Origin of the sequence: Chloroflexus sp., from assembly GCF_049970315.1 — a bacterium.
In the GTDB taxonomy this organism is placed as follows: domain Bacteria; phylum Chloroflexota; class Chloroflexia; order Chloroflexales; family Chloroflexaceae; genus Chloroflexus.
In genome coordinates this window covers 1-57,671 of sequence record NZ_JBMFNE010000004.1, presented here as the reverse complement: position 1 = coordinate 57,671, position 57,671 = coordinate 1, and the positions used below count along the sequence as shown (strand labels likewise).

Below are 57,671 nucleotides of genomic sequence, written 5' to 3'. Positions count from 1 at the left end.
TACACTTGTCGCATTTGTTCATCCCAAAGCCGGCGGGCAGGGAGTGCTTATCGAACTTGTACAACACCGCACACCACATCACGCCTGATCGTTTGGTGTGCGGAGGGCGGTGCTCGTCACCGCCCATGCTAACCTTCCTTTACACCAATTTAACGAACCTATAACGACACTATGATAACGGGAGCAGAAGGTATGACAACCAACGACGCAGAAGATAGACGCCTGTTGGTAAGTATGAGTGTCGGACAAACAGCGTATGCCGTTTGGGCCAAACAGGCACGGCGTGAGCGCTTCTTCAACATTGCGCGCTTACTCGAAGCTTCAGCCGCAGTCAAGCGAGTGCGCGCCGAACAAGCAATGCGTCGCTTGGGAGAAGTGTCGCAGACGCAAACCAACATCAATCACGCACTTGCCGGTCTCGAACCAGAAGCGGTTGCGACCGGGCCGGTTACCGGAACAAGTGCTTTTCAACGCGCACTGCTCGAACGTGCAGCCAAAGCTCTTGCCGCCGGTCGTGATCTCACCTACCGTGAGCTGGGTGATCTGTTTGTGTGCAGTACCTGTGGTTACCTCGTTGAAGGTGAAGCACCACAGTTTTGCCCACAATGTGGAACGGTGCGCGAGGGCTTTCTCGATTTTCGGATTGTTGATGGGATGGGAACGTTTAGCTCGTACACCATCGTTCGCCGGCTAGAGCAGGGGCTGAAAACGGTACCGGCATTGGTTGAAGGATTGAGTGAAGATCAGTTAGCAATGCCTGTTAATGGGTTTCCAGCTTTCAAAGATCTGATCGGTCATCTCACCGATATGGATATTGTCTTTCGCGAGCGCGCATGGCTGATTCTCGAGACCGATCAACCTAAATTGTCGACGGCCCACCCCCCAACCTTGCGTCATGCGGTCAAGTATCGTACCGTCCCCATCGACGAACTACTCGAGCGGTACACTACTAGCCGTCAGCAAACACTAAACCTGTTACGCGGCCTAACCCAAGCGGCATGGCAGCGCATTGGTCACCACGAAATTTACGGGCCGGTCCCCCTTCTACACCAAGGAAACTGGGTGGTATCGCACGAACAGGGGCATCTGATCGAATTGGCGCAAATGCGACACAATATCTTGTATGGCAAAAACCACGCCCTTGATATTGTGCAGGAGCTATTGCATCCGTAATTGGGGGCGCACGGTGAGACAATCCTAACAAATCTGCTCAGCCGGGCAAGTGCAAAGAAATTGTGCGGTAGGATCGGTCAATCACTGTTCCCACCGCACAAACAATTAGTAGACGAATTACGGCAAATCCAAGCCGCTCAAGCTATCGTACAGGACATCGAGATTTTCAAGCGCTAAACCGGTCCCAATTGCCACACACGAAGCCGGCTGATCGGCAACATAGCAGGGCACGCCGGTCACTTGGGTCAGGAGATCATTGATCCGACGCAACATTGACCCACCACCGGTCATAACCATACCCTTATCGATAATATCTGAACTCAACTCAGGTGGCGTCTCGACCAAGACCGCCCGGACCGCGTTAATAATCGCTTCCAACGGCTCTTGAATGGCTTCGGTAATCTCGTTGCTATCCACCTGAATCGTGCGCGGTAGACCGGTCACCTGATCGCGTCCACGAACTTGCGTTACCAGTGGCTTATCGAGTGGCAACGCTGAGCCGATCTCAATCTTCACCGCTTCGGCCGTTCGCTCACCAATCAACACGTTGTATTTGCGCTTGATATACGCAGCAATCGCTTCATCAAACCGATTCCCGCCAACCCGCACCGATGTACTCACTACAATGTCGTTGAGTGAGATGACAGCCACCTCAGTGGTACCACCGCCAATATCAATCACCAGATTACCCGATGGCTGGGCAATCGGGATATTCGCCCCAATCGCTGCTGCCAACGGCTCGCGGATGAGATAAGCCTTTCCGGCGCCGGCCTCCAGCGCCGCATAACGCACAGCGCGCATCTCAACACTCGTTACACCGGCGGGAATACAGATCATCACTTCGGGGCGCGAAAAGCGAAACCACCCAGCAGCGCGCCCGATAAAGTGGCGCAGCATCTCTTCGGTGACGACATAATCGGCGATCACGCCATTCCGCATTGGCCGCACCACTTCGATACTTTCCGGTTCACGGCCCAACATCGCCATCGCCTCGGCGCCAACCGCACGCACTCGCCCGTCGCGCGTACTGAGCGCCACTGCCGACGGCTCAGAGAGCACGATACCTTTACCTTTGACGTAGACTAAGACATTGGCAGTTCCCAAATCAATCCCGATTTTGCGGGCCATAGTCGTTCCTGTTACTTGCGTAGCGTATCTGAGCAGCAATGAGCTGCATCTTACATAATCGCGGCGTATTATAGCAAATGATGAGACAAAATGGCAATGAGCGAGTAGGTTACGACGAACAGCCAGGCTGCATGGTTCGGATGAGGATCGGTAACGAGCGGTAGCGCTTGGCAGAGAGTAACGGACGACTACCGGCACTCCATGAAAACACTTCCAAACCCATACAGAGAGGCGGGTCATAAACCCGCCTCTCCTCCTGATGATCATGATACACACGGTGCTACGACTGACGCCGCTTGAGCTTGTGCAACTGCGCGACACGCAACCGCACCATCTCCTTCCGCAGCTTCGCTTCGGCTAGCGCCATATCGCGCTCACTCTGGGCCTCACGTCGCCGGGCTTCAGCCTCAGCCCGCGCTTGTTCGGCCCGTGCTTCATCGATCTCATCGGCCCGCTCAACCGTATCGGCCAGAATCGTGACGCGGTGCGGTAGCACCTCCATAAACCCGCCCGACACGGCAAACGGCGTGCGCTCACCATTTTTTATAATATCGAGTTCACCCGGTTCGAGGATCGTCATCAGCGGAGCGTGGCGCGGGAGAATACCAACACGACCATCTTTCGTCGGCACGCTGATCATATCAACATCGTCCGACAAAATAACCCGCTCAGCGGTGACAATCTCTAGATGGATGGGCATGGATTGCTCCTTCTGCCTGCCACAGACTATCGCCGGTAGTGTAACCCAACGGCTATTACCGGCTCAAGCTTACTTCTGGCTCGCCTCATACGCGGCCAGGACATCGTCGAAATCACCTTGCATGTAGAAGAACGACTCGGGAATATGGTCACCTTCGCCGTTCAGCAAACGGGCAAAACTCTCAACCGTCTTCTTCACCGGCACATACTTACCGGGGCGACCGGTAAACTGCTGCGCCACGGTAAACGGCTGCGAGAAGAACAGCTCGATCTTACGTGCGCGCTGCACCGTCAGCTTATCTTCATCGCTCAGCTCTTCCATACCGAGAATGGCAATAATATCCTTGAGGTCTTTGTAGCGCTGCAAGACGCGCTTTACCTCTTGCGCCACCCGATAATGCTCCTCACCGACGATATTCGGGTCGAGAATACGCGATGTGGAAGCGAGTGGATCAACCGCCGGGAAGATTGCACGCTCGGCAATGCTGCGTTCGAGCGAGATGGTTGCGTCGAGGTGGCTAAACACCGTTGCCGGAGCAGGGTCAGTATAGTCATCAGCCGGCACGTACACGGCCTGCATTGATGTAATCGAACCGCGTTTGGTCGAGGTAATCCGCTCTTGCAACTCACCCATCTCGGTACCGAGGGTCGGCTGATACCCCACCTGCGACGGCATACGGCCCAGCAGCGAAGACACCTCAGAACCGGCCTGCACAAAACGGAAGATGTTATCAATAAAGAGCAGGATGTCGCGTCCTTGATCGCGGAAATACTCGGCCATGGTCAGCGCCGTCAGACCGACGCGCAGACGAGCACCGGGCGGCTCGTTCATCTGACCGAAGACCATAATCGTCTTGTCAAAGACGGTAGTATTCTCGTCAATGCGCGCCTCGCGCATTTCGTGGATCAAGTCATTCCCTTCGCGCGAGCGTTCACCGACACCGGCAAAGACCGAAAAGCCTGACTGCTCTTTCGCGATATTCGCAATCAGCTCCTGGATCACCACCGTCTTCCCGACGCCAGCGCCACCGAAGATAGCCGTCTTCCCACCACGGGTAAACGGTGCGATTAGATCGATCACCTTAATTCCGGTTTCAAAGATCTGGGCTTGGGTTGACTGCTCTTCAAAACTCGGTGGATCTCGGTGGATGGGGCGTCGTTCAACCTCTGGGCCAAGGGGTGGGCCACCATCAATCGGGTCACCCAACACATTAAACACCCGTCCCAGCGTTGCCGGCCCAACCGGCACGGCAATCGGGCGACCGGTATCGATCACCTCAAGCCCACGACGCAAGCCGTCGGTCGAACCCATCGCAACCGCCTTCACTACGCCATTACCGAGCTGCTGCTGTACCTCGCAGACCAGGCGGCCACCCTGTTCGAGCGGAATTTCGATAGCGTTATAAATCTCCGGCACCTGATCTTCCGGGAACTTGGCCCGGATGACCACGCCGATAATTTCTTGAATAACCCCCTTTGCCGGCATCGGCTCCTCCTCTAAGCATTAACTGACGAGAGCAGCGGCACCTGAAGCGATTTCGCTGACCTCTTTCGTAATCGCGGCCTGCCGCGCCTTATTGAACGAGAGTGTCAGATCACGCACGAGATCTTTGGCATTATTGGTTGCATTGCGCATTGCGACCATTCGTGCACTATGTTCACTGGCGATACTTTCGAGCACCGCCTGATAGATCTGCGTTTCGACGTAACGTGGCAGAATGCTGTTCAGTACATCTTCTTCGCTCGGCTCATAGGTATAATCGACATTAATGGTGGTAGAAATATCAGGGCTTTCCACCGGCAACAACTGCTTTATCGCCGGTCGCTGCACGAGCGTATTGATGAACTCGCTGTAGATAATGTACAGTTCATCGTACTTACCCGACTGGAAGCCACTGATCGCGCTGATCGCCACCCCGAGAATCGCCTCAAGCTTCGGTGCATCACCGAGGCGAATAGCCTCGCCCGCTGGCGCGAAGCCGGTGCGCAAGAAGAAGTCACGTCCCTTCCGACCAAACGTGTACACATCAACGGTGCGCCCCATCGCCCGTTGCTCGGTAATAAAACGCCCGGCACGGCGTAGTACATTCGCGACGAGGCTACCGCAGAGACCACGATCAGGCGTCACCACCAACAGCGCCACGCTCTTCACCGTCTCGCGTTTTTCGAGCAACGTACCACGGCGCGCCGCACCGACCACACGCGCAGTCAGATTGGCCATCACCTCTCGCATCCGGTCGGCATATGGCCGGGTTGCCAACACATTCCGTTGTGCGCGCCGCATCTTCGAGGCCGATACCATCTCCATCGCCCGGGTAATCTGAGCGACGTTCTTGACAGAGCGGATGCGGCGCTTAATCTCACGACTACTCGCCATAACGAACCCTTTGCAGTCAAGAGACCGGCGAGCGGGCGCACGGCCCGCCCACCGGAGATCTGCTAGCTATAGTTACTGGTCGCCTTAAACTCCTTAATCGCCGCCTCCAACGCCTCCTTAACCTCAGGCGTGGGGAACTTGCGATCAAGGCGATTGTCGTAGATCAGCTTCCGCACTTCTGGATGGGCGGTGCGCAGGAAGGCCAGAAAATCATCGCGCCACTTCGTGATCATTGCCACCGGCACATCGTCGAGGTAGTTGTTGGTAGCCGCGTACAACACGGCCACTTGATCTTCGACGGCCAACGGTTGGAACTGCGGCTGTTTGAGCAGCTCTTGCAGCCGTTGACCGCGCTCGATCTGAGCCTTCGTTGTGGCATCGAGATCACTGGCAAATTGGGCAAAAGCGGCGAGATCGCGGAACTGGGCCAGCTCACCCTTCAGCTTACCGGCGACAGCCCGCATCGCTCGCGTTTGCGCTGCACTACCGACGCGCGACACCGAAATACCGACATTGAGCGCCGGACGCTGACCGGCGTTAAACAAGTCAGCCTCCAGATAGATCTGACCATCGGTAATCGAAATAACGTTTGTCGGAATATAGGCCGAAACATCGTTAGCTTGCGTCTCGATCACGGGCAAAGCTGTCAGCGAACCACCACCGTATTCCTCGTTAAGACGGGCAGCACGTTCGAGCAAACGTGAATGCAGATAGAAGACATCACCGGGGTACGCCTCACGACCCGGCGGGCGGCGCAACAACAGTGATACTTGGCGATAAGCGACTGCGTGCTTGCTCAGGTCATCGTAGACGATCAAAGCGTCCTTGACCAATTTTCCGTTGAGCATCACGCCGTTTTCCATGATCTCTTCGCCCATCGCACAACCGGCATAAGGCGCAATATACTGGAGTGCAGCACTTTCCGATGCGGTAGCCGAAACTACGATGGTGTACTCCATTGCCCCGTACTTCTCGAGCGTACCGACCACCTGCGCCACCTGCGCCCGGCGCTGGCCGATGGCGACATAGATACACACCATGCCTTGACCTTTCTGGTTGATGATGGTATCAATCGCCACTGCCGTCTTACCGGTTTGGCGGTCACCGATGATCAACTCACGCTGACCACGACCGATCGGGATCAAGGCGTCAATCGCGATGATCCCGGTCTGCACCGGTGTATCGACCGACTTACGGGTAATCACACCGGGAGCGATACGCTCAATTGGGCGCATCTTTTCATACTGGATCGGCCCCTTGCCATCGATCGGCTGACCGAGCGGATTAACCACCCGGCCCAGCAGACCTTGACCAACGGGCACTGAGATTACGCGGCCAGTCGAGGTTACCAGATCCCCTTCCTCAATGGTTTCATCGTCACCGAGAATAATAGCAGCGACGCTATCCTGCTCGAGGTTCAGGGCAATACCATAAATCGATTCATTCCGGCCGGCCTTAGGCGGGAACTCAACGATCTCAGAGGCAACGACCTGATCAAGGCCGGACAGCCGCGCGACGCCGTCACCGACGGCAATCACCGTTCCGACATTGACCTGACGCGGCTGAAGGTCGACGCCGCTGATGATGCCCTGCTTCAGCCGGGCGATCAATTCTTCAGTAATCGTCGTCATGCTCTACTCCGTCGCGCTGGTTGCCGGCAACACCGGGCCAGCGAGTTGAAGGCTGAAAAATCAACTTGCCTGTAATGCACGCTGAATAGCGCTCAGGCGGGCACGCAGGCTATTATCGAGCACCTGATCGCCAACCCGAATAATCAAACCGCCGATCAGTGTTGGATCAACATGGTAGGTGACATGGACATCGCCGTAGCGCCGACGCAACTCACTCGTAATCCGTTCCTGCTGTTCGCTGCTCAGTTCAATCGCACTGGTTACACTGGCGTCGATCACACGACCACCGGTTTCCAGATAGGTCTGGAGCGCTTCGGCCACTGCATTCAACTCGCCGCTTAATCCCTCTTTTGCCATGGTCAGCAGGAAATTGCGCACCTGTGGCAAGAGATCGGCGGGGAGCACTGCCGCTGCATCGCTTGCCGGAAGACCGGCGATCCGCGGCGCAGCGGCTCGAATCTGCTCAGCAGCCGTACTTAGCAGAGCTTCCACCAATGGAGCGGCCAGCGCCCGTGCGTCAATGGTTGTTGCCATACTCTCCGTTCCTCACGCAGACTGGGGGCGCCAGTCGTGCAACGCTAGTTCCGGCGGTCGAGCGCCGCCAGCGACTCGGCAATCAACGCATCATGGCCGCGGGCCTGCAACTCGGCGCCGAGCACGCGACTCGCCGTCAACGTTACCAGATCGGCAATCTGGCTCTTAGCCTCGCTTAGCAAGCGAGCACGTTCTTGCTCAGCTTGCATGCGAGCCTCCTCTTTCAAGCGTTCGGCCTCACGACGCGCCTGCGCAATGATCTCAGCTTCCTGCTGCTTCGCCCGCTCTTGTGCTTGCGCCACGATCTTGGCTGCCTCCTGACGCGCTTTAGCCAGTTCAGCCTCGTAATCGCGCTTGGCGTTTGCCAACTGCTCGCGCACCTTTTCTGCATCTCGTACACTCTCTTCAATGCGCTTGGTACGCTCGTTGAGCAAATTCATCACCGGTCGATACAGCAGCGCGCGCAGAATGAAGATAAGCAGTAGAAAGTTGACCAGTTGCGCGAGAAATAGGTTTAGGTTAATGCCTAATGCTTCCACCCTTTTCGCCTCCCGTAACGTGTCATGATTCTACTGCAACACGCCGAAACCGATCAAGAATGCAATCACCAGACCGAAGATGGCAAGCGCTTCGGTAAAGGCAATACCGATAAACATGTAGGTCACCACACGATTTTCAATTTCAGGATTGCGGCCGATCGCCTGCACCGCACCCGAAACAATGATCCCAATGCCGACACCCGGCCCAATGGCGCCCAAACCAACAGCGAGCGCGGTTGCGACGAGATTCAAACCCTCCATGATTGAAATGCCTCCTTAAAAGCAGACTCTGCAACGATCCCTTATTACAACAACACGGTACAAACCGCATGAACCCAAACTTAATGTGCGTGCTCCTCGTCGTGGCCGGTCACGGCAATATTAAGGAAGGCGTAGGTCAGTAGCGCAAAGATAACCGCCTGGATAAACCCGACAAACACCTCAAAGCCGTAGAACGGCAACGGTAACAGTAACGGCAAGAGGAACGCCATGACTACCAACAACACTTCGCCGGCAAAGATGTTACCAAAAAGACGGAAGGCCAGCGCGAAGGGCTTCACCAGTTCGGAGATGAACTCGATGATGCCGACAAACGACATGATACCGTTGAGATTGAAGAACTTCTTCAGATAGCCTGGACCAAGTGCTCGGAAACCCCAATACTCGATAAAGACGAACGAAATGGCCGCAATCGCGAAGGTAAAGTTCAGATCGGCAGCCGGCGCGCGGAAGAGCGGTACCAGCTTCTTACCCTGTGCAGCGCAGGTGTCATGCACCTCTTCACTTTCAGCGGCAAGCACATTTGCCGGGCCGATCAACGCCAATCGCTGTTCGACTACGCCATGCATATCTTTCTTTTCATGGCAGACACCGATTGAACCAACCCCTGGCAAGAGACCAAACCAGTTACCTAGCAGCACAAACAGGAAGATCGTTGCAACCAGCGGAAAAGCGGTTGCCACGTACTTCGCGTTCATGTTGCGGAACAGGTTGTAGAGTGCATCAAGGGCAAACTCCATCACGTTCTGCAAACCACGTGGCACCATCTGCAGGTTGCGCGTTGCCGCAAAGGCTAAAGCAATCAGCAGAATGTCAACGATAATGGTAACAACGAACGAGTTGGTAATGGGGAAACCAGGAATGCCATCGAAAATAACTTCGGCGGCAACTTCGACGTGAGGTGGACCGGTGTAGAGGAAAAAGCGACTGACAATAGAGATAACAAGTGCCCCTGCGATAATCAGAATAGTTCGAGTCCGCGTTGACAACGCCTACCTCCTACTCGACAACGTCGGGCATCACTCAGCGTCTTGCCATCGTGTACGCTGCCGCCCTAAACACGAACGATCACTTTTTTGTTCAGTCTTTCACAATCAGTATAACGCACTTCGCAACATTTCGCAACCAACCGCTCGGCTGAGGTTGCGTGTAGATAGGTTTTGCAAAGCCGCCGCGAGTATACCATAGCTGCGCAGGATGGGCAAACAGTGGTAGCGACGGTTGTCGTCAGGAATCAACGGGCACACGAAGAGTGAAGTGTGGTAGCATCGGAGGTTAGGAGGTATCGCGGAGGCACAGGGAATGGTTCGGATATCACGAGCGACATCGGGTAGAGGCATAAGACTCTATGCCCCTACGACGACTTCGCTAACACCTCGCGTAATTCACGGATAGCGCGTTTAGCATTCACCCACACCGCACCGATTTTCGAACTTGCCACCCGCTTATTGAAGACCAAAACCAGCAAGAAGCGCTGAGCAACATCGAAGCAGTACAGATCGATATTCACACCTTCATGAATATAGACACTGGTTGCGTCTTCCTCACGCAACTGGCGCGCAACCTCACCGGTCGTTGAGAAACCGGTCGACAGGAGAGGCAAAACCACCATTAACGGCAAGTTGCCTTTATCGCCAGTTTCGACCAAAATCATCCCGGCGCGGTCGGTCAGCATAATACTCTGCGTACCGAGATCTTGGCCCAATTGACCCATAATACTGCGGATTGCCGCAATATTTTGCTCAGTCACGATAAGGTTACGACCGTCACTCCGCCAACCGATAGGCGGTTCGGTAGCCGATGACGATGACCCAGCACGGCGCTCGGCTGCCGCCCGTGAACGAGCAGCCAAACTGCTTCTGGCAGTAGATACCTCTCGCTCGGCAGCTTCCCGTTCGGCGGCTTCCCGCGCAGCACGTTCCGCTGCTTCTCGCTCGGCACGTGAGGGTAAGACGATGCGCGCCGGCGTAAAACCACGCCGAGCAGTAGGCTCAGACGCCGGTGAAGTTTCTTTGGCGACCGGTGATGGTTCACGGTGAGAGGTTTCTTTGGCAGCCGGTGGTTCACGGAGTGTCGATTCGCGCAGGTCCGATTTGGTTGACGGAGCAGGTGGTTCACGGCGCATCGGCTCGCTCGCGACGGGAGCAGGCGACGGAGTTGGTGATGTCGACTCATGATGGATAGCCTGAAGCGCGGTGCTCACGGCGGCGCGCACTGCATCGAGGCTGACATCACCACTTAGCACGGTACTAACCCCGGCCGCCTTGGCACGGGCACGGTCGGCAGCAGTAATGCCGGACCCCCACAGTACCACCCGTGTATTCGGATCGAAGTTCGGCACAATCTCGGCCAGATCGAGACCACTCATCTCGTCGAGTTCTAGTTCGCTGAGCACGAGATCGGGTGGTTCGGTACTAATTGACCAGAGAGCTTCATTGGCCGAATCGAAGATTTGCACAGTAGCGTCGCCGGCCAACGCCTCAGGAAGACTGCGTAATATCGGATTAGCACGGGCGACCACGACAATGCGATATGTCATTGGATTCTCTCGCAATTGTGCTTAAACGATCTCATTTACTACTGCTCACTAGTATACTCGAAGTCGCTACGATTTGCAGTAGTGATTCTGATCCACACCGGTTTAGTTATGCAATCACTTCGACACAACTGCGCGGCAACCAGATCGACTCACCAGTTTCGAGGAGCACTTCGACGGCAGCAGTACGCACACCAGAAGGTAGCCGTTGAGGGAACACCGGCAAGCTACGGATCTGACCGAGATGACCGAGGTGGTCGTGGCTGAGGAGACGCACACGCGCACCAACACGCAGTGGTGGACGCGGCGGATCGAGTGCAGTACTGCTACTCCTTGACAGCGGGATGATCATACGTGGTCGGCGATGTGGCCGGCGCAAATCGGTGCTACTCTCGATGAAGACTTCGCGTCGATCATGCGTAGCGAGTAGTTCAAACAATGGCGCAGCCATCGGAGCATTGCCAATCCCTTCGGTAATGACGATAGTCAGCGGTGATTCGATCAAACCAGACCACTGCCAATTGCGCACACCGATTGTCCACGGCAACCGTTTTGACAATCGAAAAAAGTCCCGTAACTCGCTCTCGGCAATGCTACCGACGATCACACCACGCACCTGATGCTCAACTGCTTTGCGTAACGCAGCAGCACTGATCCCACTACCACCAATAACCACCGCATACATGCTTTGCGCATCGATCATCGCTTCGGTGATCGGCTCAGCGGGATCGAGAGTGAGCAAGCGAGTAACTCCATTACAATCGGGACCAAAACTACCAACGCCGTACAATTGTGCAGCGGGAGTTTCGATCACAACCTGTTGATTATTGACGATCTCCATGACAATCCCACGGATGCCGGCGGTAAGAGTGATCTGACGAGGTTCCGGTACAACAAACGCATAGCCGGTAGTTGCATCAACCATCGTTAAGGTACCTTTGACAGGACTAAGCACACGCCGACCGGTTAAACCACGCCGACGGGCTATTACCGCACCGGCATTGATCGGTTGCCCGATCGGGGCCACGACGGCACGCGCTGCCTGCACCGGTGGCAAACCGAGTTCACGAGCGAGATTAATAAGATATGGTTGCGGCTGACTTAGACCGCGGGCAATAACGTCATCGGGTTCGACCCGACCGCCTTGCCGAACCAATATGTCTCCGGGTTGGGGCAGACAACGTTCTAGGCGAGCGACAGAGCTTGTGACAAGGGGTGGCACACCATCTGGTACATACAGCATAGTGATATCCGTTTACGCTGTGTTACTGGTGCCATTATAGCACGTGCTAGTAGATAACCGGCATTTTCCTGCAGATAGCTGTTAATACACCCGCACCGGGACTCCCAGATCGGCCCACGTATACAACCACTGCGCATCATCGATCCGTAAGTTGATGCAGCCATGCGATATACGCACGCCGGTTCCGTGCGCATTGTGCCAGTACGTACCGTGGAGGGCGACCCCACCAACCACATACTGCACCCACGGAATGTTCGGCACATACCAACACTCACCACCGAGACAATCGGCCATCGTTTGTTCGGGCAAGCGATAGTAGATCGCAAACTCACCTCGTGGTGTATTGAAGCCATCACGACCGGTCGCGACCGGTGCGGTAAAGACGAGGAGGTCATCCTCGTAGGCAAAGAGACGCTGACGGGTCAAATCAACTTCGATCCACCGGTGCCACAGCGCCGGGCTCCAATCGGGTGCGCCGGGCAAGCGGGCAACCGGCGCCGTACTGAGGCCAAGCTGTGCCGCCACACGCCGACCAAGATCATCGATCTGAACTTCGTCAAGGGTATCGAGATCGAATCCGTAGATAAGCTGCTGCTGACGGAGAAACGGTGAGAGCGCTTCCGGCCGGTACCGCAACCAGGCTCGCTCAAAGTATTGGGTCAGGACACCGTTATCATAGAAAGCGTCGCTAATCGGGAAGCCAAATACCGGTAAACCACCATGACGCTCCCAGAATTCTAGAAACTCGCCACTCACCCAATACCCGGTTTCGGCAAAGAATGCACCGTCACCGGCAGATGCGGGCGGCATCACCAGTCCCTGCGGGTCGAACCATTCCCGTCCGAGCAGGCCTAATTGCACTTGCTGTGGCGTTCCGGCATATTCAGGATGGTACTCAAACCTAGCTCGCTCGAAATATTGCACAATACGACCATCAACCACTAATTCTTCAGTAATCGGCATGCCAAAGGTGTGAAGCTGACCATTGGCACGCCAAAAATCGAGAAAACCGACCCGATTGGAAAGATGATGGCCGGTTGCCGGGAAGTAGACGGTACGCACAACCGGTAAACGACTGCGAGCGGCTGTGGGATGTGCAGTAACCGGATGAAACCAGTACAACCATCCGAGAACGCTTATTGCAAGGATGCTCAGCGTGGTCGTTATGTGACGATGATGGGTTGTCGGTAGGATAGTGTATGACATTGTAGGACGATAACAACGGAAATACCTTATTCTATTATTATAGCAGTTCCATTACTACATCAACATATCAACCGTATTACTTTCAGCTTGTTGCAGAGAAGAGAAATCTTTAGCTATACTACGATAAGTAACGGAAGTACGGCGAGCGTCATATGGCAGATCTGTTTACCCCGATCCAAGTGGCAGGCCGGCAAATAGCTAATCGAATCGTGATGGCGCCGGCGCCGAGTGGTCTCGCCGGGACCGACGGATTTTGCCATGGAGCGCTCACCAGTTTCTACGAGCGACGGGCACAAGCCGGTGTTGGTTTGATTATCGGCGAACCAATGTTTATCTATGCGCCACCCACTCTGGTCGCACATCTTGGGATATGGCACGATTGCTTTCTGCCGGGTCTCCGACGATTAGTAGCAGCAGCCCATGCATTTGGGAGTCGAATTGCCTTCTTGCTCGAGGCGCCAGCCATCGCCCAAATACCTACCACGCTGATTGATGATTACGTCCAGGCGACGTGGCGTGCATTGGCCGCCGGGGCAGACGGCGTCTTCATCTCCATTGCCGATGATGGTATGCTGGCACGACTCGTCTCACCAAGCCGTGCCACCGACAATGGGGTAGAACCGGTGATGAACGAACGGATTCTGCCGGTATTGACCATTCTGGAGCAGATGCGCCACCTCTTCGGTCGTCGATTGTGGATCGGGCTACGTATGCCGGCGGCTGAGTTGATTCCCAACGGTCTCAGCCATCAAGATGCACGGCTCATTGCCCGGCGGGCCGTGGCTGCCGGAGTGCAACTGCTTGATGTCACATTGACGCGCTATACTGCCGACGTCGCCCGTTTTCCAGGCTGGACACTGCCATTGGTAGCCGGGATACGCCGGATCGCCAGTGAAGCAGTCGTGATCGGGTCTGGGCAATTGAGCGATCCATGGTTGGCCGACGCTGCCATCCGAGACGGCAGCGTCGATTTGGTCATGCTGTGTACTGCTCTCCGCTATGTACCCGAATGGCCAAAACTAGCAAAGCGCCTGTTGCTACCGGTTAGCGCAAGATAACCAACAGCACCCCCGCGGCCACGGCAGAACCGATCACCCCGGCAACATTCGGGCACATCGCCTGCCAGATCAAGTAATTCTGGTGATCTTCTGCTTGAGCGAGACTATGGGCGACGCGAGCAGACATTGGGACTGCCGACACCCCAGCTGCACCGATCAGTGGGTTGATCTTATTCTTCGTGAAAAGATTGTAGAACTTGGCAAACAACACGCCACCGGCAGTCGAGATGGCAAAGGCACACGCACCGAGTGCGAAAATAGCAATTGAGCGCGGGGATAGAAAATTACTGGCCTGAGTGCTGGCACCAACGGTCAGACCGAGCATAATCGTTACGCTGTCGATCAAGGCGCTACGCGCAGTCTTGGCTAATCGCTCGGTGACGCCACTCTCTTTAAGTAAGTTGCCGAAGAAGAGCATTCCTAGCAACGGTAGCGTATCAGGGACAATCAGGACACAGACGATCAACCCGATAATGGGGAAGAGGATGCGCTGGGTACGGTTGACTTCCGGCGGTGGCGGCATACGAATGAGGCGTTCTTCGCGGGTGGTGAGCAGCCGCATAATCGGTGGCTGAATGACCGGTACCAATGCCATGTACGAATAGGCCGAGACGGCAATTGCGCCGAGCAGATCGGGAGCAAGTCGCGACGCAATGAAGATCGCCGTTGGGCCATCAGCGCCACCAATAATCCCGATTGCTGCTGCAGCTCGTAAGAGGCGCAGTGGATCGTCACCGGTGAGATCAAGGAAGGGGAGGCGTGAACCGAGGAAGATCGCCATCAGGAGGGTGAAAAAGATGCCGAGTTGCGCAGCAGCACCGAGCAAGATGAGCCGAGGCTGCGCAATTAGGGCCGAAAAGTCGGTCATTGCACCAATGCCGAGAAAGATCAGCGGCGGGAAGATACCGGTAATCACGCCGAAGTAGATATAGCTTAGCACACTCCCTTGATCGTAGACTCCCTGCCCCATTCCCGGCTCGAACGGCATATTGCCAAGGATAATGCCAAACCCGATTGGTACCAGCAACAATGGCTCGAAACCACGGGCAATCGCCAGATAGACAAACACACAGCCAACCACGATCATCAGTAGGTTACCCCATGCCAGATGGGCTAACCCACTTGCCTCAAAGAAGCCAATGAGCCATTCCATCAGGCAAACTCCAGTAATGGTTAACCTTGCCGCACCGAATCACCAACCTTGACATTGATAGCGCGAATCGTTCCGGCAACCGGCGAACTCACATTGGAGTTCATCTTCATCGCTTCGATCACAACGAGGGGATCATTCTCCTTCACCTGATCACCGACATTGACCTTAATTTCGGCGACAATGCCGGCAATCGGCGACACGAGTACCCCTGGCCCACTCTGATGGGTGTTCGGTGTTGTGGTTGATGACAATGATGCAGCAGCCGGTGCAGCCGATTTGGCCGGTGGCGGCGCTGCAAAGCTCGTTGGTGCAGCGACAACCGCCTCATCGTCATCGGACAACACCTCAACTTCGACCTCGTAGACAATTCCGTTGACGGTAATCCGTAAGCGTTTCATACGAACCCCACACTGTATCTGATAGCGGTCAGCGCGCGTCGAGCGGTAGCCACTTCAATCGAACCTAACGACGCAGTTGACGAGCAGCCATCACACTTACCCGGCCTAAACGTGCCCACATCCCCAACGTTTGGCGATAATAACGCACCCGCACTATCCGCACCGGCTGACCGAGTGTAGCAAAGGCTGCTGCCGCCAAGACGGCCACCAATTGGGGATCGAGCCGGTCGGCAGGTGTAGGCGTAGGTGATGGTGAGGAAACAACCGGCTGCAATACCTCGGACCGGCGGCGGAACAGATGCTGGCTAGCGCGCAAAGCACTCAGCGCAAATGCGACAATCGTCAGTACGACGAAAACAACACCTATCCCCGTCAGAGCGATCTGCACACCGACAATGAGTGGGTCGGCCGTCAGGTCAATCATACGATCTCACTCCCATAGCAACTATCACAACGGCACCAAGCCATGCTTCTTCTGGGGACGAAATTCACGTTTGGTGCGGAGCGAAGCCAACGCAAGACTCAGATAGCGACGGGTTTCACTCGGTGCGATAATACTGTCGATCAAGTTACGTGCCGCACCAACGTAAGGTGAAGCGAACTCGGCACGATAGAGACGAACAAACTCAGCATGGGCGGCTGCCGGGTCTTCTGCCTGCTTAATCTGTTCACGATAGATAATATTGACCGCGCCTTCCGGCCCCATCACTGCAATCTCACTACTCGGCCAAGCCGCGACGCGGTCTGCTCCGAGGTCTTTGCCACACATCGCCAGATACGCGCCACCGTAAGCTTTACGCAAAATCACCGTAATCTTGGGTGTTGTTGCTGCCGAATAGGCAAACAACATCTTGGCACCGTGGCGAATAATGCCACCACGTTCTTGAGCAACACCGGGCAAGAAACCGGGAACATCGACGAAGGTAATCAGTGGTATGTTGAACGCATTGCAGAAACGCACGAAGCGAGCAATTTTGTCAGAGGCATCGATATCGAGCACGCCGGCCATCACCATCGGCTGGTTAGCGACAATTCCCACCGTACTGCCATCGATGCGGGCAAAGCCGATCACAGCGTTGTCGGCGAATCCACGCTGCACTTCCATAAAATCGCCATCGTCGACCAGTCGCTTGATAATGGGGATCACATCATACGGTTCACGTGGGTCGTCCGGGATGATCGTATCAAGCACCGGATCGGAAAAGATTCGTAACTCGCCATTACCCCGATCAGGCGGATCTTCGAGATTATTTGACGGCAAAAAGCTCAGCAACCGCTTACAGATAGCAATCGCCTCGTAATCATTCTCGGCGATAAAGTGTGCGACACCGCTGCGAACTTGGGCGTCCGGTCCACCCAACTCCTCACCGGTCACATACTCACCGGTAACTTGCTTGAGCACTTCGGGGCCGGTGATAAACATCTCGCTCCCACGCACCATAATGATGAAATCCATCAGTGCCGGCGAGTAAGCGGCACCGCCGGCGCAAGGACCGGCGATAATCGCGATCTGAGGTACGACACCAGACAGCAGCACATTGCGGTAGAAGATGCGCCCATAGCCGCTCAGTGCATCGATACCCTCTTGTATCCGCGCTCCACCGCTATCGTTAATGGTGATAAACGGTGAACCACATTTAAGGGCAAGATCCATGGTTTGACAAATCTTATCGGCGTGCATCTCACCTACCGAGCCACCGGCGACGGTAAAATCTTGGGCGGCGACAAACACTTGCCGGCCATCGACACTACCACAGCCGGTAATCACCCCCTCGCCGGGCATCTCTTTATCTGCCATGCCGAAGGCAGTACAGCGATGGCGGGCAAAGAGGTAGAGCTCCTGAAACGTATCGTGATCGATCAGTATGTGCAATCGTTCGCGGGCAGTCAATTTGCCGGCTTGATGCTGGCGAGCAATCCGTTCAGGCCCACCGCCCTGCTCAAGCCGGTGGCGATATTGACGTAGGGCTGCGAGCCGGGCGTGCATCGTCATAGGTGTATGTTCTGCCGTCTGTTCGTGCTGGGTCATAACGACATGCCTCCTTGGTGGATGAATGGACATACGCGTTCACATTGCTACGTGAAAGCGTTGGTAGCAGGGATGATGGTAGGATTAGGTCGATGATGCTCGCAGCCAGTATAGCACGCGCAATAGTTGCGAGTGGTAAGATAGAGTCGTTGTTTGGCAACCGCAGATTGCGCTTTTAAGGAAAAGGTAAACAAATGACAACCATCACCAACGCCTCCTTCCTCTCCCGACCATGGCCGGTGATCACGATACTCGCATTAGCCGTCCTGTTTGTGAAAAGCACGTGGTTTTCCGCTTCGGCAGTAGTGCCGGCCCTAACTACCGAATGGGGATTGGACGACACAAGCCGAGCGTGGCTCACAATGTCCGTACAACTGGGTTTTGCGTGTGGCGCCTTTGTTTCAGCCGTGTTGGGGTTAGCCGACCGCTGGCCGAGTCACCGACTCTTTGCCGGCTCGGCGTGGGCAGCGGCGCTGTGTACTATTCTGATCGGACTCGTTGCCAATGGACCAGCACCGGCAGTGATCTTGCGTGTGCTCACCGGTATGGCACTGGCCGGTGTTTACCCTGTGGGGATGAAGATAATGGCAACGTGGACGAACCGTGAGCGGGGATTAGCAATCGGCATGTTGGTTGGAGCATTGACGTTAGGTTCGGCCTCGCCACACTTACTCAACGTGATAGGAGGGATTGGCGACTGGCAACGTACACTGCTTTTGGCCGGCGGGATAGCAGCGGTGGGCGGCGCTATCGTGGCCGTTGCGATACGTGAAGGCCCACTACAAACCGCTGCACCGCGCTTTCATTGGCGGCACGTAACTGCTATCTTGCGTGAACGACCGATTCTTTTGGCTAATCTCGGCTACCTCGGTCATATGTGGGAACTGTACGCCGCATGGACATGGTTACCACTCTTTTTACTGGCTAGTTTTGAAGCACGCGGGATAGCAGCGTATTGGGCCGGCTTGGTTGCCTTCGCTGCAATTGGTATTGGTGGAATTGGCTGTATCGTCGCCGGTGCACTCGCTGATTGGCTGGGACGCACAACCATTACGATTGCGTCTATGGCCATTAGTAGTGGATGCGCGCTCGTGATCGGAATGACGTTCGGTGGTAACCCGTGGCTGACGACCGGGATAGCACTTTTGTGGGGCCTGACCATCATCGCCGACTCGGCTCAATTTTCAACTGCCATCAGTGAACTTGCTCCGCCAGGTCTCATCGGCACTGCATTAGCCCTCCAGACGAGTTTAGGCTTTTTGCTCACCCTGATTACCATTTGGCTGATCCCACCACTGGTGGCGCTGGTAGGGTGGCACTGGGCGTTTTCCATCTTGGCGATTGGGCCGGTGATTGGGATGTGGGCGATGATGACGCTCCGACGTTCACCGGCTGCAGCACGACTGGCAGGCGGGCGGAGGTGATGGATACTGCCAGAACCGCTAGCGCCAGTTCTGGCATTTGCTCCGCAGCACGACTGGCAGGCGGGCGGAGGTGATGGATACCATCACCAGGCACGGCGCGGACGGAACTGTATCACGTCAAGGCACAATACCGTTGGGCACAGTATCGTTGATACGGGTGTTTGACGATTGGGACGAACAGCCTATTTCTGTTGATAGGTAATGAGCACGCAATGGAGCGCGCCGTATCTGATTCGCAGGGTGTATCGGGACGCACAGCCTATTTCTGTTGATTAGGTAATGAGCACGTACAGGAGCGACAAGCCGCCAGGTCGTTCGCACTGGAGGATGAGCAGACTGAGCAGGTGAGCTAAAACGGATCGCTTCTCACCCTCATCCTAAGTTCACCGATTGAGTCGCTTGCGAATCGATGACACACGGTGTGCTTACCGTTATAGCAGTATTGTCATCACATACCACACATACCACACCGTAACCCGACTCGGCAGAAAGATACATCATATTCGCTCGGAGTCGAGGTGACCACAAAAAAGAGTAACTAGAGTTTGCCGCCAGCCGTTACAATATTTGCATGCATGTTCGATCCCGGAGCGTCCTATGGTCGTTGACCTGTTAACCCTCTCGATTGCCCTTAACCTCGCCAACTTTCTACAGGCATCTGCCCTGATCGGGTTAGCTATTGCCAACCGCGGACGACCCGGTCTGAGATGCTGGGCAGCCGCGATGAGTCTGTTAGCCATCGGGCTAACCATAACCAGCTTCCGCGATGTAGCCGATGTACCGTTGGTAATCAATGCGGTCAGTAATGGCATGGTAGGCGCCTGCATGCTCTTGCTGTATCACGGCATCAAGCGCTTTTTCGGCGAACCTGGTCGTCCGTACCACTTACTGATGATCGGTGTGCTCTTTTTTGTCGCCAATCTGATCCTTGCCTTTACCGATGATACGCCACCTCTGCGCCGCGTCCTCTTCTCAACCTTCCTTGCACTTAGTTCGCTCTTGATCGCTATTCGCTTGCTACAAGCCCCAAGACCTGACTTGCGAACCATCATTGTGTTCCTCGCCACCGTCTTTGGGGTCAACGCCATCTTTTTCGTGCTGCGCGGGCTGGCGGTTGTTAGTGAACCGAATTGGCTCTTTATTTCACCGGCTTGGCAGACTGCAACGTATCTGGTATCAATTGCCACCACCACCTTGTGGACGTTTGGCTTGATTTTATTGGTCAATCAAACCCTAGCCGTTGAACAACGCGAGACCCTCGACCAACTCGAACAGATCTTCAACGCACAGCCCGATGCAGTCCTGTTGTCACGTCTGAGCGATGGGGTTTTTGTCAAGGTGAATCATGGGTTTACAGTCATTAGCGGCTACACCGCTGAAGAAGTCATCGGTAAGGATGCACTCACGCTAAACATTTGGTATTCGCGAGAAGATCGGCGGCGGTGGGCCGAAATAATCCAACGTGACGGCGCATGCCGAAGTATGGAGTTCCAATTTCGCCGACGTACCGGCGAGTTGCGCACCTGTTTGCTCTCCTCTCAAAAATTACTCATCCAAGGCGTACCGCACGCGATTAGCATCGTTCACGACATCACCGAACGCAAACAGATCGAAGCAACATTACAGCGTAGTGAGGCCCGTTACCGGCTCATTGCCGAAAACACCACCGATGTCATTTGGTTGTTCGATCCGTTAGCGATGCGCTTTACGTTCTTCAGCCCATCAATTCATAAACTGATCGGCTACTCGGCAGCAGAAGCTCAAGAGATGTCGTTCACCGATTTCTTAACGACCGAGTCAGCCAAGCACATACATTTGGCCTTACAGTACATGCTCAATCATTGGGAAGGTGATCTGACAACCGCTCCACCGTGGGTTGCGGAGATTGACCTGATCCACCGCGACGGCCATGTGGTGCAGGCCGAAATTATTACCTCGTTCGTCCGTGATGAAGAGCAGCGGTTGATGGTTCTCGGTGTGGCCCGTGATATTACTGCACGCAAGCAAGCCGAAGTAGCATTACGAATCGCCCGCCAGCAGGCTGAAGCCGCCAATCGGGCCAAGAGCGCCTTTTTGGCGAATGTTAGCCACGAATTACGAACCCCATTGCACGCCGTATTAGGGTTCGCCCAGTTGCTGGCAAACGACAACAACTTAACAACCACCCAACATGAGTATCTAGCGATTATCAATCGCAGTGGTGAGCACTTACTACGCCTGATTAATGAAGTCCTCGACTTGGCTAAGATTGAAGCCGGACGCTACACCTACAATGCGGCACCGCTGAATGTGCGACAACTCATTGAAGATATCCAACTTCTCTTTCGCAACCGCGCCGAAGCCAAGCAATTACACTTAAACGTGACATGTGCCAGTAATGTACCAACGCTCATCATCAGCGATGAGGCAAAATTACGTCAGATTCTAATCAACCTACTGAACAACGCGATCAAGTTTACCGATGCCGGATCCGTTCATTTGCACGTTATCTGTGAGGAGCAACGCTTACTCTTTACCGTGGAAGATACCGGGATCGGCATTCCACCGTTGGATCAGCAAAAGCTCTTCCAGCCCTTTTTCCAAGGTCAGCAAACGGGGGAATCTAACACAAACGTTGGCGTCGGCCTTGGTCTAAGTATTAGTTACGAACTCGCCCGACTGATCGGCGGTGATCTGAGTGTGTTTAGCGAGGGAAGAGGTTGTGGTACCCGCTTTACCCTAGCAATTCCATTAAACACAGCGATCACAACACTGCCAACCTCACCCATTGAACCAGAACAGCGACGTGTAATCCGCCTACGCGACGGCCAACCGGTGTATCGCATGTTGATCGCCGATGATCAACCAACGAATGCGTTGTTCCTCGTCGCGCTCCTGCACCGGCTCGGTTTTGCCGTCCAATCGGTTGCCGATGGTCAAGCGGCAATCGAGATTTGGCGCTCGTGGCAACCGCATATAATCTGGATCGATATCCGCATGCCGAAACTTGATGGCTTTACGGTCACCCGGCGGATTCGAGAAATGTGCGCGCACGAACCGGGTATGATGCGTCCCTTTATCGTGGCGTTATCGGCCCATGTACTCGAGGATACAGCGAAACTCGTTGCTGATGCCGGATGCGACCACTTTATCGCGAAACCGTTTCGCGAAGATGACGTTGTGCACACGATTGAACAACTCCTACACGTGGAGTTCGAATACGCCGTACCGATCTCTAACCAATTACCAACCACAATAGTGACCGATAACGGCTATCATCCTGAATGGTGTAAAGCATTGCAACAGGCGGCCCAAGAGGCCAACTTTCGCCGCTTGCAAGAATTGGTCCAGTGCATTGAACGCGAACGACCCGCCGACGCTACCCTTTTGCGACAATGGATTGAAACATTTGATTATCAGTCAGTATTAGCATGGATTGATAATGTGACGACATCACAAGCTGTGAATCCTATTGGATAGTAGGACTGACATTAGAATAGAATGTACAGGTATAGTTGAGACGTGTTGGTGTCGTGCGCGCTCAGCACGTATGGCAGCTGACATTAGAATAGAATGTACAGGTATAGTTGAGACGTTACCTTCATGCCAGATAATCGAACACCTACCATCCTGATCGTCGACGATACTCCGGCAAATCTCCTCCTCTTGACCCAACTACTGAGTGGTCAATCATATGATGTTCGCCCGGTTACCCAAGGCCGACAAGCAATAACGGCAGTTCGTACAATTCACCCTGATTTGATATTACTTGACATCCGCATGCCCGATATGGATGGTTATACAGTATGTCAAAACTTAAAAGCCGATCCGGAAACCAACCATATACCGATCATCTTCATCAGTGCGCTCGACGATACTGAAGACAAAGTGCGCGCCTTTGAGTGTGGAGGTGTCGATTACATTACGAAACCATTCCAACCGGCCGAGGTATTGGCGCGTGTGCGCACCCATCTGGCCTTGGCCCAAGCCCGGATTGCACTTGAGATGGCAAACCGCGAACTGCAACGAGCACTTGCACGTGAAGCGGAACTCGCTCGAATTGACTGGTTGACCGGTGTCTACAATCGTAGCCATTTTTACGAGCTGGCAACCCACCAGTTTGCGATTGCCACCCGTTACGATCAACCACTGGCGATCTGCATGTTCGATGTCGACCACTTCAAACACATCAATGACCAATACGGTCACCTGATCGGCGATCAAGTACTGCGGACCATTGCCCAAACGGCTGCCCGTCAGATTCGCACTACTGACTGTATCGGTCGTTTTGGCGGTGAAGAGTTTATCCTGCTGTTACCGAATACGAGGATGGAGTCTGGACTACACCTCGCCGAGCGCCTACGAGCCGCTGTCGCCGCGTTAGAGATACATACCGAGAAGGGCACCATCACAGCTACGATCAGTCTAGGCGTGGCCGAGCGCCAACCGGCCGATACAATAATCGAACGGATCATCGACCGCGCCGATCAAGCCCTCTACGCGGCCAAACGGCAAGGGCGTAACTGCGTTGTGGGTGTGTAAGGTAAGATCGAAGATATAACGGTAGAAGCGGTGAAAGCCAAAGCCCGGTTGATCGACGGCGAACGATACCGGCGCCACTGGGGCTATGGTATACTTCCTTTCAGAGACAACAGCAAATACAAGGTCTTGTCACCGACTGAATCATACATGTCAGATCAACTACACATCCGCAATTTCAGCATTATTGCTCACGTCGATCACGGAAAAACGACATTGAGTGATCGGCTGCTCGAAGCGACGCGCACAATTACTGAGCGCGAGCAGCGTGAACAACTCCTCGATTCGCTTGATCTGGAGCGGGAAAAAGGCATTACCATCAAGCTCAAACCGGTGCGGATGGAGTACCGTGCGGCCGATGGTCAGCTCTACCAACTTAACCTAATCGACACTCCCGGCCATGTCGATTTTAGCTATGAGGTCAACCGATCGCTGGCTGCCTGTGAAGGTGCGCTCTTGGTTGTCGATGCTTCGCAAGGTATCGAGGCGCAAACGCTGGCGAATACCTATTTGGCGCTTGAAAACGATCTGGTGATCATTCCTGTTATCAACAAGATCGATCTGCCCGGCGCACACCCCGAAGAGGTCGCGCAGGAGATCGAGTCGGTGATCGGTATTCCTGCTGAAGAGGCCATCTTTGCCTCGGCCAAAGAGGGCATTGGTGTGCCGGAGATTCTCGAAGCGATTGTCAAGCGTATCCCGCCGCCGCGCGGCCAGCGCCAGCAACCGGCACGTGCATTGATCTTCGACTCGCATTATGACCCGTACAAAGGAGTGATCGCCTATGTGCGGGTGGTTGATGGTGTCTTTACTGCCCGCGATCGGGTGCAGTTTATGGGCACCGGCGCCCAAGCCGAAACGCTCGAACTCGGCATCTTTCGCCCGGCGATGACCCCCCTGAACGAGCTGGTTGCCGGTGAGGTGGGTTATATCGCAACCGGTCTTAAGAGTGTCGCCGATTGTCAGGTTGGCGATACCATTACCCTGGCCGACACCCCAGCCGGTGAACCGCTACCCGGCTATCGCCCGGCCAAACCGATGGTCTTCGCTGGTCTCTACCCGATCGACTCGAACGCTTACCCCGAACTGCGCGAGGCACTCGAACGGCTCAAGCTGAACGACGCTGCGCTTTCATTCCAACCCGAAAGCTCGGCTGCACTTGGGTTTGGTTTTCGCTGTGGCTTCCTCGGACTACTCCACATGGAGATTGTACGCGAACGGCTTGAACGCGAATACAAACTCGATCTGTTGATCACTGCACCCTCGGTGGAGTATCAGGTATTGCTGTCAGATGGTGAGATCGTGACGGTCGCTAACCCATCCGAAATGCCAGATCTGTCACGGATCGAAGCCATCGAAGAGCCGGTGGTCGAGATTAGTGTTATTACGCCGGTACGCTATATCGGCACTATTATGGATTTGGTGACGAACCGGCGTGGTGTCTTTGTCAGTATGGATTATCTCGACCCGACGCGCGTGCTACTGAAGTATCGGATGCCGTTGGCCGAAATTGTGATCGATTTTTACGATCAGCTCAAGAGTCGCACACAGGGCTATGCCTCGCTCGACTATCATCTGGCGGGTTATCAAGCGGCCGATCTGGTCAAGCTCGATATTTTGGTCAACGGTCAGCCGGTTGATGCGTTGTCGCTGATCGTCCATCGTGATTTTGCTTACCAGCGTGGGCGGGACCTGGTTGAACGACTACGCCAACTGATCCCACGCCAAATGTTTGAAGTACCGATTCAGGCAGCCATCGGCTCGAAAATCATTGCTCGCGAAACGATTCGAGCGTTGCGGAAAGATGTGTTGGCGAAGTGCTACGGCGGCGACGTAACCCGTAAGCGTAAACTGCTCGAAAAACAGAAAGAGGGTAAGAAGCGCATGAAGATGGTCGGTAGCGTCGAGATTCCGCAAGAAGCATTTATGGCAATTCTATCGCTCAACGAGTCGGGGAATGAGCGTGAACGATAGCGTATTGGAATGTGGAGAGAGGCAGTATGCGTCACTTGATCTGGCTACTCACCCTGTTCCTCCTGGCCGGTTGCCAGAGCGTGGTGAATGGCCGTCAATGGATTGAGACCGATTCGCCGGTAGCGTTTCGTTTGGGAACGCAGGTTTATACGGTTGCCGATGTCAATAATGAAATAAAACGTGCCATCGGTGATGGAATAGCCAATGCATTGGCCTCCGGCCAGACCCGTGAGCAGATCGAGCAAATTGTGGTCGAGAACGATCTGCGCCGACAGATCTTTGAGCAGATGATCCAGAATGAGCTGCTGCTGTACTACGCCCGCCAGCATGGGATTGGTGTTGATCCGGTGGCTCTTGATGCGGTGGTATTTAATCGGATAGCGAACAATGCCACGCCGGCAGAAGTGCTCGATCAACGCAGTGTGTTAGCCCGTGAGCAGATCGTGTTGGAAATCATTGCTCGCAATACCCGCGCCGATATGGCCCATGCGCGCCATATTCTGGTCAATGATGAAGCTGCAGCGCAGGCGATCCTTGCCGAACTGCAAAGTGGCGCCGATTTTGCTACACTCGCGGCAACTCGTTCGCGCGACACAGCATCGGCAACGAACGGTGGTGATTTGGGTTGGGCCACGCGGGGTGATTTTGTACCGGCGTTTGAAGAAGCTATCTTTACACTACCACTCAATACACCACAGATCGTGCAGACCGATTTCGGTTTTCATGTCGTCGAGGTATTGGACCGCGAACTCCAACGTCCCTTCGATACGTTTGAACAATTGCGGGTTCGTCAGAATGCCGGCCAATTTTATCAGGAAACCTTTGTACCGTGGTACGAGGAGTTGCGCCGTGAGTTTGAATTGAGTGGGGAACTACAGATCGCCGATGGCTTTGATCCAAACGCCTTACCGATCCCGTTCCCTGAGACACCATGAGTACCACACTACATACTGTCCTTAACCTTGCGGTAAGTCAGGGCCTGATCGACCCAGCGGCATTACAGGTGTGGTCAGTTGAGTGGTTGCTTCAACCACCACCCCGGCCAACAGCAACCAAGGTGTTACCATGGGTAGAACAGCAAGGTTTGGGCAGCTATCAACCGGTACACTTGCCATACCCCCTGGCAACACATATCCCGGCTCTGATCTGGGGTGAACCGGCCACTCGCAATCTGACCGCACTGGCTACCCTTTTGGCTGAACGTTACCCGACCAATCATCGGTTGGTCGTGTTGACCGCGCCAGAGGGGAATACAATACCGTTGACCGTAGCCGAACTCGCCACGGCAGTATTACCACCGACTGAAGCGTTTGGGATGGTCGTTCCGGCATTGTCCCTCGCCGAAGACCGACGAAGCATTGACCGATTGCGGTGGGTGATCGGTCGTCTACTCGGCCCGGACGGGTGCCCATGGGATGTACGTCAGACCCATCAGAGCCTACGAAGCGCTCTCCTCGAAGAGGTATATGAAGCGCTAGAAGCCATCGACAGCGGCGACATGCGTCATCTCTGCGAAGAGCTTGGTGATGTACTGATGCAGGTATTCGTACATAGTGAAATGGCCCGACAAGCTGGCCATTTTACCCTAGAAGCAGTTGTTCAGCACGTCACCGATAAACTGATCTTTCGCCACCCGCACGTCTTCGGCACAACCGGTGTGACCGATACCGGTGAAGTTCTACAGAACTGGGATGCGTTAAAGGCTCAAGAATTGGCTGCTAAAGGCCAAGTACATAGCAGTGTCCTCGATGGTATTCCGTCAGCATTACCAGCACTGGCCACTGCACAGACGCTGGCGCGTAAGGCAATCCGAGCTGGGTTTACGTGGACAACGGTTGAGCAAGTCTGGGCCAAAATTGTCGAAGAACTAGCCGAGTTACGCGAAACTGATGATAGTGCGGCCCAGCAGAGGGAACTCGGCGATCTGCTGTTCGCGCTGACCATACTGGCCCATTGGCTCCAACTCGATGCAGAAGCGGCCCTGCGCGAAGCAAACTTGCGGTTTAAACAACGGTTTCAGCAGGTTGAACAGATGGCTGCGCGTTCTGGCCGCAACCTACGTGATTGCACACTCGATGAACTGATCGCATGGTGGACGGCAGCAAAGATGATGAGTAACGAACCCACCGATGGCACCACCAATTCCGCTGTATCGTAACGATATTGTCCAGTTACGCAAACCGCATGCTTGCGGTGGTGATACGTGGCGAATTGTGCGGCTAGGAGCCGACATCGGCCTGCGCTGCGAGACATGCGGACGGCGAGTATTGTTGCCGCGAGCCGAACTCGAACGGCGAATCAAACGCTTTGTAGCACGTGGTGTTGATGAATAACGACACCTTTGGCGGGACGAGAGAGATTGTCCTTATGATAGTATCATAGCCGCTCAACATTCCATTAGTACTTCCTTCCTGCTCATTGATAGAACTAGTCAGCTTCATAGTATGCAAGGTCGCATGGTTCAACATCGGTTATTTCCATACCCAATCCCTCGATGGTGGTCGGTGTGGCGGTACTTCATCATCGGATTACTCTGGTCAGCATTCGTCACCGGTATAACAGCACAGTCAATTCAGCCAATCTACGTTACCGAATACGAGGGTGTCCTGAGTAGCTATGCCGCCGGATATTTGCGGCGTGCCTTGCACGAAGCCGAGGCTGCGAATGCCCAGGTCATCGTGATGCAACTGACGCCAAACGGCGCCGTTCTCGAAGAGGTGCGCAAACTTGCAAACGATATTGCCAATGCGCGTGTACCGGTGGTGGTGTACATCAGTCCGTCCGGCCACGATGCCGGCGCTACCGGTTCGTGGTTATTGCCGGCAGCGCACATCGCGGCGATGGCACCGGATAGTCGGTTTGGCCTTGCCACCCCCCTCTTCGTACCGACAATGGGTATGAGCAATGACACCCAAGAATTGTTGTTAAACGAGCAGTTACAGCAATTCGAGGCATGGGGCCAGGCCCACAACCGAAATGTTGATTGGGCCGATACCGCCTTACGGAGCGGTTTTATTGCCACAGCAGCCCAAGCCATCGAGGCACAACCGCCGATTATCGATCTGGTGGCCCGTGACCGTACCGAATTGTTGCAACGCCTGGAAGGCCGGGTAGTGACATTGGCCGATGGACGGCAGATCACCTTGGCAACACTCGGCGCCCGCCCCTTTGTCGTCGAAGTCAATCTTCTCGAAGCCTTTCTGCTCATACTCGCCAACCCGACCGTTGTCTTCTTATTATTGATCATGGCAGGGCTTGCCTTCTACGCCGAGTTTCTCAGCCCAACTATCGGTATCCTGGCCGGTCTCGGTGTGCTATTGCTTATTGGCGCAATTATCGGTATGATCGCATTGCCGGTGCAATGGCTCAGCGTGTTAGGCATTCTCATCGCATTCGGCCTCATTGCAGCCGATCTCTTCGTGCCATCGCATGGCACGCTGACCGTCATTGGGGTGGGCATTATGATCGCCAGCGCATTAACGCTGTTCGACGCGACCCAAGCCCCGGGTGTGGCCGTGGCGCTGTGGGTGATCATCTTAGTTGCGATGATCATTGCAATCTTCGCCGTGACCGGGGTGTGGCTGGCACTGCGGTCGCGTAACCGACCGGTTACGACCGGGCAGGAAGGATTAATCGGACGACTGGCTGAGGTACGACAGCGCCTCGATCCAGAAGGGATGGTATTTGTTGAGGGTGCATTGTGGCGAGCGGTATGCGAAAATGGTACCGCAGAAGCAGGTGAATGGGTACGTGTGACCGGAATCTATGCCTTGCGCTTAACGGTGCGGCGGATTGAACCATCTGAAGTATCGTCGCCATCATAGAAACAACGGTTCGGGTTGGAAGTCGGCATCCAACATATTTTGGTTGCATCACGGAAAGGGAGTGATATGAGCGGCTTCACATTCTTCTTGTTCGCTTGTCTGGCAGTTTTGGCCTTCATTGCGTTAATGATCTTGCTCTCGGCGATCAAGATCGTTCCCGAATACGAGCGTGGAGTTATCTTTCGATTGGGTCGGCTAATGGGGCCACGCGGGCCGGGAATCTTTTTTGTGATCCCGATCTTCGAGCGTATGGTGCGGGTTGATATGCGCGTTATTACAATGGACGTGCCGGTCCAAGAGGTGATTACGCTCGATAACGTGACCATTAAGGTCAATGCCGTCCTCTATTTTCAAGTGATCAATCCGAATTGGGCGGTCACGAAAGTGATGGACTACATCCGCGCCACGATGCAAATCGCCCAAACAACCTTGCGCAGCGTTGTTGGTCAGGTCGAGCTTGATGAACTGCTGGCGCAACGCGAGAAGATCAACCAAAAACTTCAGCAGATCATCGACGAACAGACCGAACCTTGGGGGATCAAGGTAACGATTGTCGAAGTAAAAGACGTCGAGTTGCCGCAGAACATGCAACGGGCAATGGCACGCCAAGCAGAAGCCGAACGTGAAAAGCGTGCCAAGTTGATCCACGCTGATGGCGAATTGCAAGCGTCGCGTACCCTGGCCGAAGCGGCGCGCGTGTTAGCCAGCGAGCCGGTCACGTTGCAACTACGGTATCTGCAAACCTTGACCGAAATCGCCACCGAGAAGAACAGCACGATTATCTTCCCGCTCCCGATTGAGCTGCTCAAGACCTTTTTGGCGCCGCAGTCGGTCAATAATGATGTGGTACGCTCATCAGATTAGGGTGGGTAGCACGATGCTCATGGTATGGTAGCCCGCACGAGCGTCGTACAGTAGTTGTGGGGCAGAGGTTGTCATCTGCCCCACACCATACACCGGCTATCGCCGAGCGATGATTGCAATACTCGCAACAAGCAACGCCGCACCAACAATACCGGTAGCGGTAAAGCGCTCGCCGAGCAAGAGCATCGCCAACAATGCCGAGCCGAGCGGCTCGAGCAGCGAAATAGTGGCTGCCGTCGTCGCCCGCACCGTGCGCATACCGCGTACATAGAGTGCATACGCTAAAGCGGTCGGGACTACACTCAGGTAGCCTAACACCAACCAGCCCAATGGCGGATAATCAATCGCCAAACCGGTAGATAGGGCAGCGGGCAGTAACAACAACGCTCCAAGGGTAAACGACAACGCAACCGGCACGACCGGATGGTAATCAGCAGCGACCAGTCGTGCGCCCAACACCACCAGACTGTACGAAAAGCCGGCGGTCAGTGCCAACGCAGCCCCTACCAGCCAATCGTTCGTGGAGTGTACTTGTGGCACACCACCGGCCAACAGACCTGCGCCAATCACCGCACCGCCAATCGCCAGCCCGGTGCTCGGTCGCAACCGCTCGCCGAGAAAAGCCCGGGCAAGCAGCGCAGTGAAGATCGGTGCACTACAGATATTGATCAAGACGGCTGCTGCCACACCGAGATACGGAATTGCGGCAAAGTAGGCCACCTGATAACCGGCGAACGCACCACCGATTAGGGCCAGTACCCAACGATGGCGTGGTTTGATGCGAAAGGCCTGTGGCCCAGCAAGCATACGTGCAGTGATCAACAACACCGGCGCCGACAGCAGCAAACGAAGGAAACCTATCGAAAGCGAATTGGTTTCGGTCAAGCGATAGAGCCACCCAACCGCCACACCGATGGTCCCCCACGATAACGCAGCGATAACTACCATCGCAATATCGAAGGGACGTTGGGCTTCATTAAGCGTAGACATAGCATCCTGATTTCTTGCAGAAAACCGTTCAACGGCGTACATTCGTGACAATCGGAGAGGCGGGTTGCAACCCGCCTCTCACGGTACGCAACAGATGTCACTCACAGCGAGCGACTCATTTCGTCAGCTCAGCCCACATACCCCTGTAACAGCTCAACCAACAACCGTACACCAACCCCAGTCGCCCCACGTGCTTGATAAGCGCGCGACGGCTTCTCAACCCACGCGGTACCGGCAATATCGAGGTGCGCCCACGGATAATCACCGACAAAAGCGGCCAGAAAACCGGCAGCCGTAATCGCGCCGCCGTAACGCCCACCGGTATTTTTGAGATCGGCAATGTCACTCTTCATCGCATCACGGTACTCATCCCAGAGCGGCAACTGCCAAACGCGCTCGGCAGTCGCTTCACCGGCAGCAATGAGCCGATTTGCCAATTCTTGATTGTTCCCCATCAAACCAATCGCATGCGAGCCAAGGGCCACCATGATCGCACCGGTCAGGGTTGCCAGATCAACAATCGCCGCCGGCTGATAGCGTTGTGCGTAAAAGAGGCCGTCTGCTAACACGATCCGACCTTCAGCATCAGTATTAAGCACCTCAACCGTCTTACCACTGAGGGTGCGAATAATATCACCGGGACGATAAGCGGTACCGCTCGGCATATTCTCGGCAGCACAAACAATACCAACCACATGCAACGGTAACTGTAATTCGGCTACCGCTTGCATGGCGCCGAAAACTGCCGCCGCACCACTCATATCCATCTTCATATCGTCCATCTTCTCGGCCGGTTTGATGCTGATACCACCGGTATCGAAGGTTATACCCTTACCGACGAGACAAATGGTTGGACCTTGCCCGCCAGTACCATATTCCATCACGATAAAGCGTGGTTCGTTGGCCGATCCTTGCCCAACGGCGAGAATACCGCCAAAACCTTGTTCGATCAACTGTGCTCTATCCAGCACAGTGACCTGCAAACCAAGACGAGCACCCATCTCAACAGCAGTCTGACCCAGAAATGCCGGTGTCACCTCATTACCGGGACCGTTCGCGAGATCGCGGGCAAACGTCGTCGCCCGCGCCAATATCTGACCACGCCGTACCCCCTCGACGGCTTCTGGCGCATCAGAACCAGCTTGCAAGATAGCCGTAATCTCCGGCGTCTCCTCCCGGTCACTCTTATAGCGTGTATATCGGTACGACCCCAGAATGCTACCCTCGGCAAAAGCTACACCAAACTGTTGTGGTGTCAATGGCAGATGACCATTGTAGCCCAGATGATAACTCGACACCTTCAATTCTTGCGCCCGTTGGGCCGCAATGGCTGCCGCTTGCCGCACTGTGTCGGCAGTAATACCCGAACGCTTCCCCATCCCGATCAGCAACAACCGCCGCGCCGGCAACGCTCCGCGTGGGTAGAGTAACGTTTGCTGCTTCCAGCGTCCGTTGGCATCGTTAGGTTCGCATAACGCAGTAACTTCCGCAGGTAATGTTTCGTCCTCGGCGTACAGCAAAACGGCTAACTCCGTCTCGGTAGCCAACAATTCACCGCTCTGAACTTCACATTCCATAAGAACCTCGGAATACCTGATGTGTCATATTTTGCAGGACTTTTATTGTACGTTCAAGCCAGCAGACCGTCAAATCCGACCGCATACTCAGGAAATAACGTGCCTTACGTTTCACATCCGTAGGGTTGCCATCTGCACTATGGTACAATAGCCGCATTTAGGAAAGTTGTGTAGGGGGCCATCATGACACCCATTATCCAACTTGGCATTGGTGGCGTCGGACGAGCTTTAGCACGACAAATAGTAGCCGTCGCGCCTGCCATTCGCCGACGCTATGGCATAGATCTACGCTACATAGCGATTGCTGATAGTCGCGGTATCATTGCCGGTGATCCGACGGTGAGAGAAGAACAAGTACATCAAATCCTCGCCGTAAAAGAAGCCGGTTATGGGCTTGATAGGATGACTAATGCGATCACCGATCGGCACTGGATCGAGTTACTCCCTGCGACAATAGCAATCGTTGTTGATGTCACGGCAACGAGTGAACATACCGCGCCATTGGCCGCAGCCGTCTCGGCGGGTCATCGCGTTGTATTGGCCAATAAACGCCCACTATGTGATGAGTACGATCTGTTTACCGCGCTCACCGAACGTGGTGCAACCCGCTACGAAGCGACGGTTGGGGCCGGTTTGCCGGTTATTGGGGTATTACAGGGCTTGCTCGACACCGGTGATGATGTACTGCGGATCGAAGCGGCCTTGAGTGGTACCCTCGGCTTTCTGATGAGCGCGTTAGAAGAGGGTAGCAGTTTTGCCGAAGCGGTACGGAAAGCGCACGCACTCGGCTACACCGAGCCGGATCCGCGGGATGACCTAAGCGGGGCTGATGTGGCACGTAAGGCGCTGATTTTGGCCCGTACTTGTGGCATCCCCGTACCGGCTGACGCGGTGAGTGCTGAATCGCTCTTCCCACCCCAGCTCGCAACGGTCAGTGTGGCAGAGTTCTTGCAACGCTTGCCTGAAGCCGAGGAATCTGTTATGGAACGCTTTGCCGCGGCCCGCGCCGCTGGCAACGTCTTGCGGTATATCACGCGCATCACGCCGGACAACATCGAGGTGGGGTTGCGCGAGTTGCCCGCCGATCATCCGCTCGCCGGTCTGCGTGGCCCCGACAATATGATCAGCTTCACCACCCGACGTTACCACGACCGACCAATGGTGATCCGCGGGCCAGGTGCAGGGGTTGAAGTGACGGCAACCGGTGTGTTGAGCGATATTATTGCGACAGCTCGAGAACTGTGATAGCGCAAACTGTCGTCTTGGTTTCAGTTATCCGCGATGCGCCACCGGTCGGTCTGTATCACCACCTCAACGGCAACGCACCGCCGATCACTGTTCTCATGAAGCCTGTACCTACTGGCTACGATGGACAAATGTACGGGATGATGGTGGCGCGTGCCTTATCCAAGCCGATTTGTGTTGATGAAGATGTCGTGACACAGATTGCGAAAAGAACGGTGAAATGCCGTGCGCGTTGCGATTACGCTCATGAGGAAGAGACATCTGCATCGATCTGACCCACCACGAATGACAAAACTGCTTGGCGAACGTAGAACAATGGGTAACGGCCTACGTTCATCGCGTAATTACCAAACGACCCACTTGTTTGGCAGTGTATTATCGAGGTCGGCAAACAGCGTCACGATCCATGCTCCAGCGCAGATTATATCTCCGACGCGGATTGGCAGATCGTCAGGACTGTTGCCTTCACCGATAACTCCGTTAGCGCCGAACTATATGATCAAAACATCATGTTACATCTCTTGAGTTTTATAACGCAGCGTGTTACACTATAACGCATAGCGGCATGCACCTCGCTCCCCACCAAATGTAAGGAGTCTTGCGATGAGGCACGAACATTCCCCGGCAGGGTTACCTCACTATGATCTGTACATCAACGGTGCATGGCAGCCGGCGAGCAGTGGACAGACCTTTACCGTCTTCGATCCGGCCAACGGCCAGCCATTAGCAACCTGCGCCAGTGCTAGCCCCACCGATGTTGATCGGGCCGTCGCCGCTGCCCGATCGGCATTTGACCACGGCCCGTGGCCGCATACCAGCCCAGCGCGTCGGGCCGAGATTTTGCATGCGCTGGCCGACGCACTCGAAGCGCGTAATTTTGAATTAGCCGAGATTGAATCACATGACGCCGGTGTGCCACTCCGCAAAACGACGTACAACGATATTACCCTTGGTATCGAGATTTTGCGTGGCTGTGCCGAGATGGCTCGCAAGCATCCCTACGAACCGTTACCGTGGAACGACTTGCCGAGTGTTTCGTGGAACTTTGTCTGGCGGGAACCGATCGGCGTCTGTGCCCAGATTATTCCGTGGAATTATGCCTTCTGTATGGCGGCTTGGAAACTCGGTCCGGCACTGGCCACCGGCAATACGGTTGTCTTTAAGCCGTCGTCGCTCGCACCGTTAAGTACATTGGCTATCGTTCAAGCGATCCACGAGCTGAACCTTCTGCCGAAAGGGGTGGTCAATCTCGTCCTCGGTCCCGGCGGCGAAGTTGGTGAGTATCTGGTCGCCCACCCAGATGTCGATAAAGTCGCGTTTACCGGTAGCACTGAAGTCGGGCGCAAAATTATGGCGCTTGCCGCTCCTCATATCAAGCGGGTGACGCTTGAATTAGGTGGCAAGAACGCAATGATCATTCTCCCCGATGCCGATCTTGATCTGGTCGTCGATGGTGTGCTGTGGGGTGCGTTTTATCACAGTGGTCAATTGTGCGAAGCCGGTTCGCGTCTGCTCGTTCCCCACGCCCTCCACGATACGCTCGTCTCCCGATTGGTGGAACGAGTGCGCACTATGCGGATCGGTGATCCGATGAATCTTGAAACTGACATCGGCCCACTGATCAGTGAACAACAACGTGCGAAGGTCGAGCGCTATATTGCCATCGGTCGCGAAGAAGGAGCAACGGTGGTCATCGGTGGCGGTAGGCCGCTGGGCGAAGCATATGCCAACGGCTATTATGCCGAGCCGACTATTTTCACCAATGTGCGGCCAGAGATGCGAATTGCGCGAGAAGAGATCTTTGGGCCGGTGTTGGCCGTCATAGCGTATGAAGAGGTGAGTGAAGCAATCAAGATCGCCAACGACAGTATCTACGGTCTCGCCGCCTCAGTGTGGTCACGCGATCTCCAGCAAGCTCTGGCCGTGGCCAAACGCATTCGCGCCGGCACGGTCTGGATCAACGAACATCACGTCCTCAACCCTCAGGCGCCGTTTGGCGGGTACCGTCAGAGCGGGTTTGGCCGCGAGATGGGGCGTTACGGCCTCGATGAGTACACTGAAGTCAAGCATATTCATGTTGACCTGATGCAGCGCCGACAGGGCAGGTTATGGTGGGACACCCTCTTGCCTGAATAGTAGATGACGATGGCCTGGTGCAAAGATGCTCAGGGTGCGTATACCATCCTGCTGTCTTTCCTCACATCTTTGCACTGGCTATCCAGTAACCACCGGCTTCTATGACAACCGATATTACGATCAATCTTCAACCACACCATCTCACGCTCGCCGAGGCGATGCGCACGATTATCGCCTTCGATGGTGAGGGACGGCCAATTGTCGCGTTTCGCAACGGTACGAATTATGTGCGTGGGCTTAGTGGTGATGTGCTGCTGAAACGGACGATTGCTCCCGGTCAGAAGGAACGACGCAAGCTATCCGCAGACGAGCGACAAGCGATCTTGGCCGAGCTATTGCACGATGCCAATCGGATGATCGATCAGATAGCGGCAACAGCACCACCGGAAGCTCATGACCGGTTTATGCGCATCCGGCGGTGGGATGTAGCCAGCTTGGAAGCGGAACGAAAACGATTCCGTACCATCTACAAACGGATCAGCATTGTGCCGCCCGATCAATACCGTGCGCTTGTCTTGCAGGCTACCGAAGGATGTAGTTGGAATCGCTGCCATTTTTGCACGTTCTACCGTGATCGACCATTCCGAATCCACACGCCAGACACATTTCGTGAGCATATCCGACAGGTGAAGGCATTTGTCGGCGCCGGTCTCGGCTTGCGGATGGCAATCTTTCTCGGTGATGCTAATGCACTGATTACTCCTCAGCCGCGACTACGGTCGTTACTACAGGTAGTTCATGAAGAGTTCGCGATTGGGCCAACAGCCCCTTTGAAAGGTATCTATGCCTTCCTCGATATTTTTGGGGCCGAACGGAAGACGCTGACCGATTATCGTGAGTTGGCCGATACTGGTGTGCGCCGGATCTATCTTGGTCTTGAAAGTGGTGATGATACCGTATTCCATCAGCTCAACAAGCCCGGCTCACCGGCTGAAGCTATCGAGGTTGTGCAAACGATCAAAGCCGCCGGGATTGCGGTCGGTGTGATCCTCCTCGCCGGGGCCGGTGGCAGTCGCTTCGCTGCCGATCATGTCCAACACTCCATCAATGTTATTGCCGCGATGAACCTCGGCCCAGACGATATTGTCTACCTCTCACCATTGATTGTTACTCCTGATAGTCCTTATCTTGATCAGTTACGCGAATCTGGTAGCCAACCACTTGATACAGCGGAGATTACGAAGCAGGTACAGACGCTCAAACAGAGCTTGCGCACGGTTGTTGCCCCCGGCACAAAGGTAGTGCTCTATCATATCGAAGAGTTTGTGTATTAGCGTGGCATGCAACCGCACGATACCGCACAATCTTACCTAATCTCAACCTTTTAGATAGACACCGCTCTGTTATAATTGAGAATAAGTACCATACTCATACTATGGGTTTTGATGATCGGTGTCATTCAACAGGAGCGGTAATTTGATGTCTGACCAAGCATCTTTTCAGCTCGATCCCGATCAGATTAGAAGCTATCTCGGGGCAGACCAAGCCGATTCCTTGTTGCGTGGTACGATGCGACCGCACGAACTCTATGCGGTTTGTGCGCGGCTCGCAAATATTCAATACGCGCTTAGTACCTATCTACCACATCGGTTAGTAGTACACCGTCTCGCCACGACCGACAACCGACCTTGGATCGAATGGGTTGAAGGCACCTTACTCTTTGTCGACGTTAGCGGTTCCACTGCATTAGCCGAACGACTCAGCAGCCTTGGCCGCGAAGGTGTTGAGATTGTCACCGAGACGCTCAACACCTATTTTGGAGGCTTAATTCGCCGTATCCAACAAGCCGGCGGTGATCTTATCACCTTCGGTGGAGATGCCTTATTGGTGCTCTTTACCGACGACGATCATGCTTACACCGCAACTATTGTTGCCCGTGATATGTTGCACGCACAAGCCGGCTTTACCCGCGAAGTTCCGGGCATTGGCGTCTTCCCACTGACAATGCACATTGGGATCGAGAGTGGCCGGGTGGCGCTGGTCAACGCCGGTCGAGACGAAACCATGCGGTATAGCGCGATGGGAACCTGTGTCGAACGAGTGGCCCACGCCGAGGAGTTGAGTAGCAGTGGCGAAATCGTCATCGGGCCGCAGGCGTGGCAACGGCTGACTGGACGCGCCCAAGGTGAGTCAATTACCGAAGGTTACATCAAATTAACAGCCATCAGCGGAACTGCAGTATCCGTTGCTTTGCCGCACTACGATGTGCCACCACCTTCCCACGACACTGCGCTCCGCCTGTTGTGGAATATCGAACGGCTACGACCATATCTACCACCGATTTTGGTGGATCGGATCATTACCCATCCTCGTCAACCCCACCTCGAAGCCGATCTCAGGCCGGTGTCAATCCTGTTTGCGCAAATTGATGGGCTAGCCGAACTCATCGAAACCCTCCCGGCAGAAAGCGCAGCGCACGTCATCGATACGGTCTGGCGTGTCGGATTCACGGCTGTGGAGCAGTATGGTGGCTATGTCAATAAAATCGATGTCTCGACCGAAGGGATTAAGCTCCTCGTCATCTTTGGTGCGCCGGTGGCCCAAGAAGATCATAGCGAGCGCGCAGCACGGTCTGCCCTCGAACTTCGACGTGCATTTACAGCCCTCACCCAAGCGCATCCCGCCGGCATCTCGCTTGATCATCTACGCTTACGGATCGGCTTAAACAGCGGGATTGTGTTTGCCGGCAACGTGGGCGATATCGATCGCAAGGAATATACGGTGATGGGAGATGCCGTCAATGTAGCGGCACGTGTTATGGCTCACAGTGACTGGGGCGAAATTCGTGTGACAACACCGTTCGCCGTTGCCACCGGCACGGTTATGGTCTTCACCGATGCGCGCACGGTGAGTGTACGTGGCAAACGCGAACCGCTTGAATTACTCAGGCTCGAGGATGTCCGGCATGTCCAAACCCCAGAAGTCCAGCGACCACTGGTGGGGCGGCGCCACGAGTTGGCATGGCTACGCGAGCGGCTCGCGTTGGCGTTAACCGGTCTTGGCCGGGTAGTGCGCATCAGCGGCGATGCCGGCATCGGTAAAACCCGACTAGCCGCTGAACTGCTGGTCAGCGGCGTTCCTCGCGAAACCCGGATAGTGACGGTACGCTGCCTCTCATACCAGCAAAATAAACCGTATGCACCGTGGAGTGATGCGCTGCAAGCGTTGTGTACGATTCCGGCAGACGCCGATCAGGCAACCCGTGCCGCTCAATTGCGTCAGGCATTGGCTACTGCCGGTATTGCCGACGATTGGACACCACTTGTCGCCGATCTGGTTAAGCTCGATGTTGACAACAATGTGATCACGGGCGCGCTCGATCCGCAGCAACGGCAAGAGCGACGGTTTGAAGTGATCCGGGCTATCATCCACGCACGAGCTGCACCACACGGTCTGATTCTCGTCTTCGACAATTTACAGTGGGCCGACCGAATTTCGCTTGATCTCTGGCGGTTTCTGGCCAATTCGATTGCTCAGGTCCCCATTTTGCTCCTTGGCTTACATCGCGACTCATTAGAATGGAACGGTGATCCACTCGCAGACGGTGCGGAAGTTCTTGCCCTAACTGAGCTACCGGCTGCCGATAGTGCCGCGTTGATTGCCGCAATTCCGGCAAGCACGTGCATCGATCCAGAACTGCAAGCCCAGATTATCGCTCGTGCTGCCGGCAATCCACTCTTTATCGAAGAGCTGGTACGCACCGTGTACCAAGATAATGCTAATCTCGATCAACTACCCGACAGCCTCAATGGTCTGCTGATGGCCCGTCTTGATCAGCTCGATGAACGATCTCGCTCCTTGCTCCGCGTAGCGGCAGTCGTTGGTCAACGTTTTCCCTTACCCGTTGTGCAATCGGTATATGACGAAGATACTCGACAACTCATCGAGCGTATCAATCAGCTTGATGCGCAAGAGCTGACCCTACTCGAGCATGAAACACCCGAGCGAGTACATAGTTTCCGGCACGCTCTGCTACACGAAGTAACGTACCAGAGTATGCTCTTCTCGCGCCGACGCGAATTGCACCGTCAGATTGGCGAGTATCTCGAAAAACGGTACGCCCGTGAACTGAGTGGGTTACGCCAAGAATTTGCGGCCACCCGCCAATATCGATATGTTCAGATCGGCCGTAACGGAATGTTTATGTCACGTACTGCACGGGCGATTGTTGGCCCGATTTTCCTCCTCGCTCACCACTACCGACTAAGTGATACCCCCGACCGTGCGGTCCAGTATTTACTCATAGCCGGTCATCTATCGCGCGATGAGTATGCGAATGAACAAGCAATGACGTACTACCGTTGGGCCATCGACATCCTGGGCGATCGTGGTGATGATGCACGGCTCTGGGAAGCGATGGAAGCCCTCGGTGACATCCAAGCGGCGATTGGTCACTATGATGAGGCCCAACAGACTTACCAACGCCTGTTCACGATCGGTGGTGAGCACTTACCGCCTGTTGTCCAAGCCGAGGTTTTGCGATCGTGGGGAGCAGCGCTAGAGAAACAGGGGCGCTATCACGAAGCGCTCGAACGTCTACGTAAAGCTGAGGTAATCGCGAGTGCAGATATTAATCATACGCCACCCCTCCTCCTAGCAGCAATTGCAGCCGACATCGCCCAAACCCTTACCCGTCTTGCACTGTTCGACGAAGCATTGGCGATGTGTGAGGCCGGCTTAGCGCGTATCCGCAACGATCAACGGAGCATCGAAGACGAACGGATTACTGCCGAACTACAACAGCAATTAGGCATGATTCACGGCATGCGCGGCCATTACGATCTAGCGCGCTACCATTTCTTGAATGCATTGAGCGTACAAGAGGCCATCGATGACCTTTACGGCTGTGCGCGTACCCACAACAACCTCGGCTATCTGGCGCAGTTACAGAGCGATTATGTTGCAGCAGTTAATCATTATCGGCGAGCAGAAGAGTTGGCGCGGAAGATAAGCGCGAAATATGCCCTTTCCAGCGTGTTGCTGAATGAGGCATATGCTTACTACCGTTTAGCTAAGTTCGATTTGGCCGAAGAATCTTGTCGGAATGCGCTCGCGTTATGCGAAGAAATGGGTGACCGATTAGGTGTGGCACAAGCCAATGATACATTGGGCATTATCAGTTATGCGCGTGGTAACTATCAGCATGCGCTTCACGTGTATCAGCAAGCCCTTACGATCTATACCGAGCAACAAAGCACCTATCAATACGGTAACACGCTCGCGTTAGCGGCTGTGGCCGCCACTGCCAACGCTGATCCGGATAAAGGACTAGCGTATGCGCGAGAAGCCTACCAGATCGGCGAACAGATTCAGGTACCGCAGCTCATTGTCGAAGCGCACTGTGCGATGGCTGAAGCGCTGTTAGCACAAGCTCGCCGGCGCCACGACAGCGATATGCGCATGGCACTCTTGCATCAAGCTGCCGATCACGCCAACCACGCCGCAACCCTTGCCGAACAGATCGGTAGTCGGCTCGATCAGGCAGTAGCACTGCGCTTACGCGGCGAAATCGCCGCTGAACGCGACGAACCGTTTAGCGACTATTTCCACCGCGCACTTGACATCTTGAGCGCGATAAACTCTCGCTTTGAGCATGCGTGTACTGCGGCCCGCTTTGGACTGGCACTGAATCACCGAAACTTGGCCGAAGCTACTACGTATTTAGAATATGCCAACAGAGAATTGGCCCTTATCGACGCCAACGGTGAACTCCACCGACTGGCTACGCAACTTGGAGAGGTGTAACATGTCACAAGCAGCCGTTGAGCAGATCATTGGCCGGGCCGTCGTTGATCCTGCGTTTCGCGAACAGCTTATCGCCGATGCCCGGACTGCGTGCGCAGGGTATGATCTGACCGACGAGGAGTTGGAGGCACTCGAGAAGCTTGATGTCGAGAGCTTGCAAACCTTCGCCGGCAAGCTCGATCCGCGCCTGACCAAGAGTGCCGGCCGTGGCTTCTTCTAAGGTAGGTGATGCGGTCGGAGCGTCTTCGGGTGGAACGTAGGTAGTGGGCAGGGTGTTGGCACAAGCAATACGAGCCTCATAGCATCGGGAACGGTTAGAGGTGCGCGAATGTAGGCCATTCAGCTCGTGAAACAGGGCGCTGAGGCCTACGATACTCCCGCCCACACCCCAGCATCCTACCCCCGAACGCCATTAACCGTACCGATTGCGACTCATGTATGTCATATCGATCCGAACCAAACGACCATTCCCAGCACATCGCTTTCGGTAGGAACACACTATGCAAGAACGGAGCGCCGATCGTCCTGAGATGACCTTCGTACCTCGCGCGCTCCGCGATCTCTTTTTGCCACGCCGTATACCGCGCGAGGTTCGTACTGCGGTTGAACAATGGCTCGAGAGTGAACCAATTACTCGTTTGCTACCGGTAGCGCTTGAGCTACCGTTGGGTCTTAATCTCGATCTAGCGAAGCTGATGAGCGAGCCGCATCACATCGCACTCATCGGGCCGCCGGCCAGTGGTCGTAGCCTCGCGCTTGCCCAAATCGCCCGCCGTTGGCTCGATCAGCAACCGGCAATGCCGTTGGTGCGCTTATTGCTCGGCGAACTCGACTCACCGAGTCTGACCCCACGCGCGATCGTTGCTCGTGCATTGGCGAGGCGAAACCTCGCGCCGAACCCACTCGAACATAACCTCCCTTGCCTTCTGTTGATCGACGACTGGGAGGAGTTGCCACTCGCCCGGCGAGCCATCTGGCAGCGTTTTCTCACCCGTCTACCCGAACGCTGGTCACGGGCATGCACGGTCGTCGCGTTACCGGCGGGAGAATTGTGGCCGGGATTTCGTCATCACGCTATTGCACCGTTATCTGCCGAACATCTGGCAGAATGGGCACAGCGACTCTTCACCTTTACCGATCGCCAAGAAGGATTGGCCCTCTTCGAGCGCGATCCACTCGTGCTCCTGCGCGAGCGCCCGGCAGAGATTTTGATGCTGGCTCTAACCCAACCACTCAGTGGCTGGCCGATTTCGCGCGCCGCGCTGTACGAACGTACCGCTGCCTTCGTTGCACCGATTATCGTTGCTACAGATGAACAGGCTGGTTGGCGGATTGGATTAACTGCATACCGGTTGTATCGACAAGCAGTAGAATTGGCTGCGCAAGCGACACCTCATTCGGCAACCATCCGTCAAGCTACTCCACACTGGCGTGGGTTGTGTATCCCGCTGGCCTTCGGCGCCGCTCCTGACCCGCGTCCGTTGATCAATACGCTTGCAGATGCTATGCTCCCCTCTCACGAACGCCTGTCGTTACTGGCACGTTCGCTTCGTGAACGTCCTCGACTCGATCCGGCACTTAGCCGGCCCATTCTTGACGAAATTTGTCGCTCGCGGGGTGAAGCACTTGCCACCCTCGTCCCGGTATTACCGGTTATTTTGACCGATATTGGCCGTACCCAATCAGGCCAGATCAACGAGCTGTTAGAACGGATTACCGAACTTTTGCCGCCAGAGACGAGCACGACCCTCCTGATTACCATCCTCGACACCAGCGATGCTCCGCCTGTATTACGCTGGCAGGCAATTGATTTGCTGTACCGGCAACGCATCTTGCCGCCGCCGTTACCGACCTACGCCGATCTGATCAGTCAAGCAGGTCGTTGCCTCCTCGCAGTGGCCCATCCCGACACAATCCATCATCTCGCCGAACCAGCCTTACAGCTTGGCCTACGTTTACTGCTCAGCGGTGCAGCCGGTACAAACCGGCAATACCTGATTGCCCATCACCTCTTGGCCCACACCACATTACCGACAAGTGTCCGCGCGCTCGCACCGGCAGCCCTTCCGCCTGCCGAAGTCGGGCAAGCGATTGTCGATCCGATGCCCGAAGTACGGCAAGCAGCGCGTAAGGTATGGATCCGCACCGGTCATATTGATCAACTCGCCCGCTTTGTAACCCAAACCGACAAACCATGGTCGGCCCGTGATGAAGCGTTGACCGATCTTGCAACGACAGCCGACGGCCAAACCTTTATCGCGGCCTTTGCCATTAGCAATCGCCTCCCGCTCGATCTGCGGCTGCGGGCGATTCGACTGCTCAGCCGACTACCAAATGGGACCGAGCTGCTCAAACGTCTCCTTTACGCCGAGCACGAACCCGAAATTATTCGCGCGGCTGCGGTACGCAGTCTCTGCCACAACATCCACGTCATCACCCACCTCGACCCACTACTCGACCGCAGGCATCCACCGCTCATTCGCCGTACCACCGTGCATGTGCTCAGTGCAATTGCCCGTCTTCATCAATCGACGGCACTCACTGCACGAACCAGCTTACTCACCGTACTGAACCAACCTGATCTAGACGCAGCCCTGACGACAACCATCATTGAAACGCTCGGCAAGCACGGGGGGAAGCAAGCATTAGCAGCACTCGGTCACATCCTTGCACCGACCTACGGTGTCACACTGCTCGAAACATGGATTACATCGTTTCCGGCGTTAATCGGGCCGAGTGAACAGTGGATTGATCAAGCCGACAACCCAACTGTCCGGGCACTACTAGCCGATCTGATGGTGGCAATTGCCAACCATCCGAACCTCATCGGAGTCGCGCTTGACCGGCCATCGGCATTAATTGCCGGTCACGTCATGATATTGAGTAGCGCCACAGCCCGTACACTTGGCACCATTGGTCAACATCAACCGACATTGATGCCGGCAGTTCGCGCCTTGATCGGTGTCGCGCTGTATGACACCAGCTCACTTCGACCGCTCAGCGAACTACTAAACGCCGACCCATCGTGCGATTTAGTGGCAATTGTCCGTAATACCGAACACGACCCGCCGCTGCGTTATGCCGCTTTGCACACGCTCGCGCAACAGCCTAATGGTGCAGAAGTACTCTTGCATCTTGCCAAACACGCAGACAGCAGTTTGGGCTGTACTGCACTCGATCGGCTCCAACCGCCATTGCCACCAACCCTCAACGAGCAACTGCTACAATTAGTCAACACTGCTACCGACGAAGCGGTGCGACTTGCCGGATTACGGGCACTGGGCCGCAATGCTGACCCTACTGCGGTACCCGCCCTCCTTGAGATTGCGCTGAACAACGAAGAGACCCCTGCGATCCGTGCCGCAGCCCTCGATGCGATAGTTGAGGCACCGGTTGCGCCGCTCACCGAGTTGATCACCTCACAACCAGAACCGATCCGTAGTGCTGCCCTGCGTGCGCTGAGTCGTAGTCCGCAACCGGGTCCGGCCCCTATCTTACACCGCCTTGCCTTCGACCCCGACCGAACCTGTGCGCTCGCTGCGGTAGGCGCGCTCGCCGCCCATCCCGAAACCCATGCGCCGATCCTGGCCCGCTTGATCCGCAGCCATCCCGATCTGGCTGTACGCCTCGCAGCAGCGGCAGCCTTTGATGCGTCGGCAGCCGACGAGACCATACCGGTCTTTGTAGAAGCGTTGCTCTCGCCGTATCCGGCACTCCAAACCCAAGCCTTCCGGCTCCTCGCTGCCATCGCCCCGTATCATGCAGCATTACGTCAACCACTAACCGATCCACAGCAGACGGTTGTCCTTCGGTTTCAAGCGTTGCACCATCTCAGTACATACGAACCGAACGATCCGCTCATTCGCCAAGTAGCAAATGATCCGACGGCACCTGAACAATTACGCTGCCATGCCATTGCCGTACTGGGTCGGCAAGCCGATGCAACCGTCGTTGGCGTATTACTTCGGCTTGCCGGTGATGCTACGCAACCGCTGGCAGTGAAACATGCAGCAATCGCTGCCCTCGACCGGCAATGGACTGAAGTCGGGTACGAGGCGGCGCTCACCGCACTGATTACCCTTGTCACATCACCGATTCCCGAAGTAGCGCTGTGGGCCGGCACGGTACTGCTTGACCGGCTGGTACCGATCGAGATCGGTGAACCGAAAGCAATCGCTAACAAGCTGCTTTCCAGCCACTAGTTCAGTGAAAGGAGCGAGGGATGTCCCACACCAATTTCGTCACGACAAGCCGCGGCTTACGTCGCAACAGTCCACCAATGCGTCTATTTGAGAAAGCAAAACAGTTTGGCATCTGGAACCCCTCACAGCTCGATTTCAGCCGTGACATTGACGACTGGAATCGGCTAAGTGACGAAGAACGCGATTTATTACTACGTCTGACGGCCCTCTTTCAGGCCGGCGAAGAAGCTGTTACCCTCGACTTGTTACCTCTGATCAAAGCCATTGCGCACGATGGACGGCTAGAGGAGGAGCTTTTTCTCACCACGTTCTTGTTTGAAGAAGCCAAGCATACCGATTTCTTTGCCCGCTTCATCAGCGAAGTAGCCCGAGTCGACCACAACCTCAGTCGCTACCATACGCCTAGTTATCGGGCACTGATTTACGACGCACTCCCGCGTGCAATGCAACGTCTAGAGCACGATCCGTCACCGCTCAATCTCGCCGAAGCGTCGCTCACATACAATATGATCGTTGAAGGGGTACTCGCCGAGACCGGATACCACGGCTACTTTACTATTCTCGACACTCACAATCTGATGCCCGGTGTACGTGAGGGGATTCGGCTGCTCAAACAAGATGAGTCGCGTCATATTGCGTATGGCATCTACCTCCTATCACGCCTGATCGCCACCGACCGGCAGATTTGGGATCATATCGTTGAGCGGATGAACGAGCTAGTCATGCACGCCTTAGGCGTCATCGATGAGATTTTTACCAGTTATGATACGATGCCGTTTGGCTTGCAGATCGAGACCTTCAGCACCTTTGCCCTCAACCAATTCCAACGCCGTCTCAATCGGCTGGAACTGGCGTCTCAGCAGAGCCTCGCCGAGATTGAAGGACTGGCGACCGATGATGAGGAAGCCGCATGAGTACGTTCTTGCGACGGGTTGTCTTACTAACCGGTGCCGGTGGCGGATTGGGACGCGAGTTTGCTCGCCAATTGTTGGCTGCCGGCGCCGACCTAATCCTAAGCAGTCACCATCCACATCGACTGACTGCCGCTGCCGAGTTTGCGTCCCACCACCAGACGAGTCCGCATCCCGGTTGCATTCGGGCTTTACTACCGGCAGACTTGAGTGATCCGGCTAGTTGTGACCGGCTAGCCCAACAGGTGATGCACGTGGCCCCCGATCTCGATCTGATCATTCACAACGCCGGCGTCGGTCTGTATGGCCCACTCAATGTTATCCCGCCGGCTGCCATCGAACGACTCTTACAGATTAATCTCCACGCTCCGATCCGACTCACTGCCGCACTCTTACCGATGTTGCATCATCGTCCTAACGGGCAGATCGTCTTCATCTCGTCGATCCTTGGTCGCGCCGCACTACCCAACATTAGTGTCTACAGCGCTGCTAAGTTCGGCCTGCGTGGCTTCGCCGGTGGCCTCACTGCCGACGGCTATTGCGTCAGTACGGTTTATCCTTTTTTCACCCAAACCAACATCCTTGATGCACCACAGTACGGGGAAGGCCCACCACGGCGTGTCCCGCACTGGTTGGTCGATCAACCGCGCCCGGTAGTACGAGCGAGTCTGGCCGGTATCGCCGCCCGTCGCCGACATATCTTTCCTAGTTGGAAAGCAAAACTGTTTGCAGTTGTCGCTGCGGTTGCGCCTGATCTTCTACCGCCGTTTAGCCGGTTGGTGTAGCGACACACCCACCGGCGACGCACGTACCACTGACACATTGCCCGTTGCATCCTTGCGTTCATGTGTAGCGACACACCCCGACTGTGGTACACTACAGACAGCGTTAAGCGAGCACGACGCAGAACCGTACAGTCGCTACCTATAGCGGCGCTCTACGCTTCCGTGCTTTGATGCTGTAGGATATACATATGAGCGAACTTGCCGCGGAACTGACCCGTCTGACCTGTGATCTCATCCGATTTGAGACGATTGCCGACCGACCTGATCAGTTGCAGGCTGCTATCGATTATGTTGCTGCATACGTCGCCGATCTACCATCGTTGCACATTGAACGGAGTAGCGCAGGCGGTAAACCGGCCCTCGTGATTACCTTACGACCTACGCGATCACCACGACTCATGCTGAACGGCCACCTTGATGTCGTTGTAGGGCAACCACACCAATTTGCACCAGAAATACGCAACGGCCGCATTTACGGGCGCGGTAGCCAGGATATGAAAGGTAGTATTGCGGTCATGCTCCGCCTGATTCGGGATTTGGCAACCCAACCCAACCCACCCGATGTCGGTTTTCAGTTTGTGACCGATGAGGAGATTGGTGGTCGTCACGGTACCGGTCGGCTGCGCGACGAAGGCTGGAGCTGCGAGTTCATGCTCTGCCTCGAACCAACCGATCTCGGTATTTTGTTCGAGCACAAAGGTGGCATGTGGGCCAAGCTGCGCTTACCCGGTCGTGCTGCTCACGGTTCACGACCATGGGAAGGTGAGAATCCAATTTATCGGCTGGCCCGTGGGATCAATGCGCTGGCCGAACGCTACCCACCACCCACCGGCCCCCACGAATGGCGCACGTCGGTAACCCCAACGGAAATTCACGCCGGTGCCGGTTCACGCAACCAAGTACCAGCAGAGGTGTTCGTTACGTTCGATATTCGTTGGACGCTGGATACAACCCCAGAAGCGATTCAGGCCGATCTCGCTGCTGTCTTCCCCGATAGTGAGTTTGTAAGTGTGATGGCTAGCGCCGGGCTACACACCGATCCTGAACATCATGAAGTTGAACGGATCGCCAACCTGATCGAACGTCATACCGGCCAACCACCACGCTTCTACCGCGAACATTTCGCCACCGATGCGCGTTACTACTCACACATTGGCATTCCGGCCATCTGTCTCGGTCCGGTGGGGGCCGGGTTACATTCGGCTGAAGAGTGGGTGGAGATTGCCAGTCTGGTCACGCTCTACCACATCATTAACGACTACGTCAACAGTATTTAGCAGTCCTAAATAATACCATGCTCTACCTTCTACAAACCTTACCCGGCCTCGCCGCGCTCACATGGCGTGAAGTTGAACAAAAAATCCATACCGACGAACGGACTGCGCCACGCCAAGTTGGGGTGCGTAACGTACCGAGTCGTAACGACCTTATCCTCCTTGATTACCAAGGCTCACCGCGCCGATTACTGGAACTGCGTACCATCGAAGATGTCTTCGTTGTCGCGACACGTGGCTTCAAAATCGCACCTGATGAGCGCGGATTACGCCAGATTCATGCCGCAACCCGAAATGAGGAAGTCGTCAAACCGGCACTCACGTTGTGGCAACGGCTACATGGTGGAAAGCGGAACGGCAGCTTTCGCGTCGTTGCGCGGATGGTCGGCAAACACCGCTTCCAGCGCTATGAGCTAGGGCGGGCTGTCAGTGACGCGATCCGCGACGGCTGGCCAGGCCGTTGGCAGCCGGTAAATGAAGAAGCCGATTTGGAGGTGTGGGCCACCCTGATCGAACAAGAACTGATCGTAGCGATTCGGCTTTCCGATGCGTCGTTGCGCATCCGTGGCAAAATTGCCCACCTCCCGGCCTCACTGCGTCCGGCCCTTGCTGCGACGATGGTCATGCTGACCCAGCCGGCGGCTGACGACATTTTTCTCGACCCAATGGCCGGCGTCGGCACGATCTTGCTTGAACGGGCTGCCGCCGGACCATTTACCGCACTCTACGGCGGTGATATTAGCCCGGCTGCGGTGACGGCTATGCAAGCCAATCTCCGCGGTATCCGTGGTCAGATCGCAATCCGCCGCTGGGACGCGACCAAGCTACCGTTGCCCGACGCCAGCGTGACCAAGGTTGCCGTTAATTTGCCGTTCGGCACCCAGATCGGCGAAGGTGAAGACCTCGAAGAGCTATACCGCGACGTGTTGCGCCAGATCGCGCGTGTCCTCAAACCAGGTGGACGGCTAGTGACCCTCGTCGCCGATCAACAACTGCTCGACCGGGCCAGAACACAGGCAGCACCGGTCTTACGCGCCACGGCTCGCCACCGTGTGCTGGTACTCGGTCATCGGGCAACGATCTGCGAACATATTCGGGTTCCTGATACGGCAGCACCACCACCGCCACCTATACCTGCCGAAGATGACGATTGGGAATAAGTTATGCCAAGCCGACTCCGTTCCCTGATCAGGATACTGATCGTCGTGTTTGTCTTGTGGCTGATCTGGTCACGGCTCCATATCGTGATCTGGGTACCGACGCCATGGTGGGGATTGTTGTTACTGGTAGTGGGCAGCTATCTCGTGATCGAATACGCTGTCGATAGGTTGCTCGGTCAGCGAAGACGGTAAGTGGAAGGGAGGTACCCTCACCCCTCCTTCCACTGGTTATACACCAAACGACGTACTCAGCGTGGCAAACCCAGTGCAGTCATCACCGCCTCTTCCCGCGCACGCATGAGGGCCTCATCGGCAAGACCGTGCTCGTGGTCATACCCCAGCAGATGTAACACCCCGTGTACGGTCAAGTAAGCCAACTCACGGGCTGGGCTATGGCCGTATTCCGCTGCTTGCGCCAACACTCGCTCATAGGAGATAGCAATATCACCGAGGTATCGCGGAAGGTTTGGTGCAGTCACAAACTGGCTACTATCACCATCATCGGCAAACGAGAGAACATCGGTTGGCGCATCAATCCCTCGAAAATCGCGGTTGAGCCGGTGTAATTCGGCATCAGTCGTAATACGAATGCAAACCTCACAACCGGCAGGAACTTGCTCAGCGATTAACACTGCCTGAGCTGCTCGTTCAACCAACGCCGCATCAACCGCCAAACCGTCATCAATCAATACTTCAACGGTATATGTCATAGTGGTGAGTCTCAAACACTGCACAGGATTTGCCGCGCCAGGAGCAGAACATCCCTTTCCCGCTCAAATGAAACCCGCTGTAGAGCTTCATCGAGCGTGAACCAACGTGCATCGTCAACCTCGCCAGCCTGAGGACGAATCTCACCGTGCTCGTAGCGCAGTAAAAAGAGATCGACGTACTTATGCACCCGGCCCGATCCCGAACGGAACCAATACTCGATGGTCGCCAAATGCCGCTCGACCACACCAAACAAACCGGTTTCTTCCGCAACTTCACGCACGGCTGCGGCCTCAGCGGTCTCACCACGATTGACGTGACCCTTAGGCAACCCCCAGCGTTCCCCGCGATCGGTGGCGATTAACGCCACTTCGATCTGCGGGGCAACGATCCGGTAAATAACACCGCCGGCCGAATAGGCTGTACGGTGCGACAATGAACGGCGTGAAGTCATGGGTGTTCGTTCAGGCACGCTTGAGCACCCGACCGGCACGCATATCCCAATAGCGGTCAATCGAGTACTGGATCCGCTCGCGAGCGACATCCGCCGACTCCCAGCCGACCGGCTCGACCCGTGAGCCTTCAAGGTCTTTATACACGGTAAAAAAGTGCTCAACCTCCCGCAAATAATGCGCCGGCAGAGCAGTGTAATTGTGATAATCGGCGAAGAAGGGATCGTACTGCAACACCGCCAGTACTTTGTCGTCCGGCTCACCCTTGTCAAGCATTCGGAACAAACCTAATGGCCGTGCCTCGACAATGCAGCCGGGGAAGGTTGGTAAGTTGGTCATCACCAATACATCGAGCGGATCGCCGTCATCATAGTATGTCTGCGGCATAAAGCCATAGTCGCCAGGATATTGAACGGCTGAATAGAGAACACGATCAAGACGAAAGGCACCGATCCGCTTGTCAAATTCATACTTGTTACGTGAACCTTTCGGAATCTCAACGACAACATGAATAACGTTCGGAACGTCTGGACCGGGCTCCAGATCGTGCCATAGGTTCTGCATTGGCTGCCTCACTTACACTGTATTATCTAACTTAACCTATTACCGCAAGATTATAACACGTAATGGTAGCAGTGTTCGTTAGGCGCCGATAACCAACGATGACACATCAAGATGCCGGCGGCGCTTTGAGCCAAGACCGGCATCAATAATAGTATACAATTTCCCGGTTGGAAATGACCGGTCTCACTTACTGTGCGGCAAACGCCAACCCAATACCCCATGCCTGCTCATTCGGCCAGGCTGACACCGGTGCATAACTAATGATGATCGTATTTGCATTGAAGCGAGCAACTCCACTGATTGCACTTCCAGCCGCTTGACCGGAGAAGGTGACAAGATAGCTACCATCGGGCAGTTGGTATGGCGGGTCAGCTTGGGCCACCGATATCCAATCGGAGACGGTTTGCATCCACGTTGATCCGTTCAGCAAAGCCGAATTAGCGACGGTACGTCGCCCGATGAATCGCCCATTCCCAGTTGCTACCAACTCACCGTTGTTCGTAACCGGCGCAAATTGCCAATAAGCAGGGTAGCGTATTGTCGCCAACCCAATTTGCGCAGTTACGAGATCTTCAGGAGCCCAGATGAGTGGACTGGCATAATCAACGTTGTTCGTCACCATCTTCTGGGGCAGACCTTTCGTCGAGAGACGCCAAAGCTCACCGGGTGTGGTGACACTATGGAGGGGGTCGTTCGGATCGGCTGTTGCATTCCAATTCTCGGGAGTAAGTACCACTAGACTATCACCTTGTGGTGACCAAGCTGCTGAGGTAATGCGTGGCAACTGCGCTACCACTGTACCAAACAGATTGAGATTACCGCTCGGTAAAATCTCACTCCGTTGTCCTTTCAGTTGGACTAACGCAAATTCCCAAATGTCGTAGCCGCTGAAGCCACGAGGATCACTAAAGTTATATTCTACCGAAGCGACATACTGACCATCAGGCGAAAAGGCCGGTGGACGGAGCCAGCCTGTTCCGATCAGAGTCGGATTTTCAGTACCTCCGCTACTATCGGTAATCATTGTCAGATTAAGATCAACTAACGCCTGATAACCAAGAAAACGCTGATAGGCTACCATCTTCGCATCCGGTAGCCACGCTGGCCGATACACCAGATACCCCGATCCGGGAGAACCATTGGCCGTTGCCAGATTCCACGCATTGGCACCGGCCCGATTCACTAATCGAATGGCATTGTTTTGGCCGGGAAAGTTCAAGGAACCAGGTTGAATCGATGGAGACGTTGCAAAAGCCAAACGACGACCATCAGAGGCGAATACCGGATCGCAGCCCGACCCAATGGTAAGCTCGTTGAGCGTCGGCAGGTCAATCAGGTACACAGTCGCCGTAGCACACCAATTACTCCATTGCATCCAATCGAACGGCAACGTAGGTGGTTGAGGAGCGGCTGCATACGCCAGCGTTAATCCATCAGGTGCCCAACTCAACCCATATGCGATCTTGCCCGATACCAACGTTTGCACCGAACCACTACTACGGTCGATCAGATTGATGGTCTGATTGGAAGCCACTGCAAGATGCCGACCCGTCAGATCAATCGCCACGTCACGTACATTATTCGCCAACACCCGTTCCTGGTTACTTGACGGATCGATGGCCACTAACGATCCACCACGCAAAAATAGAATCTCCTCTGGGTATGTTGGCGCAAGAACCACCGGTTGAGGCAGTGGCGTTGGCGGAATTGGTGTCGGCGTCGGGGCAGGAGGAGTCGATGTTGACAGAAGCGTTGGCACCACTGTCGGTAGCTGTAACGTTGGCACCGCCGTCGGCACAACATTAGTAATCGCAATTGTCGGTGGTGGAATATTCGATACCGGTGATGCTATCGGCGATGTTGTTCCCGCTACTGTGCATCCAACCAGCACCAATAAGCAGAGTAGACCCAGGCGATACAGCATAACGTTCTCCTTAGCGATGCATCTGTATGGTATCATTCTGCATATCATCATGACGAACGTGATCGGCGATTTGTTTCTGAATACGAAAGTGCAAAGACCCAAAAAAGACCGGTTAGGTGTGCAGATAACAGAAAACCCGCGCCGCAGATGCCTCATGTTGGTCACCCAACCACTTTTGTGTCTTTGCACGTGAAAAGTAGTGAGCAAATTTTACTGCTGAACCAGCGTATTCAGATCGACTAAAATCTCAATTTTCCCTGCCGCTTCAGCTGCACTTCGCAGCTCAGCCACCCATGGCAAAAACGTGGCAGAAAATGCTTCTTGCCCAGCAGGTGTGTCTAACAACGCCCGATCCTCGAAACTGCGCACCTCTGGCCCGCCAGTCACCTCAATGATATGCCAACCGAAATCGGTTTGGACCAGGCGTAATTCGCCCGGTTGCATACTAAAAATCGCCTCTTCAAACGGAGCAACATAGACGCCACGTGGCGCCCAACCGAGATCACCTCCTTGCGCCGCCGATCCTGGATCATCCGAGCGCGTTCGCGCTAGCGCAGCAAAATCGGCTCCATTCCGCAATTCGGTCAGAATAGCTTCGGCAGTGGCCTTGCGACTCTCAGCTTCCTCCGGCGTAGCCGCGACCAAAATATGCCGCGCCCGCACCTGTTCAGCAGTTGTATGCTTGAGTAGCATCTGCTCAATCAACTGATCACGCCGCAACAACCGCCGTAATTCGGCTTCGTCGGCGATGTTGTTACTCTGCAAAAACTCAGCAAATTTCGCGTCATCACCACCAGCCTGCGCCAAGCGCAATTGCTCCACCTGCGCATCAACCACGGTCTCATCGACCATCGCCCCTTCCTGACGGGCCGCTTGGACAACCAGCTCGACATCGATCATCTGATTAACGAGTGTTTGTACATCTCCGCCTGGCAAATAGAAGCGATCAAAATCTTGTCGCAGGATATATTCATCACCGATACGGGCAATAGCTCCTTCTGGTGCATTCGAGACTGTCGCAGGTGATGCACTTGTTGTCGGCGCAGATGGTACGTTCGTCGCCGAATCGGCTACCGTCGGCCCAGACGGTGCTCCACAGGCGGTCAAGACCAAACTCGCCGCCAGCACCAGACTAACTACATAGACAAAAAAACGATCCAGGCTCACACAAAACTCCTCTCACACCAAAACCGGGCGTATTACAGACAATATGCCACAATATAGGTATCGTACCATATCTTACCACCCACAGCATAATCGGTACTACCCACTTCTCGGCCAAAGTATGGTAAGATGGCGCGCTAGTGAAGCAGAACATCAGTGAGGCGCTCAAGCCATAGTCTGATACCTTGTTGCACTGGAGGAATAATCTATGGGCCTCATGGAAGGCAAAAAAGGCCTGATTCTCGGTGTTGCCAACGACCGCTCGATTGCATGGGGCATCGCCCAAGCGTTGCATCGTGAAGGAGCAACGATTGGCTTTACGTACCTTGGTGAGGCGCTTGAACGGCGGGTACGCCCCTTGGCCGAAAGCATGCATGCACCGCTGATCGAGCCGTGTGACGTGTCGAAAGATGAAGACATCGCAGCACTTATGGAACGCACCCGCGAGACGTTCGGGCAGATCGACTTTCTCGTTCACGCGATCGCCTTTGCCAACAAAGAGGAACTCAGCGGTACAATCCTCAATACGACCCGCGAAGGCTTCCGCATTGCACTCGAAATCAGTGCCTACTCACTCATCGCACTGGTCAAAGCTGCCGAGCCGCTCTTTGCCCCTAACGCCAGCGTACTCACCCTGACCTACCACGGTTCACGTCAGGTCATTGGAAGTTATAACGTGATGGGAGTAGCCAAAGCAGCGCTCGAAGCCAGCGTGCGCTACCTCGCTGCCGGTCTCGGACCACGTGGCATCCGAGTGAACGCGATTAGCGCCGGCCCGATTCGGACGCTTGCCGCCAGTGGTATTGCCAATTTTCGCAGCTTACACAAGCACTTTGCCGAGTACGCACCGTTACGCCGCAATGTCACGATTGAGGATGTCGGCAATGCAGCCCTGTATCTCTGCTCACCACTCTCAGCCGGTGTCACCGGTGAGATTCATTATGTTGACGGTGGATTCAACGTCGTTGTGCCAGGCAGTAGTGACGAATTATAACTATACCGTGAATCTGAAGACCCACCAAGAGATATTCTATTTCGTGAGTAGCCGTTCTGTCCGCAGTGTGCTACAATGAAGCAACATGCGCACTGCACTGCGGAGGAAAGCATGGTAGAGGTTGCAGTTGTATCAACCGATAGCGCGACCGCACAACGACTGGCCGCTCTCATAACCGGTCACGACTTTCGTGTCACTACTTATACACCCGATGCCTTACCGGCTACACTCCCGGCACTGTTTATCATTGCTATGCCGGCCCTGTCTTCGCCGGAAGAACAGGTTATCGAGCGCCTCCGTGCCGATGAAACGACTGCAAATGTGCCTATCGTGATTGCGAGCGCTTTGCCGATGAATGAGCTTCAATCGGTACCTTACGCCAGCGATTGGACGATTGCGATAGTGCCTGAACCGGTCGAGGCAACCGTCTTAATCGAGACGATCAATTTTCTATTAGGACAACCATAGCTATCAACATACGTTCTCGAGCACTGCTACATTCGTAGCGAGAGCGCTGCCTCGTAGGCAGCGCTCTCGTCGTATAGGGCAGGAAGTGGCAACAACCTTTTACTCGATGCCTTCGCTCTTATCGTCGTGCTGAAAACCGCATCTTACCCGTAATCAACCTCCTTTCAGCGGAACATCATCGGCAGATAGGTTCGATGGACGGGCGCTGCGAACACGGTTGGCTGCCTCATGATTATCGGAACGTAAAGGCGATACGATGGAGCCGGTTGTGCCGTCGCCGTCGGCGTGACCGTCGCCGTCGGGGTCGCCGTCGCCGTCGGGGTGTCTGTCGCCGTCGGGGTCGCCGTCGGCGTGGCCGTCGCCGTCGGGGTGTCTGTCGCCGTCGGGTTTACCGTCACCGTCGGGGTCGCCGTCGCCGTCGGGGTGTCTGTCGCCGTCGGGGTCGCCGTCGGCGTGGCCGTCGCCGTCGCCGTCGGCGTGGCCGTCGCCGTCGGGGTCGCCGTCGCCGTCGTCGTCGCCGTCGGGGTGTCTGTCGCCGTCGCCGTCGCCGTCGGGGTCGCCGTCGGCGTGGCCGTCGCCGTCGGGGTGTCTGTCGCCGTCGGGGTCGCCGTCACCGTCGGGGTCGCCGTCGCCGTTGGTAGCACCGCCGTCGCCGTCGGGGTCGGGGTGTCTGTCGCCGTCGCCGTCGCCGTCGGCGTGACCGTCGCCGTCGCCGTCGGCGTGACCGTCGCCGTCGGGGTCGCCGTCGGCGTGACCGTCGCCGTCGGGGTCGCCGTCGGCGTGGC

General features: G+C 55.2%; 50 protein-coding genes (1 of these 50 running past the window's edge). 26 read left to right on the top strand and 24 right to left on the bottom strand.

Annotated elements, in window-relative coordinates:
* Together mce and ACP5OT_RS04070 are read left to right on the top strand one after the other, a co-directional pair.
* On the top strand, positions 1-88 hold the end of the coding sequence (gene mce / locus ACP5OT_RS04075; RefSeq protein WP_428112398.1) for a VOC family protein. It extends 332 nt beyond the left edge of the window; 88 of the gene's 420 nt are visible here — the last part of the coding sequence; its start codon lies beyond the left edge, outside the window; its stop codon occupies positions 86-88.
* 104 nt (positions 89-192) lie between these two features.
* Positions 193-1,173: a DinB family protein gene (locus ACP5OT_RS04070; RefSeq protein ID WP_428112397.1), complete on the top strand. Its 981-nt coding sequence runs from the start codon at positions 193-195 to the stop codon at positions 1,171-1,173.
* A 117-nt stretch (positions 1,174-1,290) separates the two neighbouring features.
* Here the strand turns inward: ACP5OT_RS04070 and ACP5OT_RS04065 are convergent, their stop codons facing one another.
* The 12 genes from ACP5OT_RS04065 to ACP5OT_RS04010 form a co-directional block, all read right to left on the bottom strand.
* A complete protein-coding gene (locus tag ACP5OT_RS04065; RefSeq protein WP_012616267.1) occupies positions 1,291-2,301 on the bottom strand; it encodes a rod shape-determining protein in 1,011 nt (336 codons plus the stop codon).
* Positions 2,302-2,581: 280 nt separating this feature from the next.
* Entirely contained in the window at positions 2,582-3,001 is a 420-nt protein-coding gene (locus ACP5OT_RS04060; RefSeq protein ID WP_424674912.1) for a F0F1 ATP synthase subunit epsilon, read from the bottom strand.
* Between the two features lie 69 nt (positions 3,002-3,070).
* Positions 3,071-4,486: a F0F1 ATP synthase subunit beta gene (gene atpD / locus ACP5OT_RS04055; protein WP_287908785.1), complete on the bottom strand. Its 1,416-nt coding sequence runs from the start codon at positions 4,484-4,486 to the stop codon at positions 3,071-3,073.
* 18 nt (positions 4,487-4,504) lie between these two features.
* Positions 4,505-5,377: a F0F1 ATP synthase subunit gamma gene (locus tag ACP5OT_RS04050; protein WP_424674913.1), complete on the bottom strand. Its 873-nt coding sequence runs from the start codon at positions 5,375-5,377 to the stop codon at positions 4,505-4,507.
* 62 nt (positions 5,378-5,439) lie between these two features.
* The gene (gene atpA / locus ACP5OT_RS04045) at positions 5,440-7,008 is read right to left on the bottom strand and encodes a F0F1 ATP synthase subunit alpha (protein ID WP_424674914.1); all 1,569 of its coding nucleotides are present in this window, start codon (positions 7,006-7,008) and stop codon (positions 5,440-5,442) included.
* A gap of 60 nt (positions 7,009-7,068) precedes the next feature.
* Positions 7,069-7,542 carry an ATP synthase F1 subunit delta gene (gene atpH / locus ACP5OT_RS04040; RefSeq protein WP_424674915.1) on the bottom strand — a complete coding sequence of 158 codons (474 nt, stop codon included), beginning with the start codon at positions 7,540-7,542 and terminating at the stop codon, positions 7,069-7,071.
* 44 nt (positions 7,543-7,586) lie between these two features.
* On the bottom strand, positions 7,587-8,081 hold the full coding sequence (locus ACP5OT_RS04035; protein WP_424674916.1) for a F0F1 ATP synthase subunit B: 495 nt from the start codon (positions 8,079-8,081) through the stop codon (positions 7,587-7,589).
* 30 nt (positions 8,082-8,111) lie between these two features.
* Positions 8,112-8,342: an ATP synthase F0 subunit C gene (gene atpE / locus ACP5OT_RS04030; protein WP_012258898.1), complete on the bottom strand. Its 231-nt coding sequence runs from the start codon at positions 8,340-8,342 to the stop codon at positions 8,112-8,114.
* 80 nt (positions 8,343-8,422) lie between these two features.
* Positions 8,423-9,349 carry a F0F1 ATP synthase subunit A gene (gene atpB / locus ACP5OT_RS04025; RefSeq protein ID WP_424674917.1) on the bottom strand — a complete coding sequence of 309 codons (927 nt, stop codon included), beginning with the start codon at positions 9,347-9,349 and terminating at the stop codon, positions 8,423-8,425.
* 365 nt (positions 9,350-9,714) lie between these two features.
* Positions 9,715-10,899 (bottom strand): response regulator, encoded by a 1,185-nt coding sequence (locus ACP5OT_RS04020; RefSeq protein ID WP_424674918.1) that lies wholly within the window; start codon positions 10,897-10,899, stop codon positions 9,715-9,717.
* 106 nt (positions 10,900-11,005) lie between these two features.
* Positions 11,006-12,139 carry a hypothetical protein gene (locus ACP5OT_RS04015; RefSeq protein WP_424674919.1) on the bottom strand — a complete coding sequence of 378 codons (1,134 nt, stop codon included), beginning with the start codon at positions 12,137-12,139 and terminating at the stop codon, positions 11,006-11,008.
* A gap of 81 nt (positions 12,140-12,220) precedes the next feature.
* Entirely contained in the window at positions 12,221-13,345 is a 1,125-nt protein-coding gene (locus ACP5OT_RS04010) for a L,D-transpeptidase family protein (protein WP_424674920.1), read from the bottom strand.
* Between the two features lie 152 nt (positions 13,346-13,497).
* Between ACP5OT_RS04010 and ACP5OT_RS04005 the strand changes: the two genes are divergently transcribed.
* Positions 13,498-14,403, top strand: a complete 906-nt coding sequence (locus ACP5OT_RS04005; RefSeq protein ID WP_424674921.1) for an NADH:flavin oxidoreductase — start codon at positions 13,498-13,500, stop codon at positions 14,401-14,403.
* On the opposite strand, the gene ACP5OT_RS04000 is transcribed toward ACP5OT_RS04005, so the two are convergent.
* The 4 genes from ACP5OT_RS04000 to ACP5OT_RS03985 all read right to left on the bottom strand — a co-directional run bounded on the left by ACP5OT_RS04000 (position 14,390) and on the right by ACP5OT_RS03985 (position 17,983).
* Positions 14,390-15,556 (bottom strand): sodium ion-translocating decarboxylase subunit beta, encoded by a 1,167-nt coding sequence (locus ACP5OT_RS04000; protein ID WP_424674922.1) that lies wholly within the window; start codon positions 15,554-15,556, stop codon positions 14,390-14,392. The two genes, ACP5OT_RS04005 and ACP5OT_RS04000, sit on opposite strands and share 14 nt — an antisense overlap.
* A 20-nt stretch (positions 15,557-15,576) precedes the next feature.
* Positions 15,577-15,954: a biotin/lipoyl-containing protein gene (locus ACP5OT_RS03995; protein WP_428131403.1), complete on the bottom strand. Its 378-nt coding sequence runs from the start codon at positions 15,952-15,954 to the stop codon at positions 15,577-15,579.
* 64 nt (positions 15,955-16,018) lie between these two features.
* A complete protein-coding gene (locus ACP5OT_RS03990) occupies positions 16,019-16,378 on the bottom strand; it encodes an OadG family protein (RefSeq protein ID WP_424674924.1) in 360 nt (119 codons plus the stop codon).
* Between the two features lie 24 nt (positions 16,379-16,402).
* Positions 16,403-17,983 (bottom strand): acyl-CoA carboxylase subunit beta, encoded by a 1,581-nt coding sequence (locus ACP5OT_RS03985; RefSeq protein ID WP_428131401.1) that lies wholly within the window; start codon positions 17,981-17,983, stop codon positions 16,403-16,405.
* 194 nt (positions 17,984-18,177) lie between these two features.
* Here ACP5OT_RS03985 and ACP5OT_RS03980 point away from each other — a divergent pair, with 194 nt between their 5' ends.
* The 9 genes from ACP5OT_RS03980 to ACP5OT_RS03940 all read left to right on the top strand — a co-directional run bounded on the left by ACP5OT_RS03980 (position 18,178) and on the right by ACP5OT_RS03940 (position 30,587).
* A complete protein-coding gene (locus tag ACP5OT_RS03980) occupies positions 18,178-19,407 on the top strand; it encodes an MFS transporter (RefSeq protein WP_428131399.1) in 1,230 nt (409 codons plus the stop codon).
* Positions 19,408-20,004: 597 nt separating this feature from the next.
* Positions 20,005-22,866, top strand: a complete 2,862-nt coding sequence (locus ACP5OT_RS03975) for a PAS domain S-box protein (RefSeq protein ID WP_428131397.1) — start codon at positions 20,005-20,007, stop codon at positions 22,864-22,866.
* Between the two features lie 123 nt (positions 22,867-22,989).
* The gene (locus ACP5OT_RS03970) at positions 22,990-23,928 is read left to right on the top strand and encodes a diguanylate cyclase (protein ID WP_428131395.1); all 939 of its coding nucleotides are present in this window, start codon (positions 22,990-22,992) and stop codon (positions 23,926-23,928) included.
* Between the two features lie 147 nt (positions 23,929-24,075).
* Positions 24,076-25,899: an elongation factor 4 gene (gene lepA, locus ACP5OT_RS03965; protein WP_428112388.1), complete on the top strand. Its 1,824-nt coding sequence runs from the start codon at positions 24,076-24,078 to the stop codon at positions 25,897-25,899.
* 26 nt (positions 25,900-25,925) lie between these two features.
* Complete coding sequence (locus ACP5OT_RS03960; protein WP_424674931.1) at positions 25,926-26,834, top strand: peptidylprolyl isomerase; 909 nt, start codon at positions 25,926-25,928, stop codon at positions 26,832-26,834.
* A complete protein-coding gene (mazG, locus tag ACP5OT_RS03955; RefSeq protein WP_424674932.1) occupies positions 26,831-28,057 on the top strand; it encodes a nucleoside triphosphate pyrophosphohydrolase in 1,227 nt (408 codons plus the stop codon). Before ACP5OT_RS03960 ends, mazG begins: the two co-directional genes overlap by 4 nt.
* Positions 28,029-28,232: a DUF951 domain-containing protein gene (locus ACP5OT_RS03950; RefSeq protein ID WP_424674933.1), complete on the top strand. Its 204-nt coding sequence runs from the start codon at positions 28,029-28,031 to the stop codon at positions 28,230-28,232. Before mazG ends, ACP5OT_RS03950 begins: the two co-directional genes overlap by 29 nt.
* A 171-nt stretch (positions 28,233-28,403) precedes the next feature.
* Positions 28,404-29,723, top strand: coding sequence for an NfeD family protein (locus tag ACP5OT_RS03945; RefSeq protein ID WP_428131393.1), 1,320 nt, complete (start codon positions 28,404-28,406; stop codon positions 29,721-29,723).
* A gap of 66 nt (positions 29,724-29,789) precedes the next feature.
* Positions 29,790-30,587 carry a slipin family protein gene (locus ACP5OT_RS03940; RefSeq protein WP_424674935.1) on the top strand — a complete coding sequence of 266 codons (798 nt, stop codon included), beginning with the start codon at positions 29,790-29,792 and terminating at the stop codon, positions 30,585-30,587.
* Positions 30,588-30,683: 96 nt separating this feature from the next.
* Here the strand turns inward: ACP5OT_RS03940 and ACP5OT_RS03935 are convergent, their stop codons facing one another.
* Both ACP5OT_RS03935 and ACP5OT_RS03930 read right to left on the bottom strand, forming a co-directional pair.
* Complete coding sequence (locus ACP5OT_RS03935; protein WP_428112386.1) at positions 30,684-31,577, bottom strand: DMT family transporter; 894 nt, start codon at positions 31,575-31,577, stop codon at positions 30,684-30,686.
* Positions 31,578-31,705: 128 nt separating this feature from the next.
* Positions 31,706-33,154: a leucyl aminopeptidase gene (locus ACP5OT_RS03930; protein ID WP_424674937.1), complete on the bottom strand. Its 1,449-nt coding sequence runs from the start codon at positions 33,152-33,154 to the stop codon at positions 31,706-31,708.
* Between the two features lie 183 nt (positions 33,155-33,337).
* Here ACP5OT_RS03930 and ACP5OT_RS03925 point away from each other — a divergent pair, with 183 nt between their 5' ends.
* From ACP5OT_RS03925 to ACP5OT_RS03870, 12 genes are all read left to right on the top strand, one after another.
* Complete coding sequence (locus ACP5OT_RS03925) at positions 33,338-34,399, top strand: homoserine dehydrogenase (RefSeq protein ID WP_424674938.1); 1,062 nt, start codon at positions 33,338-33,340, stop codon at positions 34,397-34,399.
* Complete coding sequence (locus ACP5OT_RS03920) at positions 34,396-34,674, top strand: hypothetical protein (RefSeq protein WP_424674939.1); 279 nt, start codon at positions 34,396-34,398, stop codon at positions 34,672-34,674. The genes ACP5OT_RS03925 and ACP5OT_RS03920 overlap by 4 nt, the downstream gene beginning before the upstream one ends.
* A gap of 328 nt (positions 34,675-35,002) precedes the next feature.
* Entirely contained in the window at positions 35,003-36,535 is a 1,533-nt protein-coding gene (locus ACP5OT_RS03915) for an aldehyde dehydrogenase family protein (protein WP_428131390.1), read from the top strand.
* Positions 36,536-36,636: 101 nt separating this feature from the next.
* The gene (locus ACP5OT_RS03910; protein ID WP_424674941.1) at positions 36,637-37,809 is read left to right on the top strand and encodes a radical SAM protein; all 1,173 of its coding nucleotides are present in this window, start codon (positions 36,637-36,639) and stop codon (positions 37,807-37,809) included.
* A 145-nt stretch (positions 37,810-37,954) separates the two neighbouring features.
* Positions 37,955-42,280, top strand: a complete 4,326-nt coding sequence (locus ACP5OT_RS03905; protein ID WP_428131387.1) for an adenylate/guanylate cyclase domain-containing protein — start codon at positions 37,955-37,957, stop codon at positions 42,278-42,280.
* Between the two features lies 1 nt (position 42,281).
* A complete protein-coding gene (locus ACP5OT_RS03900; protein WP_424674943.1) occupies positions 42,282-42,500 on the top strand; it encodes a Franean1_4349 family RiPP in 219 nt (72 codons plus the stop codon).
* A 280-nt stretch (positions 42,501-42,780) separates the two neighbouring features.
* Positions 42,781-46,482, top strand: a complete 3,702-nt coding sequence (locus ACP5OT_RS03895; RefSeq protein WP_424674944.1) for a HEAT repeat domain-containing protein — start codon at positions 42,781-42,783, stop codon at positions 46,480-46,482.
* 20 nt (positions 46,483-46,502) lie between these two features.
* Positions 46,503-47,396, top strand: a complete 894-nt coding sequence (locus ACP5OT_RS03890) for a R2-like ligand-binding oxidase (protein WP_424674945.1) — start codon at positions 46,503-46,505, stop codon at positions 47,394-47,396.
* On the top strand, positions 47,393-48,178 hold the full coding sequence (locus ACP5OT_RS03885; RefSeq protein WP_424674946.1) for an SDR family NAD(P)-dependent oxidoreductase: 786 nt from the start codon (positions 47,393-47,395) through the stop codon (positions 48,176-48,178). Before ACP5OT_RS03890 ends, ACP5OT_RS03885 begins: the two co-directional genes overlap by 4 nt.
* 188 nt (positions 48,179-48,366) lie before the next feature.
* Positions 48,367-49,455: a M20 family metallopeptidase gene (locus ACP5OT_RS03880; RefSeq protein ID WP_428131385.1), complete on the top strand. Its 1,089-nt coding sequence runs from the start codon at positions 48,367-48,369 to the stop codon at positions 49,453-49,455.
* 17 nt (positions 49,456-49,472) lie between these two features.
* Positions 49,473-50,612 (top strand): methyltransferase domain-containing protein, encoded by a 1,140-nt coding sequence (locus ACP5OT_RS03875; protein ID WP_428131383.1) that lies wholly within the window; start codon positions 49,473-49,475, stop codon positions 50,610-50,612.
* A gap of 3 nt (positions 50,613-50,615) precedes the next feature.
* A complete protein-coding gene (locus ACP5OT_RS03870) occupies positions 50,616-50,804 on the top strand; it encodes a hypothetical protein (RefSeq protein WP_424674949.1) in 189 nt (62 codons plus the stop codon).
* A gap of 56 nt (positions 50,805-50,860) precedes the next feature.
* On the opposite strand, the gene ybeY is transcribed toward ACP5OT_RS03870, so the two are convergent.
* The 5 genes from ybeY to ACP5OT_RS03845 all read right to left on the bottom strand — a co-directional run bounded on the left by ybeY (position 50,861) and on the right by ACP5OT_RS03845 (position 55,427).
* Positions 50,861-51,322 carry an rRNA maturation RNase YbeY gene (gene ybeY, locus ACP5OT_RS03865; protein ID WP_424674950.1) on the bottom strand — a complete coding sequence of 154 codons (462 nt, stop codon included), beginning with the start codon at positions 51,320-51,322 and terminating at the stop codon, positions 50,861-50,863.
* Between the two features lie 11 nt (positions 51,323-51,333).
* Positions 51,334-51,774 carry an NUDIX hydrolase gene (locus ACP5OT_RS03860; RefSeq protein WP_424674951.1) on the bottom strand — a complete coding sequence of 147 codons (441 nt, stop codon included), beginning with the start codon at positions 51,772-51,774 and terminating at the stop codon, positions 51,334-51,336.
* 10 nt (positions 51,775-51,784) lie between these two features.
* A complete protein-coding gene (locus ACP5OT_RS03855) occupies positions 51,785-52,336 on the bottom strand; it encodes an inorganic diphosphatase (RefSeq protein ID WP_012259161.1) in 552 nt (183 codons plus the stop codon).
* Positions 52,337-52,523: 187 nt separating this feature from the next.
* Positions 52,524-54,260, bottom strand: coding sequence for a WD40 repeat domain-containing protein (locus ACP5OT_RS03850; protein WP_428131380.1), 1,737 nt, complete (start codon positions 54,258-54,260; stop codon positions 52,524-52,526).
* A 210-nt stretch (positions 54,261-54,470) separates the two neighbouring features.
* Entirely contained in the window at positions 54,471-55,427 is a 957-nt protein-coding gene (locus ACP5OT_RS03845; RefSeq protein ID WP_428131378.1) for a foldase protein PrsA, read from the bottom strand.
* 205 nt (positions 55,428-55,632) lie between these two features.
* On the opposite strand from ACP5OT_RS03845, the gene ACP5OT_RS03840 reads away from it, so the two are divergent.
* Positions 55,633-56,418, top strand: a complete 786-nt coding sequence (locus ACP5OT_RS03840; protein WP_424674954.1) for an enoyl-ACP reductase FabI — start codon at positions 55,633-55,635, stop codon at positions 56,416-56,418.
* A 111-nt stretch (positions 56,419-56,529) separates the two neighbouring features.
* Positions 56,530-56,886, top strand: a complete 357-nt coding sequence (locus ACP5OT_RS03835; protein WP_424674955.1) for a hypothetical protein — start codon at positions 56,530-56,532, stop codon at positions 56,884-56,886.
* A gap of 153 nt (positions 56,887-57,039) precedes the next feature.
* Here ACP5OT_RS03835 and ACP5OT_RS03830 read toward each other — a convergent pair.
* Positions 57,040-57,671: hypothetical protein (locus ACP5OT_RS03830; RefSeq protein WP_428131375.1), on the bottom strand; the 632-nt coding region annotated here is incomplete at its 5' end.

What these genes read in the sequence shown, in the direction of transcription:
- mazG (WP_424674932.1), top strand. Translation starts at nt 26,831, where the DNA reads ATGAGTACCACACTACATACTGTCCTTAACCTTGCGGTAAGTCAGGGC.
- ACP5OT_RS03870 (WP_424674949.1), top strand. Translation starts at nt 50,616, where the DNA reads ATGCCAAGCCGACTCCGTTCCCTGATCAGGATACTGATCGTCGTGTTT.
- ACP5OT_RS03940 (WP_424674935.1), top strand. Translation starts at nt 29,790, where the DNA reads ATGAGCGGCTTCACATTCTTCTTGTTCGCTTGTCTGGCAGTTTTGGCC.
- ACP5OT_RS03980 (WP_428131399.1), top strand. Translation starts at nt 18,178, where the DNA reads ATGACAACCATCACCAACGCCTCCTTCCTCTCCCGACCATGGCCGGTG.
- atpH (WP_424674915.1), bottom strand. Translation starts at nt 7,542, where the DNA reads ATGGCAACAACCATTGACGCACGGGCGCTGGCCGCTCCATTGGTGGAA.
- ACP5OT_RS04050 (WP_424674913.1), bottom strand. Translation starts at nt 5,377, where the DNA reads ATGGCGAGTAGTCGTGAGATTAAGCGCCGCATCCGCTCTGTCAAGAAC.
- ACP5OT_RS03875 (WP_428131383.1), top strand. Translation starts at nt 49,473, where the DNA reads ATGCTCTACCTTCTACAAACCTTACCCGGCCTCGCCGCGCTCACATGG.
- lepA (WP_428112388.1), top strand. Translation starts at nt 24,076, where the DNA reads ATGTCAGATCAACTACACATCCGCAATTTCAGCATTATTGCTCACGTC.
- ACP5OT_RS03900 (WP_424674943.1), top strand. Translation starts at nt 42,282, where the DNA reads ATGTCACAAGCAGCCGTTGAGCAGATCATTGGCCGGGCCGTCGTTGAT.
- ACP5OT_RS03890 (WP_424674945.1), top strand. Translation starts at nt 46,503, where the DNA reads ATGTCCCACACCAATTTCGTCACGACAAGCCGCGGCTTACGTCGCAAC.
- ACP5OT_RS03975 (WP_428131397.1), top strand. Translation starts at nt 20,005, where the DNA reads ATGGTCGTTGACCTGTTAACCCTCTCGATTGCCCTTAACCTCGCCAAC.
- ACP5OT_RS03880 (WP_428131385.1), top strand. Translation starts at nt 48,367, where the DNA reads ATGAGCGAACTTGCCGCGGAACTGACCCGTCTGACCTGTGATCTCATC.
- ACP5OT_RS04015 (WP_424674919.1), bottom strand. Translation starts at nt 12,139, where the DNA reads ATGCTGTATGTACCAGATGGTGTGCCACCCCTTGTCACAAGCTCTGTC.
- ACP5OT_RS04005 (WP_424674921.1), top strand. Translation starts at nt 13,498, where the DNA reads ATGGCAGATCTGTTTACCCCGATCCAAGTGGCAGGCCGGCAAATAGCT.
- ACP5OT_RS03850 (WP_428131380.1), bottom strand. Translation starts at nt 54,260, where the DNA reads ATGCTGTATCGCCTGGGTCTACTCTGCTTATTGGTGCTGGTTGGATGC.
- ACP5OT_RS03840 (WP_424674954.1), top strand. Translation starts at nt 55,633, where the DNA reads ATGGGCCTCATGGAAGGCAAAAAAGGCCTGATTCTCGGTGTTGCCAAC.
- ACP5OT_RS03910 (WP_424674941.1), top strand. Translation starts at nt 36,637, where the DNA reads ATGACAACCGATATTACGATCAATCTTCAACCACACCATCTCACGCTC.
- ACP5OT_RS03915 (WP_428131390.1), top strand. Translation starts at nt 35,003, where the DNA reads ATGAGGCACGAACATTCCCCGGCAGGGTTACCTCACTATGATCTGTAC.
- ACP5OT_RS03925 (WP_424674938.1), top strand. Translation starts at nt 33,338, where the DNA reads ATGACACCCATTATCCAACTTGGCATTGGTGGCGTCGGACGAGCTTTA.
- ACP5OT_RS03885 (WP_424674946.1), top strand. Translation starts at nt 47,393, where the DNA reads ATGAGTACGTTCTTGCGACGGGTTGTCTTACTAACCGGTGCCGGTGGC.
- ybeY (WP_424674950.1), bottom strand. Translation starts at nt 51,322, where the DNA reads ATGACATATACCGTTGAAGTATTGATTGATGACGGTTTGGCGGTTGAT.
- ACP5OT_RS04020 (WP_424674918.1), bottom strand. Translation starts at nt 10,899, where the DNA reads ATGACATATCGCATTGTCGTGGTCGCCCGTGCTAATCCGATATTACGC.
- ACP5OT_RS03985 (WP_428131401.1), bottom strand. Translation starts at nt 17,983, where the DNA reads ATGACCCAGCACGAACAGACGGCAGAACATACACCTATGACGATGCAC.
- ACP5OT_RS03995 (WP_428131403.1), bottom strand. Translation starts at nt 15,954, where the DNA reads ATGAAACGCTTACGGATTACCGTCAACGGAATTGTCTACGAGGTCGAA.
- ACP5OT_RS03990 (WP_424674924.1), bottom strand. Translation starts at nt 16,378, where the DNA reads ATGATTGACCTGACGGCCGACCCACTCATTGTCGGTGTGCAGATCGCT.
- atpD (WP_287908785.1), bottom strand. Translation starts at nt 4,486, where the DNA reads ATGCCGGCAAAGGGGGTTATTCAAGAAATTATCGGCGTGGTCATCCGG.
- ACP5OT_RS03905 (WP_428131387.1), top strand. Translation starts at nt 37,955, where the DNA reads ATGTCTGACCAAGCATCTTTTCAGCTCGATCCCGATCAGATTAGAAGC.
- ACP5OT_RS03835 (WP_424674955.1), top strand. Translation starts at nt 56,530, where the DNA reads ATGGTAGAGGTTGCAGTTGTATCAACCGATAGCGCGACCGCACAACGA.
- ACP5OT_RS03895 (WP_424674944.1), top strand. Translation starts at nt 42,781, where the DNA reads ATGCAAGAACGGAGCGCCGATCGTCCTGAGATGACCTTCGTACCTCGC.
- ACP5OT_RS04060 (WP_424674912.1), bottom strand. Translation starts at nt 3,001, where the DNA reads ATGCCCATCCATCTAGAGATTGTCACCGCTGAGCGGGTTATTTTGTCG.
- ACP5OT_RS03860 (WP_424674951.1), bottom strand. Translation starts at nt 51,774, where the DNA reads ATGACTTCACGCCGTTCATTGTCGCACCGTACAGCCTATTCGGCCGGC.
- ACP5OT_RS03960 (WP_424674931.1), top strand. Translation starts at nt 25,926, where the DNA reads ATGCGTCACTTGATCTGGCTACTCACCCTGTTCCTCCTGGCCGGTTGC.
- ACP5OT_RS03930 (WP_424674937.1), bottom strand. Translation starts at nt 33,154, where the DNA reads ATGGAATGTGAAGTTCAGAGCGGTGAATTGTTGGCTACCGAGACGGAG.
- ACP5OT_RS03950 (WP_424674933.1), top strand. Translation starts at nt 28,029, where the DNA reads ATGGCACCACCAATTCCGCTGTATCGTAACGATATTGTCCAGTTACGC.
- ACP5OT_RS03855 (WP_012259161.1), bottom strand. Translation starts at nt 52,336, where the DNA reads ATGCAGAACCTATGGCACGATCTGGAGCCCGGTCCAGACGTTCCGAAC.
- ACP5OT_RS03970 (WP_428131395.1), top strand. Translation starts at nt 22,990, where the DNA reads ATGCCAGATAATCGAACACCTACCATCCTGATCGTCGACGATACTCCG.
- ACP5OT_RS03935 (WP_428112386.1), bottom strand. Translation starts at nt 31,577, where the DNA reads ATGTCTACGCTTAATGAAGCCCAACGTCCCTTCGATATTGCGATGGTA.
- ACP5OT_RS04065 (WP_012616267.1), bottom strand. Translation starts at nt 2,301, where the DNA reads ATGGCCCGCAAAATCGGGATTGATTTGGGAACTGCCAATGTCTTAGTC.
- ACP5OT_RS04070 (WP_428112397.1), top strand. Translation starts at nt 193, where the DNA reads ATGACAACCAACGACGCAGAAGATAGACGCCTGTTGGTAAGTATGAGT.
- atpE (WP_012258898.1), bottom strand. Translation starts at nt 8,342, where the DNA reads ATGGAGGGTTTGAATCTCGTCGCAACCGCGCTCGCTGTTGGTTTGGGC.
- atpA (WP_424674914.1), bottom strand. Translation starts at nt 7,008, where the DNA reads ATGACGACGATTACTGAAGAATTGATCGCCCGGCTGAAGCAGGGCATC.
- ACP5OT_RS04010 (WP_424674920.1), bottom strand. Translation starts at nt 13,345, where the DNA reads ATGTCATACACTATCCTACCGACAACCCATCATCGTCACATAACGACC.
- ACP5OT_RS04000 (WP_424674922.1), bottom strand. Translation starts at nt 15,556, where the DNA reads ATGGAATGGCTCATTGGCTTCTTTGAGGCAAGTGGGTTAGCCCATCTG.